General features: G+C 44.6%; 52 protein-coding genes and 2 tRNA genes (2 of these 54 cut by a window edge). 32 read left to right on the forward strand and 22 right to left on the reverse strand.

Going from position 1 to position 57,671, the window contains the following annotated elements; all coding sequences use genetic code 11:
- The 3 genes from AO382_RS08975 to ccmE all read left to right on the forward strand — a co-directional run.
- Positions 1-42, forward strand: partial view of a heme ABC transporter permease gene (locus tag AO382_RS08975; RefSeq protein ID WP_064620350.1) — the final stretch only. 768 nt of this gene lie to the left of the window's left edge; only the last 42 of its 810 coding nucleotides appear in the window; its start codon lies beyond the left edge, outside the window; it ends in the stop codon at positions 40-42.
- On the forward strand, positions 42-242 hold the full coding sequence (gene ccmD, locus AO382_RS08980; RefSeq protein ID WP_003656294.1) for a heme exporter protein CcmD: 201 nt from the start codon (positions 42-44) through the stop codon (positions 240-242). Before AO382_RS08975 ends, ccmD begins: the two co-directional genes overlap by 1 nt.
- Positions 243-311: 69 nt before the next feature.
- Entirely contained in the window at positions 312-833 is a 522-nt protein-coding gene (ccmE, locus tag AO382_RS08985) for a cytochrome c maturation protein CcmE (RefSeq protein WP_064620353.1), read from the forward strand.
- A gap of 70 nt (positions 834-903) precedes the next feature.
- Here ccmE and AO382_RS08990 read toward each other — a convergent pair whose 3' ends face one another.
- The 6 genes from AO382_RS08990 to AO382_RS09020 all read right to left on the reverse strand — a co-directional run bounded on the left by AO382_RS08990 (position 904) and on the right by AO382_RS09020 (position 7,404).
- Positions 904-1,734 (reverse strand): MetQ/NlpA family lipoprotein, encoded by an 831-nt coding sequence (locus AO382_RS08990; RefSeq protein WP_064620356.1) that lies wholly within the window; start codon positions 1,732-1,734, stop codon positions 904-906.
- 180 nt (positions 1,735-1,914) lie between these two features.
- Positions 1,915-2,604, reverse strand: a complete 690-nt coding sequence (locus AO382_RS08995; RefSeq protein WP_003664060.1) for a methionine ABC transporter permease — start codon at positions 2,602-2,604, stop codon at positions 1,915-1,917.
- Complete coding sequence (metN, locus tag AO382_RS09000) at positions 2,594-3,640, reverse strand: methionine ABC transporter ATP-binding protein MetN (RefSeq protein WP_064620358.1); 1,047 nt, start codon at positions 3,638-3,640, stop codon at positions 2,594-2,596. The genes AO382_RS08995 and metN overlap by 11 nt, the downstream gene beginning before the upstream one ends.
- Before the next feature lie 145 nt (positions 3,641-3,785).
- Positions 3,786-5,351, reverse strand: a complete 1,566-nt coding sequence (locus tag AO382_RS09005; protein ID WP_064620361.1) for an ATP-binding protein — start codon at positions 5,349-5,351, stop codon at positions 3,786-3,788.
- 131 nt (positions 5,352-5,482) lie between these two features.
- A complete protein-coding gene (locus tag AO382_RS09010; RefSeq protein ID WP_064620365.1) occupies positions 5,483-6,205 on the reverse strand; it encodes a response regulator transcription factor in 723 nt (240 codons plus the stop codon).
- 194 nt (positions 6,206-6,399) lie between these two features.
- On the reverse strand, positions 6,400-7,404 hold the full coding sequence (locus AO382_RS09020; RefSeq protein ID WP_064620368.1) for an HlyD family efflux transporter periplasmic adaptor subunit: 1,005 nt from the start codon (positions 7,402-7,404) through the stop codon (positions 6,400-6,402).
- 306 nt (positions 7,405-7,710) lie between these two features.
- Between AO382_RS09020 and AO382_RS09025 the strand changes: the two genes are divergently transcribed.
- Positions 7,711-8,226, forward strand: a complete 516-nt coding sequence (locus AO382_RS09025) for a cytochrome b (protein ID WP_064620470.1) — start codon at positions 7,711-7,713, stop codon at positions 8,224-8,226.
- Positions 8,227-8,273: 47 nt separating this feature from the next.
- Here AO382_RS09025 and AO382_RS09030 read toward each other — a convergent pair whose 3' ends face one another.
- The 6 genes from AO382_RS09030 to AO382_RS09055 form a co-directional block, all read right to left on the reverse strand.
- On the reverse strand, positions 8,274-9,227 hold the full coding sequence (locus AO382_RS09030) for a ribose-phosphate pyrophosphokinase (protein ID WP_064620371.1): 954 nt from the start codon (positions 9,225-9,227) through the stop codon (positions 8,274-8,276).
- Positions 9,228-9,427: 200 nt separating this feature from the next.
- A tRNA-Gln gene (locus AO382_RS09035) sits at positions 9,428-9,503 on the reverse strand.
- A gap of 97 nt (positions 9,504-9,600) precedes the next feature.
- Positions 9,601-9,676 (reverse strand) — tRNA-Gln (locus AO382_RS09040).
- 99 nt (positions 9,677-9,775) lie between these two features.
- Positions 9,776-10,648, reverse strand: a complete 873-nt coding sequence (ispE, locus tag AO382_RS09045) for a 4-(cytidine 5'-diphospho)-2-C-methyl-D-erythritol kinase (RefSeq protein ID WP_064620374.1) — start codon at positions 10,646-10,648, stop codon at positions 9,776-9,778.
- Positions 10,649-10,651: 3 nt separating this feature from the next.
- Complete coding sequence (locus AO382_RS09050; protein WP_064620376.1) at positions 10,652-11,224, reverse strand: outer membrane lipoprotein LolB; 573 nt, start codon at positions 11,222-11,224, stop codon at positions 10,652-10,654.
- A 28-nt stretch (positions 11,225-11,252) separates the two neighbouring features.
- On the reverse strand, positions 11,253-13,244 hold the full coding sequence (locus AO382_RS09055) for a tetratricopeptide repeat protein (RefSeq protein WP_064620472.1): 1,992 nt from the start codon (positions 13,242-13,244) through the stop codon (positions 11,253-11,255).
- 330 nt (positions 13,245-13,574) lie between these two features.
- On the opposite strand from AO382_RS09055, the gene hemA reads away from it, so the two are divergent.
- Positions 13,575-14,918: a glutamyl-tRNA reductase gene (gene hemA, locus AO382_RS09060; protein WP_064620379.1), complete on the forward strand. Its 1,344-nt coding sequence runs from the start codon at positions 13,575-13,577 to the stop codon at positions 14,916-14,918.
- A 98-nt stretch (positions 14,919-15,016) separates the two neighbouring features.
- Here hemA and AO382_RS09065 read toward each other — a convergent pair whose 3' ends face one another.
- The gene (locus AO382_RS09065; RefSeq protein ID WP_064620382.1) at positions 15,017-16,678 is read right to left on the reverse strand and encodes an electron transfer flavoprotein-ubiquinone oxidoreductase; all 1,662 of its coding nucleotides are present in this window, start codon (positions 16,676-16,678) and stop codon (positions 15,017-15,019) included.
- Positions 16,679-17,048: 370 nt separating this feature from the next.
- Between AO382_RS09065 and AO382_RS09070 the strand changes: the two genes are divergently transcribed.
- The 5 genes from AO382_RS09070 (at position 17,049) to AO382_RS09085 (ending at position 20,594) form a co-directional block, all read left to right on the forward strand.
- Entirely contained in the window at positions 17,049-17,684 is a 636-nt protein-coding gene (locus AO382_RS09070; protein WP_064620385.1) for a DUF1285 domain-containing protein, read from the forward strand.
- 58 nt (positions 17,685-17,742) lie between these two features.
- Positions 17,743-18,600: a glutamate racemase gene (gene murI / locus AO382_RS09075; protein WP_064620387.1), complete on the forward strand. Its 858-nt coding sequence runs from the start codon at positions 17,743-17,745 to the stop codon at positions 18,598-18,600.
- A gap of 163 nt (positions 18,601-18,763) precedes the next feature.
- Positions 18,764-18,925 (forward strand): zinc ribbon domain-containing protein, encoded by a 162-nt coding sequence (locus tag AO382_RS11500; RefSeq protein ID WP_162270581.1) that lies wholly within the window; start codon positions 18,764-18,766, stop codon positions 18,923-18,925.
- A gap of 8 nt (positions 18,926-18,933) precedes the next feature.
- A complete protein-coding gene (locus AO382_RS11125) occupies positions 18,934-20,100 on the forward strand; it encodes a hemolysin (RefSeq protein WP_227513673.1) in 1,167 nt (388 codons plus the stop codon).
- 308 nt (positions 20,101-20,408) lie between these two features.
- Positions 20,409-20,594, forward strand: coding sequence for a hypothetical protein (locus AO382_RS09085; RefSeq protein WP_227513674.1), 186 nt, complete (start codon positions 20,409-20,411; stop codon positions 20,592-20,594).
- A gap of 72 nt (positions 20,595-20,666) precedes the next feature.
- On the opposite strand, the gene AO382_RS09090 is transcribed toward AO382_RS09085, so the two are convergent.
- Together AO382_RS09090 and msrA are read right to left on the reverse strand one after the other, a co-directional pair.
- Positions 20,667-22,091 (reverse strand): lytic murein transglycosylase, encoded by a 1,425-nt coding sequence (locus tag AO382_RS09090; RefSeq protein ID WP_064620390.1) that lies wholly within the window; start codon positions 22,089-22,091, stop codon positions 20,667-20,669.
- 100 nt (positions 22,092-22,191) lie between these two features.
- Positions 22,192-22,725 carry a peptide-methionine (S)-S-oxide reductase MsrA gene (gene msrA / locus AO382_RS09095; RefSeq protein ID WP_064620393.1) on the reverse strand — a complete coding sequence of 178 codons (534 nt, stop codon included), beginning with the start codon at positions 22,723-22,725 and terminating at the stop codon, positions 22,192-22,194.
- Positions 22,726-22,778: 53 nt separating this feature from the next.
- Here msrA and cmoA point away from each other — a divergent pair, with 53 nt between their 5' ends.
- The 3 genes from cmoA (at position 22,779) to AO382_RS09110 (ending at position 25,651) form a co-directional block, all read left to right on the forward strand.
- Entirely contained in the window at positions 22,779-23,540 is a 762-nt protein-coding gene (gene cmoA, locus AO382_RS09100; protein WP_064611505.1) for a carboxy-S-adenosyl-L-methionine synthase CmoA, read from the forward strand.
- Positions 23,541-23,610: 70 nt separating this feature from the next.
- Complete coding sequence (cmoB, locus tag AO382_RS09105) at positions 23,611-24,648, forward strand: tRNA 5-methoxyuridine(34)/uridine 5-oxyacetic acid(34) synthase CmoB (RefSeq protein WP_064620478.1); 1,038 nt, start codon at positions 23,611-23,613, stop codon at positions 24,646-24,648.
- An 85-nt stretch (positions 24,649-24,733) separates the two neighbouring features.
- Complete coding sequence (locus AO382_RS09110; RefSeq protein WP_064620396.1) at positions 24,734-25,651, forward strand: DUF808 domain-containing protein; 918 nt, start codon at positions 24,734-24,736, stop codon at positions 25,649-25,651.
- Between the two features lie 94 nt (positions 25,652-25,745).
- Here AO382_RS09110 and AO382_RS09115 read toward each other — a convergent pair whose 3' ends face one another.
- Positions 25,746-26,468, reverse strand: coding sequence for an SPOR domain-containing protein (locus AO382_RS09115; protein WP_064620399.1), 723 nt, complete (start codon positions 26,466-26,468; stop codon positions 25,746-25,748).
- A 213-nt stretch (positions 26,469-26,681) separates the two neighbouring features.
- On the opposite strand from AO382_RS09115, the gene AO382_RS09120 reads away from it, so the two are divergent.
- The 4 genes from AO382_RS09120 to AO382_RS09135 all read left to right on the forward strand — a co-directional run bounded on the left by AO382_RS09120 (position 26,682) and on the right by AO382_RS09135 (position 30,306).
- On the forward strand, positions 26,682-26,918 hold the full coding sequence (locus AO382_RS09120; protein ID WP_003656342.1) for a DUF2788 domain-containing protein: 237 nt from the start codon (positions 26,682-26,684) through the stop codon (positions 26,916-26,918).
- 72 nt (positions 26,919-26,990) lie between these two features.
- Entirely contained in the window at positions 26,991-27,308 is a 318-nt protein-coding gene (locus tag AO382_RS09125; protein ID WP_064620402.1) for a hypothetical protein, read from the forward strand.
- A 255-nt stretch (positions 27,309-27,563) separates the two neighbouring features.
- Entirely contained in the window at positions 27,564-28,688 is a 1,125-nt protein-coding gene (locus AO382_RS09130) for an aminotransferase class V-fold PLP-dependent enzyme (RefSeq protein WP_064620405.1), read from the forward strand.
- Positions 28,689-28,800: 112 nt separating this feature from the next.
- The gene (locus AO382_RS09135) at positions 28,801-30,306 is read left to right on the forward strand and encodes an aminoacyl-histidine dipeptidase (RefSeq protein ID WP_064620408.1); all 1,506 of its coding nucleotides are present in this window, start codon (positions 28,801-28,803) and stop codon (positions 30,304-30,306) included.
- A gap of 80 nt (positions 30,307-30,386) precedes the next feature.
- Here AO382_RS09135 and AO382_RS09140 read toward each other — a convergent pair whose 3' ends face one another.
- Positions 30,387-31,124 carry a dienelactone hydrolase family protein gene (locus AO382_RS09140; RefSeq protein ID WP_064620411.1) on the reverse strand — a complete coding sequence of 246 codons (738 nt, stop codon included), beginning with the start codon at positions 31,122-31,124 and terminating at the stop codon, positions 30,387-30,389.
- Positions 31,125-31,310: 186 nt separating this feature from the next.
- Between AO382_RS09140 and AO382_RS09145 the strand changes: the two genes are divergently transcribed.
- Entirely contained in the window at positions 31,311-31,775 is a 465-nt protein-coding gene (locus tag AO382_RS09145; RefSeq protein ID WP_064620413.1) for a YcgN family cysteine cluster protein, read from the forward strand.
- A gap of 159 nt (positions 31,776-31,934) precedes the next feature.
- Positions 31,935-32,804, forward strand: a complete 870-nt coding sequence (locus AO382_RS09150) for a CBS domain-containing protein (protein WP_064611514.1) — start codon at positions 31,935-31,937, stop codon at positions 32,802-32,804.
- A gap of 52 nt (positions 32,805-32,856) precedes the next feature.
- On the opposite strand, the gene AO382_RS09155 is transcribed toward AO382_RS09150, so the two are convergent.
- On the reverse strand, positions 32,857-33,561 hold the full coding sequence (locus AO382_RS09155; protein WP_064620415.1) for a YgfZ/GcvT domain-containing protein: 705 nt from the start codon (positions 33,559-33,561) through the stop codon (positions 32,857-32,859).
- Positions 33,562-33,746: 185 nt separating this feature from the next.
- Between AO382_RS09155 and AO382_RS09160 the strand changes: the two genes are divergently transcribed.
- The 5 genes from AO382_RS09160 to lnt all read left to right on the forward strand — a co-directional run bounded on the left by AO382_RS09160 (position 33,747) and on the right by lnt (position 40,647).
- A complete protein-coding gene (locus AO382_RS09160; RefSeq protein WP_064620417.1) occupies positions 33,747-34,085 on the forward strand; it encodes a zinc ribbon domain-containing protein YjdM in 339 nt (112 codons plus the stop codon).
- Positions 34,086-34,124: 39 nt separating this feature from the next.
- Positions 34,125-35,417 carry a glutamate-1-semialdehyde 2,1-aminomutase gene (gene hemL, locus AO382_RS09165; RefSeq protein WP_064620420.1) on the forward strand — a complete coding sequence of 431 codons (1,293 nt, stop codon included), beginning with the start codon at positions 34,125-34,127 and terminating at the stop codon, positions 35,415-35,417.
- A 102-nt stretch (positions 35,418-35,519) separates the two neighbouring features.
- The gene (gene secA, locus AO382_RS09170) at positions 35,520-38,324 is read left to right on the forward strand and encodes a preprotein translocase subunit SecA (protein WP_064620423.1); all 2,805 of its coding nucleotides are present in this window, start codon (positions 35,520-35,522) and stop codon (positions 38,322-38,324) included.
- A 170-nt stretch (positions 38,325-38,494) separates the two neighbouring features.
- Positions 38,495-38,791: a hypothetical protein gene (locus AO382_RS09175; RefSeq protein ID WP_049238229.1), complete on the forward strand. Its 297-nt coding sequence runs from the start codon at positions 38,495-38,497 to the stop codon at positions 38,789-38,791.
- Between the two features lie 263 nt (positions 38,792-39,054).
- A complete protein-coding gene (gene lnt / locus AO382_RS09180) occupies positions 39,055-40,647 on the forward strand; it encodes an apolipoprotein N-acyltransferase (RefSeq protein WP_064620426.1) in 1,593 nt (530 codons plus the stop codon).
- 241 nt (positions 40,648-40,888) lie between these two features.
- On the opposite strand, the gene AO382_RS10735 is transcribed toward lnt, so the two are convergent.
- The gene (locus tag AO382_RS10735) at positions 40,889-41,104 is read right to left on the reverse strand and encodes a hypothetical protein (protein ID WP_154806267.1); all 216 of its coding nucleotides are present in this window, start codon (positions 41,102-41,104) and stop codon (positions 40,889-40,891) included.
- Here AO382_RS10735 and AO382_RS09190 point away from each other — a divergent pair.
- Entirely contained in the window at positions 41,091-43,706 is a 2,616-nt protein-coding gene (locus AO382_RS09190; protein WP_064620432.1) for a transferrin-binding protein-like solute binding protein, read from the forward strand. The genes AO382_RS10735 and AO382_RS09190 overlap by 14 nt on opposite strands.
- Positions 43,707-43,724: 18 nt before the next feature.
- Here AO382_RS09190 and AO382_RS11325 read toward each other — a convergent pair whose 3' ends face one another.
- Positions 43,725-43,847, reverse strand: a complete 123-nt coding sequence (locus AO382_RS11325) for a hypothetical protein (protein WP_258865190.1) — start codon at positions 43,845-43,847, stop codon at positions 43,725-43,727.
- A gap of 70 nt (positions 43,848-43,917) precedes the next feature.
- Between AO382_RS11325 and AO382_RS09195 the strand changes: the two genes are divergently transcribed.
- The 4 genes from AO382_RS09195 to AO382_RS09210 all read left to right on the forward strand — a co-directional run bounded on the left by AO382_RS09195 (position 43,918) and on the right by AO382_RS09210 (position 51,148).
- Positions 43,918-46,914 (forward strand): lactoferrin/transferrin family TonB-dependent receptor, encoded by a 2,997-nt coding sequence (locus AO382_RS09195; protein ID WP_064620436.1) that lies wholly within the window; start codon positions 43,918-43,920, stop codon positions 46,912-46,914.
- Position 46,915: 1 nt separating this feature from the next.
- Positions 46,916-48,556: a surface lipoprotein assembly modifier gene (locus tag AO382_RS09200; protein ID WP_064620438.1), complete on the forward strand. Its 1,641-nt coding sequence runs from the start codon at positions 46,916-46,918 to the stop codon at positions 48,554-48,556.
- A 226-nt stretch (positions 48,557-48,782) separates the two neighbouring features.
- Positions 48,783-49,169 carry a hypothetical protein gene (locus tag AO382_RS09205; RefSeq protein WP_064620441.1) on the forward strand — a complete coding sequence of 129 codons (387 nt, stop codon included), beginning with the start codon at positions 48,783-48,785 and terminating at the stop codon, positions 49,167-49,169.
- 182 nt (positions 49,170-49,351) lie between these two features.
- Positions 49,352-51,148 carry an aminopeptidase P family protein gene (locus AO382_RS09210; protein WP_064620444.1) on the forward strand — a complete coding sequence of 599 codons (1,797 nt, stop codon included), beginning with the start codon at positions 49,352-49,354 and terminating at the stop codon, positions 51,146-51,148.
- A 15-nt stretch (positions 51,149-51,163) separates the two neighbouring features.
- On the opposite strand, the gene AO382_RS09215 is transcribed toward AO382_RS09210, so the two are convergent.
- Both AO382_RS09215 and AO382_RS09220 read right to left on the reverse strand, forming a co-directional pair.
- Complete coding sequence (locus tag AO382_RS09215) at positions 51,164-52,546, reverse strand: anthranilate synthase component I family protein (protein ID WP_064620446.1); 1,383 nt, start codon at positions 52,544-52,546, stop codon at positions 51,164-51,166.
- Positions 52,547-52,723: 177 nt separating this feature from the next.
- On the reverse strand, positions 52,724-53,956 hold the full coding sequence (locus tag AO382_RS09220; protein ID WP_064620449.1) for a beta-ketoacyl-ACP synthase II: 1,233 nt from the start codon (positions 53,954-53,956) through the stop codon (positions 52,724-52,726).
- 359 nt (positions 53,957-54,315) lie between these two features.
- Here AO382_RS09220 and AO382_RS09225 point away from each other — a divergent pair, with 359 nt between their 5' ends.
- The 3 genes from AO382_RS09225 to rpsG form a co-directional block, all read left to right on the forward strand.
- Positions 54,316-56,589 (forward strand): EcsC family protein, encoded by a 2,274-nt coding sequence (locus tag AO382_RS09225; RefSeq protein ID WP_064620452.1) that lies wholly within the window; start codon positions 54,316-54,318, stop codon positions 56,587-56,589.
- Between the two features lie 216 nt (positions 56,590-56,805).
- The gene (gene rpsL / locus AO382_RS09230) at positions 56,806-57,180 is read left to right on the forward strand and encodes a 30S ribosomal protein S12 (protein ID WP_003656377.1); all 375 of its coding nucleotides are present in this window, start codon (positions 56,806-56,808) and stop codon (positions 57,178-57,180) included.
- 119 nt (positions 57,181-57,299) lie between these two features.
- Positions 57,300-57,671, forward strand: the 5' portion of a protein-coding gene (gene rpsG / locus AO382_RS09235) for a 30S ribosomal protein S7 (protein WP_003656378.1). Its footprint extends 102 nt past the window's final position; the window shows 372 of its 474 coding nt (coding positions 1-372); its start codon is at positions 57,300-57,302; its stop codon lies beyond the right edge, outside the window.

Here is a 57,671-nt window from a genome sequence, read left to right on the forward strand (position 1 = left end):
TGGGTGATGCGATTGATTAATCAAAGTCAGGAAGGTGTGTGATGACACCATATTTTAAGTCAATGAGCGAATTTATTGCGATGGGTGATCATGGTTATTATGTGTGGCTATGTTATGCATTGACTGTGATTGCTATTTTGGGATTAATTATTTATACCAAAAATGAGCGTAAAGTTACCATCCAAAAACTCAGTCGTCAGCATGCACGCGGACGATTAACCAACAAACAGCGCCGTCAGTAGGTGCTTGGCTGAATTTATCGCTGTAATGAGCATTTGAGCATATGGCGACTTAAACGATGTGGGGGGATAATGAACTCTGTACGACAAAAAAAACTGATGTGGGTGCTGGCAGTGCTGCTGGGTGCTGTCGTGGCGGTCAGTTTGATTTTATATGCCATTCGTAATCAGACAGATTATTATTTTGATCCAACTGCGATCGCTGCAGGTCAAGCTCCTGAAGCTAAGCGTATCCGAGTAGGCGGCATGGTGGTTGCAGGCAGTGTTCAGCGAGACCCTAGCGATCAGCTGAACATACAATTTAAAATCACCGACTATAAAGCTGTCGTACCAGTCAGTTACCGGGGTGTTTTGCCAGATTTATTTGCCGAAAATTCAGGCATCGTCGCGACAGGTGAGCTACAAGATGGCGTGTTTGTTGCCAGTGAAGTGCTGGCAAAGCATGACGAAAACTATATGCCGCCTGAAGTTGCCAAGTCGCTTAAAACAGAACATGCCGCACGCGGAACGGATGTTAATAATGGACAGTTTGTACCCGCAACGCCGATGAGTGAAATTGATGAGCGTAACGCCGCTCAAGGCACCGAGCGTTAAAGTATGACTTTGATGGCTCAATAAAAATCCTCCAACGGTTGGAGGATTTTTTATGGTAAGATTGGTCAGATTACCAGCCTTTGATAACACCATCTTTGAATTGCTTTTTGGCTTCAGCTTCCACTTCGTCTGTTTGATAGGCTTTGACGAAGTTTTGGATCGCTTCAGAGTCTTTATTATCTGCACGAGCGACAATGATATTGACATAAGGTGAGTCTTTGTCTTCAACAAAAACACCATTTTCTGTTGCAGTTAAGCCGACTTGACCAGCATAGTTGTTATTCACCACCGCCAGATCAACATCGTCAATCGCACGAGCAGCAACCGAAGTATCGACTTCTTTGATCACCAGATTCTTTGGATTTTCTACGATATCAAGCGTGGTTGAGAATAGGTTGGTGTTGTCTTTTAGCTTGATTAAGCCTTGCTTTTCTAGCAAAATCAGCGCACGAGCCAAGTTTGATGGATCGTTTGGAACAGCGATGATGGCGCCATCTTGTAGCTCATCCAATGTCTTGATTTTGGTTGAATAACCTGCCAATGGATAAACAAAAGTGTTACCGACGATGACCAAGTTATCCAAGCCTTTTTCTTGGCTGTCTTTTTCAAGATAAGGCTTGTGCTGCATGGCATTGGCGTCAAGCTCACCTTTTGAGACGGCTGAGTTTGGCATAGCATAGTCATTAAACTCAACCAATTCAACGGTTAGGTTGTATTTTTCTTTAGCGACCTGACCTGCTACCTCTGCCACAGCTTGCTCAGGACCTGCCATGACGCCAACCTTGATAGTCTGTGCAGCTGTATCAGAGATGGCAGCTGGTTCGTTTGATTGATTGCTGCAGCCTGCCAATGCGATGCCAGATGCCAACGCACAAATACCAAAAATTTTACCAAAATTCATAAAATGACCTTACAAAATAAAATAAAGTTATATGTTCAAAAATCGCTTAAGTATTGACAAAAGCCATAAAAACTTATCTATTAAAGCATAAAAGATGAGAAAAGAGCAAGTGTCAATGATGATATTTCACATAAAAACTTATGAAATTTTTTCAATTTTGTACAGGTTGATTCAGCGTGGCTATCGGTGGTCAACTTTGGCTGCCAAGACATCGCCAGCTTTTTGAAAAATCATCACAATGGCAACAATGATGATGGTTGAAATCCACTTGACATATACCATATTGCGATGCTCACCATAGTTAATCGCAAGGCTTCCCAAGCCACCACCGCCAACCACGCCTGCCATTGCAGAATAACCAATCAAAGACACCAAGGTCAATGTGACCGCATTAATCAAAATGGGCAGGCTTTCGGCAAAATAGTATTTGCTGACAACCTGCCAATGTGTTGCACCCATAGATTTGGCAGCTTCGGTCAGTCCTGTGGGTACTTCTAATAAAGCATTGGCGGTCAAGCGTGCAAAAAATGGAATTGCTGCCACACTCAAAGGGACAATGGCAGCTGTTGTGCCAAGGGTTGTTCCCACCAAAAATCGTGTGACTGGCATGAGAATAATGAGCAAAATAATAAAAGGAACGGAGCGACCAATATTAATAATAACATCCAAAATCACAAATGTACTGCGATTTTCAAGGATACGCCCTTTATCGGTTAAAAATGCCAAAAACCCTATCGGTAGCCCAACCAAAACAGCGATGGCAGTGGCAGCAAGCCCCATATAGATGGTTTCCCAAGTGGATTGGGCAACCATCTCCCACATTCTTGGGTGCATTTCACTGACAAATTTTGTGACGATTTCATTCCACATAGCCGATAATCTCAATATTGACCCGATGGGCGGTTAAAAATTCTATTGCTTGCATAACTGAGGTGCCTTCACCGATAAGCTCGGCAATGGTAAAGCCAAATTTTATGTCGCCTGCATAATCCATCTGTGAGGTTAAAATATTAAAATCTACATCAAATTGTTTTGAAGCAAGCGAAAATAACGGCATATCCACTGAATTGCCCGTAAATTCAAACTGAATCACTGGTGATAATCCCAACGCAGGTTCGGATTTGAGTTGGCTAAGATAGCTGTTTGGCAGACCGATATGAAATGTCGAACGAATGAAGGATTTGGCAAGTTTGGTTTGAGGATTGGCAAAAATTTCACCGACCTTGCCTTGTTCAATCAGCACGCCTTTGTCCATCACTGCAACCTTATCGCAAATACGCTTCACCACATCCATCTCATGTGTGATTAATAAAATGGTAATGCCAAGCTCTTCATTAATCTTCTTAAGCAAAGTTAAGATAGATTGGGTGGTTGCAGGATCAAGTGCAGAAGTTGCTTCATCGCACAAAAGAACCTTTGGGTCAGATGCCAAAGCTCGTGCAATGGCAACACGCTGTTTTTGTCCGCCTGATAAATTGGCAGGATAAACCTCTTTTTTGTCGCTTAAGCCAACCAGCTCAAGCAGGTCGCCCACTTTACTGGCAATCACCGCCTTGGGTGTGCCTGATAATTCAAGTGGTAGGGCAATGTTTTCAAAAGTCGTGCGAGAGTGTAACAGGTTAAAGTGCTGAAAAATCATGCCAATTTTTCGGCGTTGAGTGATGAGTTCACGCTCAGACAAGGCTGTCAAATCCACATCGTCAATCACAACAGAGCCTTCACTTGGTCGCTCAAGCAGATTGACACAGCGGATTAAGGTAGATTTACCAGCACCTGAAGCACCAATGATACCGTAGATTTCGCCACTTTGGACGGTCAAATCGGTTGGCTGTACCGCAGTAAAACTCGTCGTTTTACCCTCTTTTTCAATAACAAATTGTTTGCTAACACCTAAGAGGGTGATCATGGGCGAGAGGGAGTGTGTGGACATCGTTAAATTGCCTTGATCAATGAAGTAAACCCTATATTATATCATATACGAACCAAACATTAAAATGATGACAATGATGCCTGTCTGTTTCATTAATGATTGGTGGATTTATTCTTAATGTCTAAGACGGTGGTTTTGATTTGGCAGCCAGTGGTAAAATCACCAAAAAGCGTGTATGCCCAAGCCAAGTATCTGTGATGATTGTGCCGTGATGAGCTTCAACAATCTGCGATACCAATGATAGCCCAAGCCCTGACCCCTTTTTTTCTTGCTTTAGGCGTACAAAAGGGCTAAAAATGTCCTTACGCTTATCCTCAGGAATACCTAAGCCTTGATCAATAAAAGCAAGCACTGCAAAATTTGGCTGATCTGCCTTTTGCTCTTTATCTTTGGGACGAGTCAGACGCTTTAAAAAATCAGTCGGAGTTTTGCTGTCTAAAGTGTTTGCTTCATCTGATTTTGAGTGTAAAATATCACCATCACCAATTTCACAAAAACTGTCTAGCAAGTATTGAGGGATTGAGTTAGCTTCTTGAATATTGGTGGCGTGATACAAATAAACCTGAACAGGTGGTATGCCGTGAATCATGGCGTTATTAAGCAGGTTGCGCACCAGATGGGTAAGTAATTTTGGCTGAGCCATCACGCTCACTGGTTCGCCGATCAATGTCGCTTCAGGATAATGCTGAACTTCTGAGCGGATCAGCTCATACAAATCGACTTGCTCAGTGGCTTGTAGAGCGTGCCCTGCATCTAGCCGAGATACCAACAAAATGCTTTCAACCAAATCATTAAGCCCTGTCAAATCACGATTCACCGCAGAAGCCCGTTTGTCAAATTTGGCTTTGGTGGCTTCATCAAGCTGGCTTGTCAGCATGTCCATCATCTCAATTTGTAAGCGAATCCGAGTGATGGGTGTGCGAAACTCATGTGAAGCGTGTGCAAGCAAGAGGCTGTGGGCATTGATCAGCTGTTCGATTTTTTGGGCAGATTGGTTAAAGCCATGCGCAAGCACTGCGATCTCATCATTACCCTCTTCGCTGACGCGCACACTAAAATCGCCTTCACCCAAGCGGCTCATCTGTCGGCTTAGTTGATTGATTCGCCAAGTAATACTGTGCGAAATCCACCAAAGCACCGCCGACATGATGGTAAATAACAAAACCGTTCCTGAAAATAGATTAAACCACGCCATCAAAGGGCGCTCAGGACTGGGAATGCGATTTTCATACCATAAAGAATACCCAAGCGCGCTCTCCACCACAATATGTGGGGGCGACGACGCAAAAATTTGGCTAATCCACGGCGGATCAGGCAAAAGCGTTTCGGGCAAATCAGTATTCTCGGTTTGTAGCATCAGCCGCCCTTGTGGGTCATACAGCCCAATTTTGGCGTTCAAGCTTTCATCAAAAATATCAAAACTTTTTTTGATAACTACCAAAGAAAAGCGCGCTTGCAGCAAATTATTTTGAGCTGATAAGGTGTGCGCCTCCGCCAAAAACGGCTCAATTTGATTCATGATTTGACTGGCGACAGCTCGGTTTCTTGCATGATCAGAATTGTTATGCGCAAATTGAGACAGCAGCACAAAAGCAATGGTAAAGGTTAAAAGCGCCAAAAAAACGCTGATAAATAATCGCGCCGAAATGGAGCGAAAACCAAATTTGCCATGATGTACCGAGCTCATAAGACTCCAATTGTTAATTAAATGATGACCCACGCTCACATCAGATATGAGCCACGGAGTGGCGAAACACTCCAATCAAATGCAGAAAAACCATCAAGCCTGTCGCCTGATGGTTTTGGATAATACTGTCGTTAAACTTGATCGGTGGCAAATTGATAGCCAACGCCTCGCACTGTGATAATGCGCTTAGGCTGACGTGGGTTGTCCTCAATCAAGGCGCGCAGTCTTGAGATGTGAACATCGATGGCGCGATCAATATTTTCTGAGCTGTCATCGTTTGGCATGGCTTGCCATAGCTGCTCACGATTGAGCACTTTGCCAGCATGCGTAGCAAAGTAATGCAAAAGCTGAAACTGGTGTGTGGTCAGACGGACGGTCTTTTCATCAATCGTGACCTCATGGCTGTCTGGATAAACTGTCAAGCGACCAAAAGTAAGGCTGCCTGAATTGGTGTCTGCCTGATTTGGCGTCTCATGACGACGCAAGACAGCACGGATACGCGCTAACAGCTCTCGCGGCTCAAATGGCTTGGCGATATAGTCATCAGCGCCCATCTCAAGTCCTAAAACGCGGTCGGTGGTGTCTCCCTTGGCGGTGAGCATCACGATAGGCACTTTATTAATCATGGCATTTTTTGAGCCGCGTACTTTTTGGCAAACTTGCATGCCATCCATATCTGGAAGCATCAAATCCAAAACAATCAAGCTGATATCACGCTCTTTGGCGTCCAAAATATCTAAGCCGCCTTGACCGGTGGAAGCATGATGCACTTCGTAATAATTCATAGAAAGATAATCGCTGATAAGCTCCGCTAAATCTGGATCATCTTCAATCAGTAGGATCTGTTTATTCATTTTAATGCCCTTAAATTTAAATTATAGTGATTCATATATAAGGCTATCTTGCCAAGTTTTATAGGTGTTGGCAAGTGTATATTTGTAGCCAAATTGCATAAAAATTGGTCAATTTTCTCAATTTTAGCAAACAATTTCAAAAATGTGTAACATTTATCTGGCTGTATGGATGCCAACATCTTACGCTTAGGTGCCTAGCGGACAGTCACTTGCTTATCGTGTGCTTCCTTGGGCAGCGTCGCTGTGGTCACAAGGCTGTCTTCGGTGATGCCTTGTACCAAAAACTGCTCAGTCTTGGGGTGGTATTCCAAAATTTTAACAGGTGATAAAGACAGCCGATGATCTTGTTTTACTACCCAAACATAGCCATCAATCGGCGCATCTGGCTTATGCGGCGGCTCATCAAACCCATCTAAAGCTAAGATGTTCAACTGGCGATCATAAACAGCCCTGCGAGGCATCATCACCCCAACTTGGATTTGTCCATAATCAATGTGCCCAACCACGCGCCGCCCAAGCAGGTCTTTGGGCTTTTCATCAGGATTTGGTTTGATGATGACGTGCGCTTCGATCAGTTGGGGGTTTTGCTCATTGACATTGACTTGGCTAATCTGTCCGACATGAGCCACGCCATCAATCCCAAAAGTCACCGCATCACCCAACTTAATATAATCCATCAGTGCCGAAGACAGATGACTGATGAATTTTAATTGAGAGATATCATAGATCTCGACCAAAGGCGTCTTGGCATCGTAGTGCTCATCTGCGTGGGCAAAGATGGTATGAATCATCCCATCAAATGGCGCATGTAGGGCAGTGATTTCGCTGGGCGAGGATTCTAAATGGGTCAAATAGCTGAGCAGTACATCGTCTTTAGAGACATCATCGCCTGCATTCACAAAAATATGCTCAACTGTCGCAGCGGTATCAAGACTTAACGATGCGTGATTGGCTGGGATGATTTTGCCATCAAAGGCAAAACTTGGCTGATATTTGGACATCTTGACGGTCATTATACTGTCTTTATCAAGCGTGATGCCATCATCCGCAGCTTTGACGGCAGGGGGATTTGGGCGGTCGTCACTACAGGCGCTCACCGCCACACCCATCGTCAATGCAGCGATGAGACTTAGGGTAGTAAAGGGGCTTTTTAGGCGTATTTTTGGGGGTTTGGTTGACTGATCTTTATGAGCGGTCATGCCGATCCTTATCCGAGTTAGCGTATTGTGTGCACCCATCTTAGCATGATTTTTGATGAGGGTGATAGCAATTCCTTCAATCAATCAAAGCAAAACTCTCAGCAGGTACGGATACAAAATATCAACAGTTGCAGAATATTAGCTTGAAGATATTTTGATAAAATGGAATTATTTTTAAGTTTTATAAAATTAACTTTTATTGATTAAGTCTTTCAATCAAGCCTTATAGTTGGTTTATGTTTAACTGCTTATTAAATGACTAACCAAAAATGGCTTGAATTATTCAATTATTGGGGTGTACTAACCATGACTCAGATGACCTCTGCTGATGCGATAAAATACAATTTGGCGGCACGCATTTTTCATTGGATTGGCGCGCTATTGATCGTGCTGGCTTGGTTTTTGATTGAGCAAGGCGAGGATTATCTTAGCTTGCATAAATCCATTGGGGTGAGCTTTTTGATTTGGACGCTTCTTCGTATTGTCAATCGGGTGTTGACCAAAGATCCTGCGCCACTGCCAGTATCAAAAATCCACACCATCACGGCAAATGTCGTTCATCTTGCCTTATATGCCGCGATGATTGTGATGCCTTTGACGGCGTTTTTGGCATCCATGTATGGCGGCTACGGCATCAATATTTTTGGCGTGATGAATATTTCTGGCTTTGAGACGACCAACGATGAGCTGGCAGGTCGGCTAATGGATTGGCATACTGATCTTGTGTGGCCGATATTGCTTGCTTTGGTGGCGGCGCATATCATTGGGGCGCTGTACCATCAATTTATCTTAAAAGATAATATTTTATCGCGTATGCGTTAAAAAAATTCCGCCACTATTTGGCGGAATTTTTATGAGTAACAAATGGATCAAACGTCATACTCAAACATGGCGCTGATCGATTCTTCGTTATTGATGCGGCGCAATGATTCAGCAATCATAGATGCGATGCTCACTTGGCGAATATTCGCGCAAGCCGCCGCTTCTTCAGATAATGGAATGGTGTCAGTCACCACCAGCTCGTCCAAGGCAGAATTTTGGATATTTTCGATCGCTTTTCCTGATAAGACAGGATGGGTGATATAGCCAACCACACGGCGTGCACCATGGTCTTTGAGTGCTTGAGCAGCTTTGCATAGTGTGCCTGCAGTATCCACGATATCATCAACAATGACGCAGTCACGACCAGAGACATCACCAATAATATGCATCACTTGCGATTCGTTAGCGCGAGCACGTCGCTTATCAATGATGGCAAGGTCAGCTTCGCCAAGCAGCTTCGCCATGGCACGAGCACGCACCACGCCACCAACGTCTGGTGAAACGACCATCAAGTTTTCATAGTTTTGTTGCTTAAGATCACGCAATAGCACAGGCGTGCCGTATAGGTTATCGACAGGCACGTCAAAAAAGCCTTGAATTTGATCGGCATGCAAATCAACCATCATAATACGGTCAATACCAGCAATCGACAGCATATCAGCGACCACCTTGGCAGAGATAGGTACACGAGCTGAACGAGGGCGACGATCTTGGCGAGCATAGCCAAAATAAGGAATCACGGCTGTGATACGGCTAGCACTTGAGCGACGCAGTGCATCTGCCAACAAAATAACTTCCATCAAATGATCGTTGGTAGGCGCACAGGTTGGCTGCAGAATGAATACATCTTTACCTCGAACATTTTCTTTGATTTCAACAGCGATTTCGCCATCAGAAAAACGATTGATGTCTGCCTTACCCAAAGGAATGTGCAGATTATCGGCAACGGTTTGGGCAAGTTTAGGGTTGGCACTACCTGAAAAGACAGCCATATATGACATGGTAAAAATCCTATAAAAGCGAATCGAAAGCTAACATAACCAATTGAGATTATATTTTAGCATTTTTGAACCATAATTTGCAGGGGGCATGGGGATTTTTGAAAAGTTTTTATAAGATTTTGTCGGTTTTTGATAAAAAACCTTGGTTAAACTGAATAAAAAAATTGGGTCAATCACAAATGACTGACCCAATTTAGATATGGCAGAGGTAGCTGGACTCGAACCAACGAATGTCAGGATCAAAACCTGATGCCTTACCAACTTGGCGATACCCCTGTAGGTACTGATTAAATCATCAGTAAAAGAACCATTTGATCGGATTCTTTGGTTCGGTGCGATGACCGAGTGTCTTATGCAATGCATCGGACAAAAATGGCAGAGGTAGCTGGACTCGAACCAACGAATGTCAGGATCAAAACCTGATGCCTTACCAACTTGGCGATACCCCTGTATAGGGCAAAAATTATACCAAATTTTAAAATGAATGCAACCATTTTTGCATAATTTGTCTTAAAATTTATGCAACTCATTGAAAATTATATAATTTTTTAATATAAATTTTGTGCAATGACCGTGGGGCATGGTGCAGCAGCTTGCCAGTGTTTGAGCATTGCGTCATCTATGTTGTCAGGAATGGGCAAAAATACCGTGCTACCAGTACCTGTTAAGCGTGCGGTCGTGCCAGTGGATATTTGTAGTGATTTTAGATATTGAAGTGCCAAGGCAACGGCGGGCGAGTGCATGACGGCAATCGGCTCAAAGACATTAACAAATGCATCGGTCATGGTATTGCCATAGTCATCATAGAGATTGCCAATATTTGGTATGGGCGAGCAGTTTTTTTGTAAGTCAGGATGTGCAAAAAACTGAGCTGTGGACAGATGTGCCTGAGGAAATAAGAGCAAATAACGCGCCGAGGGCAGCTTAAGCGGTGTTAAAATCTCACCGATGCCACAGACAATTGCATCTTGTTGGTGAAAGTGGCTAAAAATAAAAAATGGTACATCTGCACCAAGCTGTTTGGCAAAATCAATCAACGCTTGAAGTGATAAATCAAGCGACCACAGCTGATTGAGTGCGATGAGCGTCGTAGCACAGTTGCTTGAACCGCCGCCTAAGCCTGCACCTGTTGGGATATGTTTTTGTAAATCAATCATCAAAGGCTTGGCTTGGTTTGGAAAGTGTTTGGCAAGTAAGGTGATGGCTTTAACGATCAAATTTTGATCAAGCTTTTCGGTCAACCCTTCGGCACCTGTCAGCGTGATTAAAGGCTTTTTTGTATCCGTCAGATCAAAGCTCAACCAATCACCAAAATCCAGCGTACGAAAGACGCTTTGTAGGTCGTGGTAGCCGTCGGGACGCTTGCCAATGATATGCAAAAATAAATTAATTTTTGCTGGAGAAAAAATCTTTAACGCCATGTGTTATTGATGCACCATGGTCATGGTGACGCTGTGCTGATCGGTATGCGTGATACGCAGGCGCGAGGGCAGAGAGCTTTTATCATAATCAAACTGGGCACGCCATGCGCCATTAGCAGCATGTACCAGTCGACCCGAGCCATCATAGTCAGCGACGCTATCATCAGGGGCGCTGCGTCCCAAGATCCAGTGTGGTAGCTGAGAGATCGGCGCTTGCCAACCTGTAGCGGTCAACAAAAGCGCTTCTGGCGTGTCGGCAGTCATCGTGCCTGTGCGTTCACTGTCCAAGGCGGCAGTTGTCCCGTTATAGCGGATTTGGGTTGCGCCAATACCGAGCGCACCTGTCAAATCAATGCTGAATCGATTGTCCTCTTGCGCCCAAGCATAAAAGGCGCTGCCTGCTTGCCTGCCTTCGGGGGTGGTGGTAACCACGCCGATTTTGCCTGTAATCGCAAATTTAAGAGGGGTGTCCGCAGTAGGCAGGGTGGTGGGCGTTTGGGTGCTTGGTTGTATGTTGGTACAAGCACTTAATAAAAGTACGGATACGCTCAAAGCAGCAAATGCAATTTTTTTCACAATCTGTCTCCTAGATGCTTAAGAGTTTTTAATAAATTTGGCTATCGTCAGCAATGGCACTAGAGTTGGCAAAACGAGACTGTAAGTCAGCCAAAAGATTTGCTACTGCTTCATTATTACCAAGCCCTTGATAAGCTCGAAGCAGCGTAATACCAACATTAAGATTGGGCATCACTTCATAAGGTGCTTGCAGATAATCAATGACTGCTTCATAATTTTGTGCAGCCAATGCGTGATTACCAAGAACAAGCAGAGCATCCAACTGAAGCTGGCTGTCATACTCTGGATCATCAAAGCTGATATTGCTAATCTCTGAGGCGGTATTGAGTGCATCATCATCATTGGCGTTTTGGCTCAAGCGAAGTTTGGCATCTGCCAAGCGATAGCGAGGATTGTATTCATCAATCTCAAGCAGTCGATTGATAGCTTGGCGCTTATCTTGTGGCTCAAGTTCATTTTCGAGCAATTGAAAACTGGCATACAACAAGCGGTCATCATCAGGATATTCACGGTTTGCGACCGTCAGCAGGTCTTTGGCTTTTTGTTGATTATTTTGACGCAAATAAATCTCAGCTTGGAGGATATAGCTGTCGGTGGCGTAATTTTCAAATTCATCACGCAGGCGAATCAGTGTTTTGATGGCATCAGTCGTGTTATTATCCGCCAAATAAAAACCAACAACTTTATTGGTGGCATCAAGCACATGTTCATAATGATGTACTTTTTCAAAGTTTTCTCGTGCTTGTTGGGGATTGCCTAGGCGTTCATAGCCAATACCGATATAATAATGTGCTTGACTTGCTATCTGTGTATTCTTAGTCAAAGGTTTAAGTATCTCAATGGCATCGGCATAACGACCGCTGTCAAGTCCAACCAGTCCTGCCAAGAGTATAATGTCCTTATCTTGAGTATTTTTGATAGCTTGTGTCAAAAGTTGCCAAGCTTGACTAAGGTCACCCACTTCAATCAGATGCCGAGCTTCGTACAAATAAAGTTCTTTTTCTTTGGGCAGTTGTTTGCGTGCTTGATGTAGATAGCTCCAAAGTTCATCCAGCTGATTGGCAGCACGCAAGATATCTAATTTTAGGGTAATAAACGCCAAATTGTTTGGCTCAATGCTTAAGGCTTGATTGACATGCAGGCGTGCCGCTTGATAATCCGCCAATCCCATCAAGATCCCCGCTCTAAGTACAGAGATGGATGCATTATTTTCACCAAGACCCTGTAAAGCGTATAATAAAGCTCGCTTATCTTCTCGTTTGGGTGGTATGATACCAGTCAAGATTTGCCCTAAATCTGAGCGTGGATCGTAGTGTAAGATGGTTGATATCATTGCGGCGGCTTGGTTGTATTCACCCGCTTTTAGTGCTAAGTGGGTCACATAAAACCAAGCAGGAATATGGTCAGGATTGCGATCTTGCCAAGCGGTGGCAAATGCCAACGACTGAGCAGGCGCTTCATACTCAATCGATAAAGACAAAGCCCGCTCAAACACATTGGTGGCATTTTGTTTAAAGGATTCTGCCTTATAAATATTCAAAGCCCGCTCAATATCACCACGATCAGCGGCAAATTCAGCATCCATCAGCGCATATAAATCAGGCGTATTCAGCACAGGCTCTATGTCTTCAGCGATCAGCGTATCCCCCAACAAAATCTCAGGAATGCTGGCATCTGGCAGCGATACATCTTCTTGATGTGTGATCAGGGACGCTTCTTCGCCTATATCAGCCATGTCAGGGGGCGTCTGAGTGATATTATCTAAAGACTCTTCAGGTTCTGCCTCGGCTTTTGGTACTTTTTTATAAAATGGCAATAAAATGCGTAATAAAGGATCAAAGATATTGGCGTGCGTCGGTAGAGCGGTGGCTACCATCAAGCCTGTGAGTATTGAAGCGGTCAGAATGGACTTGGATACTTTTAAGGTTTTGACAGAATTTTTGGGTGCAGGTGTACCTTGATGTGCCGATTTTGAGACATCGTGTGAGTGATACCGCCGTTTACGCCCAAGCCAATTCATAACCTGCCAAACACCTCCTGAAGGTGAGATGATTAAATAACCTAAATTTAAAGGTGCAATACGCTCTATTATAAAAGTATTTTTGATAAGTGCAAACAAAACCGTCAAAATAACCAAAACGAAATGGCATGAAATTGTGTAAATCGACGATCACGCCTTTATTTTCCCGATCTTTTCATCAAAGAGCGTCATTAACAACTTATATAAAAGACTGAAATTTAAAATATTCAATAAAATAAACTTGTAATTTATTGGCGGTGATGGCATCAAAGCTGTTATAATAGTGAATTTTTAAATTATAGCAACAGCTTGGGCTGTTTGGTCATTTGTATGAAATTAGCTGTCATCGGAGTCAATCATAAGACTGCCCCCGTTTCACTGCGGGAGCGGCTTTCGTTTGGCTCGGATATGCCTCAGGCAATCGGGCAGTTATCGACATTGGCAAATGGCTGCACCATCGTTTCAACCTGTAATCGCAGCGAGCTTTATGTTGGCATCAGTGATGATGTGGGCGGTCAGCACGAGTCTCAAGACGAGCAATCAGGCGGTCTGACATCTGCTAAGCTTCAGGTGATTGGCGAATGGTTGGCAGAATTCAAGGGCGTGTCATTTGATGAGATCGCCCCTTATTTGTACACTTATGAAGACTCACGCGCACTTAATCATTGGCTGAGAGTGGCGGCAGGTCTGGACTCAATGATTCTTGGCGAGCCGCAGATTTTGGGTCAGATTCGTCAGGCGGTGGCACTGTCTCGAGAGTATGGCGGTGTGGACAGCGATTTTGGGTGGCTGACGCAGCAGGTGTTTGCTGCGGCGCGGACGGTGCGCCGTGACACCAAAGTCGGCCAGCAAGCGGTGACCTTGGGATTTGCAACTGCTCGTCTTGCTACGCAGATTTTTGATACGCCAAGTAAATTGACCTTTTTATTGGTGGCGGCAGGCGAGATGAATCGCTTGGTGGCACATAATGTCGCTGCCTTAGGCGTCAAAAAAATCATCATCTGCAACCGAAGTCCTGACAGAGCTCAAGCGCTGTCTGATGAGCTGTCTGAGATGGCTAAGCAAGCGGGGCGCACTCTTGAGATTGAGCTTGCAGGTCTGGATAGACTGGGCGAGGTGTTGCCACAGGCGGACATCGTCAGCAGCTGCAGTGGGAGCATGCAGGCGCTCATCGATACCGCTATGGTCAAGCAGGCGCTCAAGATACGCCGCCATCAGCCGATGCTGCTTGTGGATTTGGCAGTGCCAAGAGATATTGAGCCTTCGGTTGGACAGATGGATAATATCTACCTGTATTCGGTGGATGATCTGCAGCATGTCATCGCAGGTAATATCGCTGAGCGTAAGCAAGCGGCGGTTGAAGCGGAGCTTTTGGTGGGTCAGCTGGTGGCAGACATCGAAGCGCAGATGCAGGCACAGGTTGCCCGTACGCACATCCGAGATTATCGTCAAATGGCCGAAGCACGCACTCAAGCCTTGCTCAGTCAGGCGATGGCGCAGATTGATCAAGGTGAGGATGCCAAAGCGGTACTGAGCGAATTTTCTCATGCGCTCAGTCAAACCCTCATGCACAGCCCCTCAAGACTGATTCGTCAAATTGCCAAAACGTCTGATGCAGATACTCTAGATTCCATCTCTCATGAGCTGATCCACAGCTATCGTAAGCCAGTCTAACTGTTTTATCAATACATGATGTTGGCTTAGTCATGTCCCCAAATAAAAAAGTGCTTCATGATGTGATGAAGCGCTTTTTGGTCTTTTATGTATTGAGATTACATATTTGGATAGTTAGGACCGCCACCGCCCTCAGGGGTCACCCAGGTGATATTTTGCGACGGATCTTTGATGTCGCAAGTCTTACAATGGACGCAGTTTTGGCTATTAATCACAAATTTAGGTGCCTCACCTTCTTTTTGGACGATCTCATAGACGCCTGCTGGGCAATAGCGCTGCGCTGGCTCAGCATAAAGCGGTAAGTTGACCGAAACAGGCACCGTTGGATCTGTCAGGCGCAGATGGTTTGGCTGGTCTTCGGCGTGGTTTGTATTTGAGATAAACACGCTTGATAACTTGTCAAAAGTCAGCTTGCCATCAGGCTTTGGATAATCAGGCTTGTAGGCATGATCGGCCTTATCAAGCGTTGAGTAATCTGGGGTGTTGTCATGAATGGTCAATGGCATTTTGCCGCCAAATAAGTTTTGCTCAATAAAAGTAAACGCACCGCCCATCCAAGTGCCCATGCGATGCAATGATGGCGAGAAGTTGCGAGCTTGATAAGCATCTTCAAACAGCCAAGAGTTCTCAAAAGCAGATTGGTATTCGGTTGCCTCATCAGCGCTGCGCCCTGCTTGAATGGCATTAAAGATGCTTTCGGCAGCGAGCATACCTGATTTCATAGAGGTGTGGGTGCCTTTGATCTTAGCAGGGTTTAGAAAGCCTGCATCATCGCCCACCAGTACACCGCCAGCAAAAGTCAATTTTGGTAAGCTGTTTAGACCGCCTTTAGTTAGGGCTCGTGCGCCATATGACAGACGCTTACCGCCTTCTAAGATCGGGCGAATGATTGGGTGCAGCTTAAGACGCTGAAGCTCATCAAATGGTGAGACATGTGGATTATGGTAAGACAAATCAACCACTAAGCCAAAGCTGATTTGATTGTCTTCAGCAAAATACAGCCACCAGCCGCCTGTAGTACCAGTTTCTGACAGTGGCCAGCCTGAGCCATGCATGATGACGCCTTGCTCATGCTTATCGGCATCAATTTCCCAAAGCTCTTTGAGACCGATGCCATAGTGCTGCGGATCTTTGTCTTTGTCCAAATGAAAACGGCTGATCAGACGCTTGCCAAGATGTCCACGGCAGCCTTCGGCAAAGATGGTGTATTTGGCAAGCAGCTCATAGCCAGGCTCAAAGCTGTTTTTTGGTTCGCCTTGAGCGTTCAGACCCATATCGCCTGTCACCACACCGCGTACCGAGCCATCTTCATGATACAAAACATCGCTTGCTGCAAAGCTTGGGAACATCATCACCTCCAAGCTTTCTGCCTGTTCGGCAAGCCAGCGAACCACATTACCAAGCGATACGATATAGTTGCCATCATTGTGCATGCTGCTTGGTACAACTGAGCTAGGTAAGGTGACGCTGCCTTTTTCGCTAGTAAGCATATATACGCGGTCTTCTTTGGCTTCTACTGTGATCGGTGCGCCGCGCTCTTTCCAGTCAGGAATCAGCTCATCAAGCGCGCGCGTTTCCATCACGGCGCCTGATAGGGTGTGTGCTCCAAATTCTGAGCCTTTTTCGATGACGCAGACAGTAAACTCATCCATCCCAGCAGCGATCGCCAATTGGCGTAAGCGGATTGCAGCGGATAGACCTGCAGGTCCACCGCCGACGATCACGACATCAAATTCCATAGATTCACGTTCGATTTGCATGAAGTATCCTTAAAAAAATAGGTCAAATATCAAAAACGGGCGAGCAGTAAAAGCAGCTGGCAAATCAGGCGGCAAAATTCTTGCCAAAACATTTCAACAGTGTCTATTGTAGCAATCTTCGCTAATTAGGCAAGTTTTTTTGAAAGGTTTGTATTGACCAATTTGAAGTAAAAGACCGCTAATATCCCAAAAAATTTGAGAAATCTTCGTAAAATGGCTTTAATTGTTATCAACGCCTTGTATAAAAACTCCTTGCAATTCCCCCTAAAAAACGCCATGATAAGCTAAATTGGTAAAATAATTGATCAAAAAATCAGGCTAATTTTTTGATCATTTGGCATGGTTTTGGTCAAATAACAGGGAGAGCATCATGGCAAATATAGATGATATTAATAATAAAAACAAAGACTTATCCAATTCACTGATCCAAGATCTTAAAGCCATCCAAACCAAGGAAGCAGGCGAGGGCGGCAAGATACGCAAAATTCCACCGCTGCAAAAGTGGCAGCCCACACGAACGTCGCCCCTGAATATCGAAATCCGCGATAATGGCGAGTGGTGGCATGAAGGCGAGAAAGTGACTCGTCAGTCACTTGTGGATCTGTTCGCCAGTGTGCTGTGGGTGGAGTGGCATGATGGTCAAGCCATTCATTATCTCAAAACTCCGACCGATAAGTATCAAATCCATGTGACCGATGCCCCATTATTTATCAATCAAGTCACCCAAGTGACGGATGCTGATGGTGAGTGGATAGAATTTGGTACGACAAATGGCGATGTGATTCGCTTGGATGAGGATCATCCGTTGTATTTTAAGCAGTTTGGTGAAGAAGAGAGAGTGTATATCGACACGCGCTTTGGGCTGACCGCACGCTTGATGAATAATGCCATGTATCATTTGATCCAAATGGGTGAGCTTGGCCAAATCCAAGAAAATGGGCAGAACAAAACCGTGCTAAAACTGAGCAGTGGTGGTAAAATCTATCAGATTGAACAGCACGGTTAGGCTTACTTGGTGCTTTTAAAAGCGTCTTTGATGAGCCTAAAGTTATAAGGCTTGCAACATGATACATCCGCATTTTGATTCAATAAATTCCCCAAAATCTGCACCCATTGGCATTTTTGATTCTGGGGTTGGTGGCTTATCGGTGTATCGGCATCTGTCAGAACTTATGCCCAAAGAGCGATATGTGTACTATGCAGACACCCAAAATCTGCCTTATGGCAATAAGTCAGGTGATGAGATCTTATTTTTGACTCTGCAGGCGGTGGATTGGCTGTGTCGTCAAGGCTGTAAGCTGATTGTCATCGCATGTAACAGTGCTTCGGCGTATTCATTGACAACGCTTCGTACTCGTTGCCGTATTCCCATTGTGGGCTTGGTACCTGCAGTCAAGCCTGCTTGTGAGATGAGTCAAACACGCCAAATTGCTTTACTGGCAACGCAAGCGACGCTTCAAGGGCAATTGCTTGCCCAAGTCATTCATGAGGTGGCAACATCCAAAGGTATCACAGTACATAAGCACTTTGAGCCAATGCTTGTGCCGTGGGTCGAGTCGGGGATGCCAATCGATCATCATGTCGCCGATCTTTTGATCAAACAAACCCAAGCATGGTATCAGCAGGGCGTGGATATGCTTGTTTTGGGTTGCACGCATTATCCGTTTTTTCGGCAATTTTTGCAAGATTGGATTGATGAACAACACATTGCGATGACCTTGCTTGATTCAGGTGCTGCCATCGCCCAAAGAGTCAAGTCTTTGCTTGAGTTTTTTGGGGTGAGTGCTGATGGCGAGGTGCTTGATGAGCCGCTCAAATTCTATGCATCTAGCTTGGCAGGTGATGTGCCTGCCACCGCGCGCAGACTCTCACAGGTGCCAATCAGCTTTGTTGATAGCGACTTTTTGCCCATCAATGTTTAAGTCAGGCTTTTGATTGAAGCTTTATTCCCCTCGCCATAAACCTGAGACTTCAGGTGGTCAATATAAAGTAGCTTAAGTAATAATGCTTACGCACAGATTCTTTGTTTGCAGAAGTCAGTGAATCCTTTATAGCCCAAATATAACCCAAGCTTGTTTATATTATTTGAGTATATCAAATAATAGTCTGAAAGGTGGAGTATGTCTTGAGATAAGGGTATGGGTTTGCACTGCTTGTAACACCACACATGATCGTGATGTCAATACACCAAAGAACATACTCCACATCGGAGGTGATATGCTCGCTGGAGAAATCCCGTTGCTTTAGGGAGAGGGGTGCATCGCGCTTATGGTGTTAAACCATTAGATATCAATGATGCAGCCTTTATGAGTAATATTGCTCACAAGCTTGCTGCAGGCTTAACAGGCTGCGTTTCAGCTGCCGCTAAAAAACAAGACTGTGAAGCAGGTGCTGTGGGTAGTATCATCGGTGAGATGGTTGGGGATTGGTTAGTAACAGGAGAGTTAAGACAGCGATTTGAATCAGGTGAGATAAAACCAGGCTCAGATGACTACAATAAAGTATTAAACACCGCTCGCCTTACCGCAGGTACGATCGCCCTACTGTATGACTTTGATGTGGATACAGCAGCTAATGAAGCTTTAGTGGCGGTTCAAAATAATGCTTTCGTAAAATCTTATGACATAAAAAACTTTTATCTGCATTATAATACATTTTGCTCCTCTGGATCTTTAGCAGCTTGCGATGCAATCATACATCAATGGAAATATGTCAGCTATGAACATGCTGGCATGACTTCTCAGGAAATAGCAGCATGGGAAAATAGCGTTACACAAATTATTGAGCATTATAATCATCAGTGTAAAGATAATACCTGTCGTAATCATTTGAGATCTCAAAAATATCGATATATGATTGAACATGCGGGTACTCCTGAGTATTTGTATCAATTGGAAAGCTCGCTTATTACTTATATTCATGGACCAATGGCTGCTGTAACTGCTGCAGGCCATCAAATTGCAGGTTCTGTTGTAGAAGCTTATAATGCGGTTTCGAGACAGTCGGTTAGAGGTGGTAGTCGAACGCAAGTAAATAATTCAGCGAAAACTCACAAAAATAGCGAGGTTGCTACAGTCGGCACTCCCACCATTCGTAATTATCAAGGAGTATCTCAAGACACCAAAAACAAAATAAATGATATTATTCGTTCTGGCAAGGATGCATCAGATCAAAGTCTTACCAATATTAATTTGCCACCAAGCAGGTATTCTGTCGCTGATTTTCAGACAATTTCGGAAAATGTGCAAGTTGCAACCCGAACAGCAAAAGACGGCTCCAAAATTCAAACTGTTATTTTGTCAGATGGTTCAAAAGTGCAACTTCGTACAGTGTCCAAAAGCAATCCAGATGGAACAACGATCGATTTTATCTCACCTGGTAAAAAATCACCCACATTAAAAATTCGTTATCCAACAAGGTAAATGATTATGTCAAACCAAGAGATTCATACACCATTCTTTGATCGAGATTTTGATGAAACTAAGTCACCGTTTAATCCAAAAGATCAATCGCTCAAATTCTTTATGACTTTTTAAAAGCTTGTCACTGGGATAATCACGGTGAGTTATTTATTGGGGTAAGTTATAACAGGTTAAAGATTACTTACGGTGATTATTTTATATGAAGATTCATGAAAAATGTGCTCGCTAGATTTGCAATTGTGATGAAAATTTGGTGTAATGATATTAAGAATTTAATGACTAAATCCACCACCAAAATGGAGCTTGTGATGACAACCGATACCAAAAAAAGTACTTTGCGTGAAAAAATTGAACAATTCGATCAATTAAGCGATACCATGCATGATGCCGAGAAAAAACGCACGCTAGAAGAGCAGGTGGAGTATCTTAAAGGTCAAGGGATTGATCCTTCAAAATCCTATGCCAAATGGGATGATGATAAAGAAGAAGAGTGATTTTTAATTGACTTTTCGCATCAAAGTAAAAACTTAATAAAAGCCCAAGATTATCTTGGGCTTTTATTTGGATTACTCAACCAATATCCATGATGAACTGCCGTCGGCATTGATGATACGCCGATAGGTTGTCCCTGTGTTGGATGGTGTGGTTGCAGGTTTTATCGTCACCGTCCCTACCGCACTAGCAGCTGGTGTGCTGATGGTTGGCTGCACTGGCTGATACTGAGGTGCAGGCATGGTGATAGATTGAACCGGTGTTTGGGCGGGCTGAATAGAAGCAGTGTGACCGGTGATCAATCGGTGAAACTTTTGCCCTGCGCGACCATCAGGCGTGACGCCAACTTTCCGCTGATAATCCATGATCGCTCGGCGCGTATTATCGCCGATGATGCCATCGACCGCACCGATGTCATAGCCGGCATTGATGAGCGCTTGCTGAATCTCTTTGGATTCGCGGCGACCGATACCAGGGTCATCTGTTGGCCAAGGTGTGGCAAAGTTGGTATTGGTATTTTCATCACGCACAAGATCAGACAGCTGGGCAATGGCTAACGCATAGCTTTCTGAAGCATTATAAGAATAAAAAGTATCAAAGTTCTTACCCACTAAGAATGCAGGACCCTGCCTACCAGCGGGCAGTAGTAAACCTGCTGATGCCATATTATTTGGGATAGGTTGCCCATTTGGCAAGGTGATGCCTTGAGCGTGCCAGTGGTTGATCGATTGCTTATTGCGGCGACCGCTTGAGCCATTATAGCCATTAAGACGCACTTCATAGCCCCAAGGTTCGCCTAGGCGATAGCCTCGTTTCACCAAGAAATTGGCAGTACTTGCCAATGCATCGGCTTTTGAGTTGACCAAATCTTTACGCCCATCACCATCAAAATCCACCGCAAGCTCCAAAAAGGTGCTCGGCATAAACTGTGTCTGACCAAATGCTCCCGCCCAAGAACCTGTCATATCCTCAGGGCGAATATCACCATTTTGGACAATTTTTAGTGCATTGGCATATTCACCACGAAAATAACTTTGGCGACGATCAAAACAAGATAAAGTCGCTAGACTGTCAAATAAATTTTTTTTACCCAGCGTCTGACCAAAATTACTCTCAACGCCCCATACCCCCAGCACATGCTCAGGCTTGACGCCATAGCGGCTCTCAATGCGGCGTAGTACATCTGCTTGCTCATACTTGGCACGAATACCATCTTGGACACGCTCACTGTCTACCAAAGACGCCAAATAATCCCAAACATCTTTTTTAAATTCAGGCTGATAATTGAGCGAGCGAATGACGCTAGGATCAGGCTGCGATGGGCGATATTTTTCAAATGTCGCCCCAGAGACACTCCGAAAGGTACTACTGTTTTTTAAAGTGCTAAGACACTGCTGAAATTCGCTGTTGCTAAGGTTGGCAGAATCATTGGAAAATGCCGTTTGTGATAGCATGATACCAGCCATAGCCAGTACTAGGGCGGATGTGTGTAATTTCATAATATTCCTTAAAGTGTTTTGATGAATACTGTGCATCTTATAACCAAGCCAACTGCCTTATCTTTTGATGTATCTTGTATCCCAAAAACACCGCCAAATGTTATGTATTTTGATTGTCTTTTAATAAATGTGCAAAATTTGTACGCAACTTGGCAAGCTTGGGCGGAATGGCAAAATTGCAATAGGCTTGCGTGGGGTTATTGGCATAGTAATTTTGGTGATAGTCCTCAGCGGGGTAAAATGTTGGTGCAGGCTCAAGTTTTGTGACCACATTTACGCCTTCTGAGCGTAATGATTCAATCATCGCTTTAGCCACTTTGGCTTGCTCATCATCGGTATAAAAAATCACTGATGCGTACTGCGTGCCAATGTCATTACCTTGACGGTTGAGCGTTGTTGGATCGTGCGTGGCAAAAAATACCGACAAAATCGCATCAGTACCAAGTATTGAATCATCATAGCTCACTTCAATGACCTCAACATGACCCGTCTCACCTGTACAGACAGCCTGATAATTTGCTGTATCACCTGCACCGCCAGCATAACCACTGACGACAGAGTTGATGCCTTTTAATGAATCAAATACCGACTCGGTGCACCAAAAGCAGCCACCGCCTAATAAAATAGTTTTCATATTTTTATCCTAATCAATGCTATAATAACACCTTTTTAAGTCTATCATAAGTCATGCCAAATACCAACCACGATACTTTATTTACCACACCGCTTGATAAGTCGGCTCGCTTTAGTTTTGATGAAGAAGTGGTGGCGTGTTTTCCTGATATGATTCGCCGTAGTGTGCCAGGCTATGGGCAAGTGCTTGCGATGCTACCGATTTTGGCACGCCGCCATTGTTTGTTGCGTCAAGTTGGTGATCGTGGAGCGCGTGTGAGCCGTGTCTATGACTTAGGAACATCACTTGGGGCGGTGAGCTTTGCTTTGGCGGATAAATTTGCTCCTGATGAGCTTGAGATTCATGCCATCGATATCTCAGCACCAATGATTGAGCGGGCCAAATCGGTCGTGGGTGAGCATTATCCTGATCATGATATTCGCTTTTGGTTGGATGATGTTTGTCAAGTGGATTTGTTGCCCTGTGATTTGATTATTATTAATCTAACCTTACAATTTTTACCACCAGATCAGCGATTGTTATTACTCCAAAAATGCCATCACGCTTTGGCAGAAGGTGGTATTTTGATTTTGACCGAAAAAACTCACCTAACTGATGAACAAGACGATGCGTGGCGAGTGGAGCGGTATTATGATTTTAAGCGTGCCAATGGCTACAGTGATATGGAGATCAGCGGTAAGCGTAACGCACTTGAAAATGTGCTCATCACCGACACGCTGCCCAAGCACCATGAACGCTTGGCACAGGCAGGTTTTGAGCGTAGCTTGACTTGGTTTATGTTTTTAAATTTTGCGTCCATTGTGGCTTTTAAATGATGATAAGTTAATCACCAGCTGCCAAGTTTTTAGTACCAAATTTTGCCCAATGATGAAGACCGATGACCTTATGAATACAATCACTCGTGCCGAAAAAGACCTTTATCAAACCCTATTTGACCTAGCTCAGCATCATCCGATGGCGTATAAATGGCTCAAATTATTACCAGATTGGTTAGCTGGCATTAAAAATAAAGATCGCTATGCACATGCCCCATATTATGAATCAATCATTGATAAGCTGCCTGATGTTACGCCTAATGAAATTAATCTAAATGCCGCTTGTATTACTTCACAGATTGACTTTACTCACAGCGATTATCGCTGTAGTGAAGCTTTGTTAAAAAATCTCATGCCATGGCGAAAAGGTGGATTTAAATTTGGGCAAGGCGATCGGCTAATCCATATTGATACAGAATGGCGTAGCGATTTAAAATGGGACAGAATATTGCCATACATTGGCGACTTGACTGGTAAGCGAGTGTTGGATGTTGGCGGAGGTTCGGGTTATCATGGTTTTCGTATGGTTGGGGCGGGTGCTAGTACGGTGATTGTTATCGATCCGTCTTGCTTATTTTACCATCAGTTTATGGCGACTCGACACTTTCTTGGTAACATAAAAAACCATTATGAGCAGTCGCCCATTCATTTCATTCCTGTGGGGTTAGAGGAGCTGCCCCAAGATAAAAATCAGTCAGGATTATTTCACAGTGTTTTTTGTATGGGTGTATTATATCACCGAGCATCACCATTTGATTGTTTATTACAATTAAAAAATCAGCTGACAAAAGGCGGTGAGCTGATACTTGAGACTTTGGTGGTGGACGGTGATGAAAATACGGTACTTGTTCCCAAAAATCGCTATGCAATGATGAATAATGTGTATTTTTTACCCTCAGTATCTGCCTTACAGCTGTGGCTAGACAAAATAGGCTTTGCTCAGGTTCGCTGTGTTGATATTAATATCACAACCAATGATGAACAGCGAACCACTGAGTGGATGACTTATCATTCTTTAGATGATTTTTTGGATACCAAAGATCCTTCAAAAACTGCCGAGGGATATCCCAGACCTAAGCGTGCGGTGCTGATCGCCAAAAAACCATAATAAATAAGTCTGACTGAAGTATAATATCATAATACTGGCTAATCGCTTGACATGATTTGTGAGGCATTTAAAAGAAGGTGAAACTATGGCAGGTGGTAGTTTATTAATGCTGCTTGATGACATCGCAGCGATACTTGATGATGTCTCGGTAATGACGAAGGTGGCAGCCAAAAAAACCGCAGGCGTTTTAGGCGATGATTTGGCACTAAATGCTCAGCAGGTTACTGGCGTGCGTGCTGACCGAGAGTTGGCTGTGGTGTGGGGGGTTGCTAAAGGATCATTGATTAATAAACTGATTTTGGTGCCTGCTGCATTACTTATCAGTGCCATTGCAGCTTGGCTAATCACACCTTTATTGATGCTTGGTGGTGCTTTTTTGTGCTATGAAGGTGCTGAAAAGGTAGTTCATAAATTTGCCCCCAATCTGTTGCCACACGAGATGGATGATGAAATGGCACATACCAAAAGACTCAAAGCCAATGCTGATGAAAGTATCGATTTGGTCGCCTTTGAAAAAGATAAAATTCGTGGTGCTGTTCGGACGGATTTTATTTTATCCGCTGAGATTGTGGTGATTTCACTGGGTGTGATGACGGCAGCAACCTTTATGACAAAAGCGGCAGCATTGTCTGCCATTGCTATTGTGATGACCATTGGGGTGTATGGCTTGGTTGCCTTAATTGTCAAACTCGATGATATGGGTATTTATTTGGTTAATCAGCCCTCGGCATACCGCCAAGCGATGGGTCGTAGCATTTTGGCATTTGCCCCAAAGCTTATGAAATTTTTATCCTTTGCTGGCACGCTTGCCATGTTCTTGGTCGGTGGCGGGATTTTGGTGCATGGTGTTGGTATCTTACATCATCAAGCTCAAGATTTGGCGGCGTTATCGGGTATTTTTGGTGGTCTGACCGAAGCTTTATATAATGGTGTGGCAGGTTTGATTGCAGGTTTGATGATTTTGGCGGGTGTGATCGGTGTTAAAAAATTCATAAAACAATAGCCAAATTTATTTAACCTAAGCTATCAATAAAAAGTGTTCAATCAATATGGACGCTTTTTATTTTGGCATGATAAAATGATGATCGTTATTTGGGTTATTTGGGAGTAGGACGCTGTTCGATAAGCAAAGCGTCAATACCATTATTACGCAGGCGTACACTGGCGGCAGAGGCTTCTTTTTGAGTCATGGGCGTTGAGATAACTTGATACACATAGCCATTTTTTGCATCTTGGCGCACCACGATGGCATCCACGCCTGCCATGAGTACCTCAGCGCGCTTTAGGTCGGCATCTTCGGCTTTTTCATAGCTTTTGATTTGTAGGATGTATTGGCTTTGGCGATTAGATGGTGCTGTTTCGCCCGTTTGGGTAGGGTCATTGGTGGTCAAAGGATTACTGGGTTCATCATCAGCGGTATTTTCTTCGACGATTGAAATGCTCGCTGGCTGGCTGGTATCCGCTTTTGCGCTGTGATTGATGACCACATCGGTCGATGGCTTGGGCAAGATATTATCTTCTCGGTCTTGGATACTAACACCCTCAGGGATACTTTGAAATTTTTGTTCGGGCAGAACTTCATAAAATTCAAATTCAATGTCAGGCTCATTGGCGGTGATAGGCTCAACCGTCGCTTCAGGCTCAGGATCTACTCTTTGACCAAAACCATCAAATAAAGGCGACACATACAAAAAAACCGCCAGCATTGCTGCTACCAATAGCCCCACGACAATCCAAAGCAAGCTACTTAAACCTAAGCTTTGGTTATGCACTTCATCTTTATAGACGGCAGAAGGCTGTTTTTGGGGTTTTTGAGCCATAAGAATATCCTGTATGGTTTTTATGCAAAAATTAGGGTAGTAATCAAATACCAAATTAAGGTGAGCGTTTCATTTGGTGAGCGTTAATCAGCCCAAGCAACGGCTATTTTAGCAAATTTTTATAAAAATATCGTGCTTATTCTTGCCTGATGGTTGGTAGTTGGGATAAATATTGTTATAATGTGCGGATAAATAATCATAAAGGTGCTTGGTATGTCTGCAATGGCGACGCTGTTTTTGGTATCGGCTGAGACGATTACCACATTGGGTCTGTATGTTTTATTGCCTATTTTCATTGGGTTTTTAATTTTTATTATGTGGGATATCTCAAAAAAATCAGATGCTGGCCGAGCGGGAACTTTTTGGATTTTTGTCGCTTTGGGCATGGGTTTTTTTGGTTTTCTTGCCAAACTTGTGATTGAATTTGTGCTTGGAAAATGGGTATTGTAACTTAATTTGAGCATTTTAAAAGTTAGCGGTTGACTTGATAGTTTAAACAGTCTTTAATTTTGGAGTAAGGGTATGAAAATTTTTGCAGTAACTGCCTTAGCATTTGTCACTTTGATGTTAACCGCTTGCGGTCACGGTCATGAAAAAGTACATGCCGTTGACCGTGTTGAAGAAGCACAAGCAGCCGCTTTGGCTAATGCTCCAAAAGCTGAAGAAGTGGTGTTTGAGGATGAAGGTGCGCCTACCATGACTACCGAGACAGCCGCAGCGGACACAAGCGCTGATGCTGCCGCCCAAGAGCCAGTAGCTCAAGAGGACGCCCAAGTGGCAGATGCCGAAGCGGCTGCAGAACCTGTTCAAGCGCCTGCCGAAGCTCAAACCACCAACTGATTTGATGCCTTTTGGTCAAATGTGAGTTTGATTGAAATTAGGCAGTTTGGATGAGTGATAAAACCTTGGCTGATAAAAGCCAAGGTTTTTTGTTTATAAAGGCAGTTTGGGTATTTAAATAAAGCGACGGCTTAAGTACTTACTTAGGTGCTTAGAAGATCAAAAGACCTGCCTTAAATCAGCGGAAGTGGCTTGATTTTTTGAGTTTTGCTTGATACATTAGTGGCTACTGATCGCATAAATAAGGAAATGATTATGTCAGCACTTAGAAAAGATATTGACCCTGAAGGATTATTGGAGTTTTCTGTTGTTTATACTGATCGTGCGCTGAACCACATGTCGGCGCAGTTTCAGCAGGTGATGAAGGATTTGTCTTTTGAGTTAAAGTCACTATTTCAAGCCGATGCGGTCGCCATCGTGCCAGGTTCGGGCACGGCAGGCATGGAAGCGGTTGCACGAGCTTTGGCGGCTGGTCAAGATACTGTGATCGTCAGAAATGGATGGTTTAGCTACCGCTGGACGCAGATACTAGAAGCGATTGGCGTTGCTAAATCTAGCCATGTATTTAAGGCGCATATCCAAGAGGGTGAAAATGGGTTTGTGCCTGCCGATATTGACGAGGTCACCGCCTATATCAAAGCACACCGCCCAGGCATCGTGTTCGCCCCTCATGTTGAAACCGCCTCTGGCATGATGCTGTCAGATGAGTATATTCGTGCACTTGCTGAGGCGACGCATTCGGTCGGTGGGCTGCTTGTCATTGACTGTATTGCTTCTGGGTGCATCTGGCTTGACATGAAGGCGCTGGGCATTGATGTGCTTTTATCAGCACCTCAAAAGGGTCTGTCAAGCACGCCGTGTGCCGGCTTGGTGATGCTGTCGGAGGCTGCCAAAGAGGCTGTTTTGGCAAGCACACCATCAAGCTTTTCTTTGGATCTAAAAGCATGGTTAAATATCATGAGTGCTTACGAAAATGGCGGACATGCGTATCATGCCACCATGCCAACCGATGGTCTAAAGCAGCTGCGTGATACTTTGCTTGAAGCAAAACAGATCGGCTATGACACCCTAAAACAAGCCCAAATCACCCTTGGTCAAGAGATTTTGGCGGTGCTAAATGCCAAAGGCGTCCAAAGTGTCGCCGACCCCTCCGCCCAAGCTTATGGCGTGATCGTTTGCCATGCTTCAAGTGATGAGATTCATAAAGGCGCCGCCTTTGCCAAAGTGGGCGTCCAAATCGCTGCTGGCACACCGCTTCAGGTTGATGAGCCAAGCGATTATAAAAGCTTCCGCATTGGCTTGTTTGGGCTTGATAAATTGACCGATGTTAAAGGGACGGTTGAGCGCTTTAAGGGTGCAGCTGATCAAGTGTTCGTATAATCCAAATCATCATAAAACAGGCTATGTGCTTGATGCCTAGCCTGTTTTTGTTTTTGGTAGTTTGGATGATTTGAATGTGATTTTTTGATATTTGTAATGGTAAGGAAATAAGATGACTTTTAGTTTGGCGGCTTATGAAGATAACTTAAATGTTGTCAAAGATTTTGATCCCATGCTGTTGTGGCGCTGGTTTAGTCGCATCAGTGCGACACCGCATCCAAGCTTTTATGAAGAAGCTTTGGTGGCTGATATCATCGAGTGGGCGACGGCGCGTGGGCTGTCTGCTCGCCGAGATGGCATTGGGAATGTCATCATCAAAAAACCAGCAACCAAAGGCTACGAAGACCGTGAGCCGATCGCTTTGCAGGCGCACTTAGATATGGTGCCTCAAGCCAATGAAGGTACGCTGCATGACTTTGCCACAGATCCGATTCGCCTTCGTCTTCGTCCTGATGATGATGCATGGCTGATGGCGACAGGCACGACTTTGGGTGCGGATAATGGCATTGGTATGGCAAGCTGTCTTGCAGTCCTTGAAGGTGATTCACTGGCGCATCCTGAGCTTGAGGTACTACTGACGATGACCGAAGAGACGGGCATGGTTGGGGTAGTTGGTCTAAAAGCCAATGAGATGACCTCGAAAATCATGGTCAATACCGACACCGAAGAAATCGGTGAGGTGTATATTGGCTGTGCGGGCGGTATCGATGCGGATCTTAGCCTGCCACTGACATGGCAAGAAAATCCCTTTGATGCTGCGCTAAGCTTAACCATCAAAGGACTGCGAGGGGGACATTCAGGACTGGATATCGATAAAAACCGCGGCAATGCCATCAAGCTGATGGCAAGAGTGTTGGCTAAGCTGTTGGGTCAGTTCGATGGACAATTTGCCATCAGCCACATCAAAGGTGGCACGCTAAGAAATGCCATTCCACGTGAAGCCCAAGTCGTGATCAGCTGCCCTCAGTCGTCCTTGTTGGTGCTGACAGACGCCATCAATCACGCCACCGCTCAAATCTTTGAAGAGTTTAAGCAAGCAGAGCCAAACCTTATAGCGATCATTGAGACTGCTAAGCCTGACCAAAAGGCGCTGACTTGGGCGTCATCTTGTCAAGCCATTCATCTCATCAATGCGCTGCCTAGCGGTGTGGTGCGACAAAGCGATCTTGCCAAAGACACGGTGGAGACGTCATTGTCCTTTGGGCAGCTTAAGATGGATGATGATGCGCTTAAGTGTGTGCTACTTATCCGCTCTTTGGTTGATTCAGGCAAAGATGCGGTCTGCGATACGCTCTCAAGCATTGCGCATCTGTCAGGGGCGCAAATCGCGTTTGCTGGTGGTTATGTGGGCTGGAATCCAGATACCAATTCGGTGATCACGCCGATCACTACCCAGCTTTATGCCCAGATCTTGGGTCATCAGCCTGATATTAAGGTTATCCACGCAGGGCTTGAGTGTGGCTTGATTAAGCAAAGCCATCCTGATATGGACATCGTCTCAATCGGTCCAACCATCAAAAATGCTCACTCGCCTGATGAGATGGTGCACATTGAGTCGGTGGCGGTGTATTGGCGACTTTTGACTGAGATTTTGGCAAATGCGCCGCTCAAGCGCTAAATCCATCGTTAATTCATAAAACCATCTGCTTGATCTTAAGCAGATGGTTTTATTTTTGTGATTATGCTAAGGCATCGCGTTTATAAGGTATCATTCATAAAAGCGATCATTTTTGCCCAGCTGTCTTTGGCGGCTTGTGGATGGTAGCCCAAATCAACGCCGTTTTCACGAGCTCGCTCATCGGCGTGTGGGTTACTAAAGCCATGTTTTGCGCCTTCGTAGATATCGATTTGGTAGTCAACCTCGGCTGCCTCAAGCTCTTTTTTAAGACCGTCAATCGCCTCCATTGAGACCATAGAGTCAGCTTTGCCATGCGCAACCAAGACTTTGGCGACGAACTTTTGTTTGGTGGCAGGCGTGATGGGCGCAGGATTACCATGGAAGGTCGCTACCGCTTTTAGGGGCAAGCCAAGTCGTGCCATGTCTAAGGCAATTTTACCGCCAAAGCAAAACCCTGCGATGCCGATACGCTCTTTATCCACTTCACTAAGATTAGCCACATCGTGATAGATGGCCTGGCAGCGATTCATCAGCTCATCAGAATGCTCAAGCATTTGAGTCATCCATTCATTGGCTTGATGTGCGTCTGTGGTCATTTTACCCTCACCATAGACATCCATTGCTACCGCGACAAACCCCTCAGCTGCCAAGCGCTCAGCAACTGTTTTTGGGTGTTCGACAACGCCCCACCATTCAGGCGCTACCAAAACTGTCCGCGCCTTGCCTGTTTTGGCGGTATTCTGTGGTAGGGCAATGTAGCTGAGTAATGGCGTGCCATCGGGTGCGATGGTGGTGAGCGTGCGAGTCGTTATTGTCATAAAAATATCCTTATTGGTTTGGTGGTATCACAAAAACGCCCCAAAGCTGCATCATTTTGCCACTTCTAGAACGGCGTTTGGTTTGTTTAACTTAACAAGCTGCCTTCGTCAAGTCAAGGTTTTTATGCCAATTTTCTCAAATTTTACGGTACAATAAAGTCAACTTTATGAAAATATGATGATGTCATGATTAGTGATGAGATGCGACCTAGATTTTGGGAAAATTATTGTCTTGATGAGCTGACGGATGCAGAGTGGGAGGCGCTGTGCGACGGGTGCGGCGCGTGCTGTTTGGTGAAATTTCTTGATGTTGACGATGCCAAATACACAGAGTACACCGATGTGGCGTGCCAACTTTTGAATACCAAAACGGGGCATTGCCAAAACTATGCAGAACGGCAGCGTTTTGTGCCTGACTGTATCCGTCTAACGGCGCAGATGATGCCTCAGATGCTTTGGCTGCCGCGCCACTGTGCCTATAAGCGACTTTATCTTGGTCAAGGATTGCCAGCTTGGCATCGACTACTTAAAGGCACTCAAAACCATGGCGCAGGGTTTGCTAAGGTGTCTGTTGCAGGTCGCTGCGTCAGTGAGCTTGGAATGAGCGATGCAGACATCGAAAGGCGAGTGGTTAAATGGGTTAAGCCTTAACATCGTTGAAAGAAAAAAATTGGCAAGTTTGATAAAATTGGTGAATGTCTGTAATTTTGTCAAAAGCACTTGAATAAAACCTGATGATACGCTAAATTGTAGCAAGGCAATCAATGCGCCATGATTTTAATGATAACACGAGGTTAAATTATACCGTCTATGTCTGATGACAATTCGAGCGGCTGGTCTATGCGCGGGCTTAAGCGCTGGCTGTCCACCGCACCCGAAACGCGAGACGATTTGTTAAAACTGGTTCAAGACTCTCGCCAGTTTTTGGAGCCGGATACGGTGGATATGCTTGAGGGGGTGCTTGATTTGCCAGCAACCCAAGTGCGTGAGATTATGACGCCGCGCCCTCAGGTTCATGCTGTGGCAAGTGACGATGATTTATCCGACATCTTGTCGGTAGTCTTAGAGACTGAGCACTCTCGCTATCCTGTGCTTGACAGTTTGGATGATAATGCCGTGGTCGGGATTTTGCTGATTAAGGACTTGATACCATACCTAAAAGCCAAAGCCGACGGTAAAGAGCAGCCGCTCAAACTGGCTGATATTGTGCGAAAGCCGCTATATATCAGTGAGACCGCACGCTCAGACACTTTGTTGCGCTCTCTACAAAAAGCCCAAGTGCATATGGCGATCGTGGTGGATGAATTTGGGTCGGTGTCGGGCGTGGTGACGATGGAGGACTTATTAGAGGAGATTGTCGGAGATATCGTTGATGAGCATGATGATATTGATGAAGACAGCGACATTAATAACATTATCCCGCATCCTGACAAGCCAGGTATTTGGCTTGTGCAGGCATCTACTTTGATCAGTGATTGTAATGAGATTTTGGGCAGTCATTTTGATGACGCTGATGTTGATACCATGGGCGGACTTGTGATGCAGGCGCTTGGGTTTGTCAGCCACCTTCAGGGGGCGGTAGTGCAGATTGATGATTGGCAAATCACGGTGGTTGATGTTGAGGCGCGATTTATCCATTTGCTGGAGCTGGTGCTCATACCGCAGGTGGAGAATGCTTAAAAAACGGAAGTTGATTACTTCCGTTTTTATTAGCCTGATGTAATCATAAGGCTTAGTCTGATCGCCCCACATCTGCCTGCAGAGCTTCTGGCAGCGACAAAATCTCAAAATCTGCCAAATCTGCAGGGCGTGCAATGACTAAGGCTTCATAGCCCAAATCGGTTTTTGTGGCATTAACCACACTGACAGACCCTATGCTGCTGCCAGCATCTGGCACCTCTCCTTTGCCTAAGATACGGTGCAAATAAGCCTTTGGGCGAGCCTTAAAATACAGACGCGCGACAATCTCCTGACCCAAATAGCATCCTTTATCATACGCCACCCCTCCTTTTTGGTGCAGGCGAAGTTCTTGGGGTTGATACATCTCGCTGGTTTTGGCAGTCAGCCAATAATTGCCTGTCTCGATACTTAATTGCTCCCATTGCTGAACATCGCTTTTTTGGTGATGGTCAAAGGTTGGCTGACCATCTATGATGTGCGGATAGATTGGCTCGGCTGACGATAGGGCGATTTTGGAGAATGCGCCAAATTTTTTGATGTGCATTGCCAAAGCCTGTGCCATATCGGCGCTCACAACGATGCCAAAACCTGCCAAAGTACGCACTATCCAAAGTCCAAATTGTACACGCCCTTTTAAATTACAAATTGCTGTCGGCAAAAACTGCTCACCAATATCAGCGATATTAGCGGTAATTTGCCCTTGTAAGAATTTTTCACTGTCTGTACCAGTCATTTCAAAATAACAAAAATCAGTCATGGTTTGTCTCTTATTTAAAAGTTGTCATCATAAATATTGGGGCTGTTTCATCAAATTATAGGATAAATTTGATGGCAGATGTTAAATTTTTTGTACAAAATACCAGTGAACATAACAATTAACCCCTAAAATCGGTTACAATAAGCAGTTAAGTTTTTTATTGAGAATCAATTTAAGGTGAAATCATGAACTTACCTGACTGTCCGCAATGTCATGAATCTTATACTTATGCTGATGGCGCGCTGCTGATTTGCCCAATGTGTGCTCATGAGTGGCAAGAAGGTGATGAAGCCGATGAAGCCACTGTGATCAAAGATGCCGTCGGTAACGTGCTCCAGGATGGCGACGCGGTGACAGTGATCAAGGATTTAAAGATCAAAGGCTCAAGCACACCAATCAAAGTTGGCACAAAAGTCAAATCCATTCGCTTGATTTATGACGCCCCTGATGATCACGATATCGATTGTAAAATTGACGGCTTTGGTGCCATGAAGCTCAAATCCTCGGTCGTCAAAAAAGCTTAATTGTCTCAACTTCATTTAATGTATCATAAGGACGCAGCCATGACACACATTCGCCCAACCAATGAAAAATTATTCAATGACGCCAAACGCCACATAGCAGGGGGAGTTAACTCGCCTGTGCGTGCTTTTGCCGGCGTGGGCGGTGTGCCAGTGTTTGTGCAGCGTGCAAAAGGCGCTTATATTTATGACACCGAAGGTCATGCTTATATTGACTATGTCGGCTCATGGGGTCCGATGATTTTGGGTCATGCGCATGATAAAGTCATCGATGCGGTGAAAGCTGCCGCAGAAGATGGACTGTCTTTTGGTGCGCCGACGCCTTCAGAGACGACGATGGCGGATTTGATTTGTCAAATCGTCCCAAGCATTGATTTGCTACGCATGACAAGCTCAGGCACAGAAGCTACGATGAGCGCAATTCGATTGGCGCGTGGCTATACAGGTCGTGATAAAATTGTCAAATTTGAAGGCTGTTATCATGGGCACTCTGACAGTCTGCTTGTCAAGGCAGGCTCGGGGATGCTCGATATCGGTGAGCCGACTTCAAAGGGTGTGCCTGCAGATTTTGCCAAGCATACGGTGACTTTACCATATAATGACATCGAAGCGCTGACCGCGTGTTTTGAGAAATTTGGCGATGAGCTTGCCTGCGTGATTTTAGAGCCGATCGCTGGCAATATGAACATGGTAATCCCAAGCCATGAGTTTCATCAAACCTTGCGTCAATTATGTACCGAGTATGGTGTGGTGCTGATTTTTGATGAGGTGATGACAGGCTTTCGTGTCGGTCTTGGCGGTGCTCAAGCACATTTTGGCATTACACCTGATTTGACGACTTTTGGCAAGATTATCGGTGCAGGATTACCGGTTGGTGCGTTTGGCGGTAAGCGTGAGATTATGGAATGTATCGCACCACTTGGTGGCGTCTATCAAGCAGGGACTTTATCAGGCAATCCATTGGCGATGCGTGCAGGCAAGGCGATGTTTGATGAGCTGACTGGTGAAGGATTCTATGAGTCGCTTAGCAAAAAGACCGACTACCTGATCAAGGGCTTAAAAGTGGCCGCTGATAAGCATGGCATACCTTTTGAGACATGCGCGGTAGGTGGTATGTTTGGTATTTTCTTTACCGATCAGTTGCCAAAGAATTTTAATGATGTTGCAAGTCGCTGCGACGCCAAAAAATTCGCTAAATTCTTTCATGGGATGCTAGATTTGGGCATTTATTTGGCGCCATCAGCCTTTGAGGCGGCATTTATGAGTGCAGCACACACCTATGAAGATCTGGATAAAACCATCGAAGCGGCAGATCAAGTATTTTCACAATTATAATTTGGTTGGGTGTTTTTGACAGTTTGGCTCACTGGTTTAAGCTGACAAAACCCTTCGCCCATTGGAATAGATAAGTGATCTATTCTTGACGGAAAATTAAGTATGTTTACAAAAATCATCAGTACAGTCATCGGCACAAAAAACGACCGCGAGCTTAAGCGTATGCGCAAAGTGGTCACCAAAATCAACAGTTATGAAGCAGGTATTCAGGCACTGTCCGATGAAGAATTGCGCCAAAAAACTGAGGAATTTAAGCAGCGTCACCAAGCTGGCGAAAGCTTGGATAAGCTGCTGCCAGAAGCTTTTGCCGTTTGCCGCGAGGCATCTAAGCGCGTCAATGGCATGCGCCACTACGACGTGCAGCTGATCGGTGGTATGACCCTGCACGAAGGCAAGATCGCCGAGATGAAAACCGGGGAAGGTAAGACCCTGATGGCGACCTTGGCGATTTATCTGAACGCCATCAGTGGCAAAGGCGTGCATGTGGTGACTGTAAACGACTACTTGGCAAGCCGTGATGCCGAGTTGAACCGTCCGTTATTTAGCTTTTTGGGCTTGACGGTGGGCGTGATCTACAGTCAGCAGCCGCCCCAAGAAAAATTTGCCGCTTATCGTGCTGACATCACTTATGGCACCAATAATGAATACGGTTTTGATTATCTGCGCGATAATATGGTGTTTAGCTTAAGTGAAAAAAAGCAGCGTCCGCTGAACTACTGCATCATCGATGAAATTGACTCAATCTTAATCGATGAGGCGCGTACGCCGCTGATCATCTCAGGTCAAGCCGAAGACTCAGCGCATCTGTACGCTTTGATTGATAAGATCGTTGAGCGTTTGGTGCGATCCAAAGATGAAGAAGAAAATAAAAACAACACCGATGGCGATTTTTGGATCGATGAAAAAAACCGTACCATTGAGATCAGCGAAAAAGGCTATGAAAAGATCGAGGCTTTTTTGGTGGAAGTCGGTGAACTTGGCGAAAATGAAAGCTTGTACAGCCCAGCACGCTTGCCTTTATTAGCGCATGCTCAAGCCGCCATACGCGCGCATCATCTATTTGTCAAAAATATTCATTATATCGTTCAAGATGGCGAAGTGATTATTGTTGATGAAAATACAGGTCGTACCATGCCAGGTCGCCGCTGGTCGGATGGTCTGCATCAAGCGGTCGAAGCCAAAGAAGGCGTGGAAATCCAAGCCGAAAACCAAACGATGGCGACCACCACTTTCCAAAACTACTTCCGCTTATACGATAAATTGTCGGGTATGACAGGAACGGCAGATACTGAAGCTGCGGAGCTTAAGTCTACCTATGATTTGGATGTGGTGATCATCCCAACCCATCGTCCGATTGCGCGGATTGACATGGATGACCAGATTTTCTTGACCAAACTTGGTAAATATCAAGGTATCATTCGTGAGATTAAGCAAATCACCGAAAAAGGCGCCCCAGTTTTGGTGGGTACTGCCACCATTGAGGCATCCGAGGAGTTGTCGTATTTATTAAATCAAGAAGGCATTACTCATAATGTGCTAAACGCCAAGCAGCATGAGCGTGAGGCAGACATTATCGCACAGGCAGGCAGACCACGCGCTGTAACGATTGCCACCAATATGGCAGGTCGTGGTACGGACATCATTTTGGGCGGTAATTGGCAAGCAGAGCTTGATGCGCATGAAGTCATCACCGATGAGATGCGCAGTGAGACACAAGCGGCTTGGCAGGCGCGCCATGATGCGGTTCTGGCGGCGGGCGGCTTACATATCATTGGCTCTGAGCGTCATGAATCACGCCGCATTGATAATCAGCTGCGCGGACGCGCTGGTCGTCAAGGTGACCCAGGTCAATCGCGATTCTTCTTGTCGCTTGAAGATGATTTGATGCGCATCTTTGCTGGCGACCGCATTACGAATATGTTCCGCGCCATGGGCTTAAAAGAAGATGAAGCCATTGAGCATAAAATGGTTTCTCGCTCTATCGAAGGCGCTCAAGGCAAGGTTGAGGCACGAGATTTTGATGCTCGTAAAAGCTTGCTTAAGTATGATGACATTGCCAATGAGCAGCGTAAGGTCATCTACTCACAGCGCGATGATTTGTTGGCAGAGATGGACTTGCAAGAAGGCATCAAAGCCATGCATCACGAGGTGTATAATGCACTGATTGACCAGTTTGTGCCGCCAGGTTCGATTGATGATCAGTGGAATATTGATGGCTTAGAAGATGAAATCGAAGAGGCGTTTCGTTTTTATATGCCGATTAATGATTGGCTAGATGCCGACCGTCGCTTGGACGAAGACGGCTTGCGCGCCAAAATCATCGAAACTGCCATTGAGCGCTACCAGACGCGCCGTGAGCAGATGGGCGAACAAACAGCGGCGCAGCTTGAGCGCCATTTCATGCTATCTAGCCTAGATCGTCACTGGAAAGAGCATTTGACCCAAATGGATCAATTAAGAAAAGGGATCCATCTGCGCAGCTATGCCCAAAAAAATCCAGAACAAGAGTATAAGCGTGAATCATTTGAGCTATTTCAGTCGATGCTTGGCGCGATCAAATCTGATTTGATTCAAGATTTGGCGCGCGTACATGTGCCGACGCCTGAAGAGCTTGCTGCCTTAGAGGAGCAGCGTCGTCAGCAGGCTGAGCAGATGCGTATGATGTTTGAGCACAATGAGATAAATCTCGATGGCAGCCAAACGCCAGATGCAGATCTGGATCAGGCAGAATCTCGCCCAACTCAGCGTATGACCCTGACATTGGGGGGCGCCGCACCCGTGGTGGCGGAAGATGCTCACATCATACCTGATGAGGAACTGGTGATTCCTGAGCATATCAACAGAAATGCGCCTTGTCCTTGTGGTTCTGGCCTGAAATATAAACAATGCCATGGCAAACTAAGCTAGTCTTTATCGGTGGTGATGGACTTTGGGTGTTGACTGTTTAAGCTTGCGCCTAAGATTAGGGTTTTATAAAAAAACTGTGCTATACTAAGCTAATTGTAAACCACTCTCATTTAAAGCGCATGTTGCGTCATGAGATTGGCTATTTACTTAAAAAGTAAGGAAGTGACACCATGAAACAAACCATTTGGCAAGTCGTGGCAATATCTGCTGTGTTGGCGTTGTCTGCTTGTGCACAAAAAACCGAAGACGCCACCGCTGAGCCAGTCGAAGAAAAAGAAGTCCCTATGTCGGCTGAGCCTGCCGAACCAGTGATTGTTGTGCCCAGTGATTCGTCTGAGTCATCGATTGAGCAGGTGGTACCTGAAGCATTCGCTGACGGCGATACCACCCAGATCGCTGAAGTAGTAGAAATTGATGAGACGGCAGAGACTGCCACTCAAGACGCTGAGGTTCAAGAAGGTCGCTGATCTTGGTTTGACTCGTTGATTCAGACGCTGTTATTAGCAGCCTTGGTTTTTGATGTATCAAGGTCGGGCTGCATGTTTGAGTGTTTTGAATCATTTAAGTGATGACTGCATGAATTTATCTTGCAAGTGCATGAATCAAATATGTCGCCTTGACTAAAGGCTCTTTAATAGTCAGTTTACTCAATTGCCATTTTGCCTAAGTTGTGAATACAACCGATTGGGTAAAATGGTGTTTTATCATTTCTTAATATCATCATTATCTCATGACCCGAATCGCCACCGCTTCATTTAGAACCAGAGCCAACACCCAATCACGCCTGCCGTTTGCTGCTGCAGCGATGCTTGCATTATTTTCTGGCGCAATCTTTAGTTTGGCATTGGCGCCATATTATTGGGTGCCGGTCGCTATTTTGTCGCCCATACTATTATATGTGGTGCTTAAGGACTGTCAAAGTGCCAAGCAGGCTTTTTGGTTGGGGGAGCTGTACGGCTTTGGCACTTGGGCGGTGGGCGCATTTTGGCTGTATCACTCCATTCATTATTATGGCGGAGTACCAAGTTGGGCTGCACTTGTATTAATTGGGGTAATGTCGCTGATTATGGGGCTGTTTCATGCCTTGATGGCATGGGCATTTGTTCGATTTAGTGCCAGGCAGCCCATGTCTTTTGCAGGATTTTGGATACTCCAAGAATGGCTAAAAACTTGGGTTCTATCAGGATTTCCTTGGCTTTTTGTGGGCTATGCATTTACAGATATCAGTTGGCTAAATGGTATTGCACCGATTTTTGGCGTGTTTGGGCTGTCATTTTTGGCAGTATTTATCGGGGCGGCCATCATAGAGCTATTTCGCCGTAATATTGGACATGTGATCATTGGCGGTGTTTTGACGGGCGCTGCTGTGATTATTTCGGTGATTGGGATAAATTGGACAAAGCCAACAGGCAAGCTGACTTCCGTTTCACTCATCCAAGGCAATATTCCACAAGACCTAAAATGGCAAGAGGGTTTTGGTGTGCAAACCTTGGGGATTTATGCAGGATTATCACAATCTGAATGGGGGCGAGATTTGGTGGTTTGGCCAGAGGCTGCCATTCCGCTATTTCAAGACGAAGCCAGCGACCACATCAATGCTCTAGCAAAACAGGCAAACGCTGATGGCAGTGCATGGATAACGGGCATTATGTATCGCAAGACACCAAGCGATGCATCAAATCAGGCTGCATTTTATAACAGTATGATGTTATACGATGCCAATCAAGTATCAGTTTATAAAAAACAGCAGCTTGTACCATTTGGTGAATATGTACCATTTGGCGGTGTGTTGGATATTTTACCAGGGCTTGAGGGTGTCGCTAGCCTAAGCCGTGGCGATGATAAGCAAACACCGCTCAAATTGGGCAGCGGTGTGGGTGATACGATTGGTGCGGCAATTTGTTATGAGGTGGCATATCCTGAGACTACTCGCAAAAATGCACTTGGCAGTAATTTTTTATTAACCGTCTCAAATGATGCTTGGTTTGGTACAACAGCAGGTCCTTTACAGCATTTACAAATGGTGCAAATGCGAAGCTTGGAGACGGGGCGATGGTTTGTGCGTGCAACGAATAACGGCGTCACTGCGTTGATAGATCACCGAGGCGGCGTGGTTAGTCAGATACCGCAGTTTCAGCGAGATATTTTGCGAGGTGATGTACCCAGTTATGTTGGACGCACGCCTTATATGGTTTGGGGGCATTATCCCATGTTGGGGCTTTCTTTGGTGCTGATTTTTCTTAGTATCATGGCAAAGAAAATGAAAAATACCACGGCTAAACGAGAAAAATTTTATACCGCTGATGGTGTGGTAGACCGCTGAGTATTGATTGATATTAGCATATTTGCCGATTTTTGCCCCTTTGGGCGTGAGAGTATTAGCAGATTAGGCGTTGGGGTGGGCTTTGGCTACGCCACTCATCAGCCTACCCTAAACCTGCCAAATATCACTGCCCAAAACCTAAACATACAATGGCTAAAAATATCAGAAAATAACTTGTTGTATTGTAAATTTTTATGTTATCATGTGATAATAATTATCATTAGTACCAAGATATCCATTGCTAAACTTCATCCCCCATCTTAACAGTTACCAAACGGTGAGCGGATTGTCCGATTGACAGCAAGCTTAGCATAACGGCATCGGCTGATTGTGCTTTTTGCCTTGTTGTGTGTTTATGGGAGTTGATTGCACTTTTCTTCGTGGTGGATGCTTGGGCTGATTTAGTAAAGCGGTCTTCATAACACACCAAACGAGACATCACCATGAGTACTGTCAAAGCCCCCCACATTTTCTACCAAAAACGCACCCTTAGCCTTGCCATCGCCAGTATTTTTGCTGCCGTGGTGATGACAGGCTGCCGCTCTGATGACATCAGTGCCAATGCACCCAATGTTACCCAACTGCCCCAAGGCACGGTTTTACCAACGCCGAACACAGGTCATGACAACACCAATAATGCCAATAACGCCAACAATCAGGGCAACAACACGGATAACAGCACCAGCACAACTGACCCAAATGGCGATAACAACCAACTGACACAAGCACAAAAAACTGCCGCTGCCGCAGGGTTTTTTGTGATGGGTAAAATTCGTGACACCAGCCCAAAAAATGACCCAGATTATAGCGATGATTTGATACAGCAGTGGCTAGGCAAATTATATGTTGGTATTAATGCCCATCGCCCAGATGGCATCGGAAAAGGTACAAACTTGCGTCAGCCCATCACCGCCAATGACATCAAACCCTTGTATTTTAACAAATTCCCTGCATTGTCTGATTTGCACTTAGACAGTGAACGCCATCGTTTTGACCCCAAAAAGATAAACACCATTAAAGTGTATGGTTATGGCAACTTAACAACACCCTCCAACAACAACACTCACATCAATCATCAGCAAGCTGATAATGCCAAAGCCGAAAAGCCCACCGATGCTTATGAAAATATCCGTTTTGGATATCTTGAACTACAAGGAAGCAGCCTGACCCAAAAAAATGCCGATAAACAAAATGAGCAAGACCGCATTCCCAAACCCATGCCCATTTTGTTTTATCATGGAGAAAACGCCAGTAGCCAGCTGCCCAGTGCTGGTAAATTTAACTACACAGGCAACTGGCTGTACCTAAGTGATGTCAAAAAACGCCCCGCCCTTTCAGCATCAGATGATCGAGTGGGGGTCTATCTTAATGCCAGTGGCAAAGCCAATGAGGGCGATGTCGTCAGTGCCGCCCACATTTATCTAAATGGCTTTCAATATAAGCACACGCCTGCCACTTATCAGGTGGATTTTGATACAAACTCATTAACAGGCAAATTGTCTTATTATGACAATCCCAACCAGCAAACTGCCCAAGGCAACTATATCAAAAGCCAATTTGACACTACCAAAAAAGTCAATGAAACCGATGTGTATCAAATTGATGCCAAAATCAACGGCAACCGCTTTGTCGGTACAGCCAAATCTTTGGTTAACGAAAAAACACAAACCGCACCTTTTATCAAAGAGCTGTTCTCTGATGCTGCCAACCCAAACAACCCAAACCCTAATTCAGACACGCTAGAAGGCGGATTTTATGGTGAGTCGGGCGATGAGCTGGCGGGTAAATTTTTATCCAATGACAACGCATCTTATGTGGTCTTTGGTGGCAAACGAGACAAAACAGCTGAACCTGTCGCCACAAAAACGGTGTATTTTAGTGCAGGCTTTGAAAAACCCAACACCAGTTTTGTGGATAATGAAACAATTGGTGAAATTATTAACAGTCAAGGGTTAAATGATAGCATTGATGAATATTCAATTATTGCCAGTGATGATAGTTATTATGAATATCGTTGGGGCAAACCAGAGAAGCAGTTCACCAAAAAAGTCAGCAGCAGCACCCAAGCCGTGCCAGCTTATTTTGGGCAACATGATAAATTTTATTTTAATGGCAACTATTATGACCTATCAGCCAGTCATGTTGATAAATTAGCCCCTGCCGATGCTGTCAAAGCCAACCAATCCATTAAAGAAAAATACCCTGATGCCAAACTAAATAAAGACAACCAAGTTACCACCATCGTGTTACAAGAAGCCAAAGGTGGTAAGCCGTATACCGCCATTCGTGCCAAAAGCTATCAGCACATCAGTTTTGGCGAGACGCTGTATAACGATGCCAACCAAACCCCAACACGCAGTTATTTTGTGCAAGGCGGTAGGGCCGATACCAGCACCACGCTGCCCAAGGCAGGTCAATTCACCTACAACGGTCTTTGGGCAGGCTATCTTACTCAAAAAAAGGACAAAGGCTATAGCAATAATGCAGAAACCATCAAGAAAAAAGGCCATCAAGATTATCTGTTAACCGAAGAATTTATCCCAGAAGAAGATGACGATGGCAGTTTGGTCGCATCTGCTGACCTCCAAGATGATGATGCAGACGACGCCAATGATGATGGTGCAGACAATGTGTATCAAAAAGGTGATATTCGCCCCGAATTTGCCAACAAGCACTTGCCCATTAACGAGCCTACTTATGAAAAAACCTTCTCCTTAGATGGTAAAAATAAGGCTAAGTTTGATGTAAACTTTGACACCAACAGCCTGACAGGCAATCTCAATGATGGTAATGGTCATAGTGTCTTTAACATCAAAGATGGCAAGATTGATGGCACTGCCTTTACCGCCAAAGCCGATGTGTCCAATTATCGCCATGAAATAGGCAATAACAACAGTGGCGGATTTTTGTACGACATCAAAGACATTGATGTCAAGGGGCAATTTTTTGGCACAAATGGCGAAGAGTTGGCAGGGCAGTTACAGTATGACAAAGGCGATGGCATCAATGACACCGCCAAAAAAGCAGGGGCTGTCTTTGGGGCTGTCAAAGAGAAATAACGCCCCCCTCATCATCGTTTAGTCGTTTAGTCGCTTAGTCGCTTGACCGACAGTTGATGACGCCCTTGGCAATGCCTTAAAACAGCCTTTGAAATGGTGTCTTAAAACAATGTCTTGGGCGAATTCCTTGGATAAATACACCAGATTTGCCTTGGGCTAATATCTTGATAAAACATCGCCAGAAAATAGAAAATAAAGTTTAGGATTTTTTATGTCAAAATCTATCACACACACACCATCAGTCCATACCATGACCACGCACCGCTTAAACCTTGCCATCAAAGCGGCGTTATTTGGGGTGGCAGTTTTACCCCTATCCGTCTGGGCACAAGAGAACACTCAGACAGATGCCAACTCTGATGCCAAAGACACAAAAACACCTGTCGTCTATTTAGATGCCATCACGGTAACCGCCGCCCCATCTGCCCCTGTTTCTCGGTTTGACACCGATGTAACAGGGCTTGGCAAAACGGTCAAAACCGCTGACACGCTGGCAAAAGAACAAGTACAGGGCATTCGTGATTTGGTGCGTTATGAAACTGGGGTGAGTGTGGTTGAACAGGGGCGTGGTGGCAGCAGCGGATTTGCCATTCATGGCGTGGATAAAAACCGAGTGGGGATTACCGTAGATGGCATTGCCCAAATTCAATCCTACAAAGACGAATCCACCAAACGAGCTGGTGCAGGCTCTGGGGCGATGAATGAGATAGAGATTGAAAACATTGCCGCCGTTGCCATCAATAAAGGCGGTAATGCCCTAGAAGCAGGCTCTGGTGCGTTGGGCGGTTCGGTGGCGTTTCACACCAAAGATGTGAGCGATGTCTTAAAATCTGGTAAAAATCTTGGTGCTCAAAGCAAAACCACTTATAACAGCAAAAATGACCATTTTAGTCAGACGCTGGCAGCGGCAGGTAAAACCGAGCGTGTGGAGGCGATGGTGCAATACACCCACCGTAAAGGCAAAGAAAACAAAGCACACAGCGACCTAAATGGCATCAACCAAAGCCTATATCGCTTGGGTGCATGGCAACAAAAATATGATTTAAGAAAGCCTAACGAACTGTTTGCAGGCACAAGCTACATCACCGAAAGCTGTTTGGCAAGTGATGACCCAAAAAACTGCGTACAATACCCTTATGTCTACACCAAAGCCCTGCCAGATGGCATCGGCAATCGCAATTTTTCTGAGTTAAATGATGCTGAAAAAGCACAATATTTGGCGTCCATGCACCCCCACGAGGTTGTTTCTGCCAAAGATTATACAGGCACTTATCGGTTGTTACCTGACCCCATGGACTATCGTTCAGACTCGTATTTGGCACGCCTTAACATCAAAATCACCCCAAATTTGGTCAGTAAACTGTTATTAGAAGACACCAAGCAAACATACAACATTCGTGATATGCGTCATTGTAGTTATCATGGGGCAAGATTGGGCAATGACGGTAAGCCTGCCAATGGCGGCTCCATTGTCCTTTGCGATGATTATCAAGAGTATCTAAATGCCAATGACGCATCACAAGCATCATTTAGACCAGGGGCTAATGATGCCCCCATTCCAAAACTGGCTTATGCCAGAAGCAGTGTGTTTAACCAAGAGCATGGCAAAACTCGCTATGGGTTAGGTTTTGAGTTTAAGCCTGACACGCCATGGTTTAAACAAGCAAAATTAAACCTACATCAACAAAATATCCAAATCATTAACCATGACATTAAAAAATCGTGCAGCCAATATCCTAAGGTGGATTTAAATTGTGGCATCAGTGAAATTGGGCATTATGAATATCAAAATAATTACCGTTATAAAGAAGGGCGTACCAGTTTGACAGGCAAACTTGATTTTAATTTTGACCTGTTAGGTCAGCACGATTTGACGGTGTTGGCTGGTGCAGATAAAGTTAAAAGCCAATTTCGTGCCAACAACCACAGACACACAATCATTGACACCACCCAAGGCGATGCCATCATTGATGAAAGCACGCTGACAGCACAGCAAAGAGCCAAATTTAAGCAATCAGGGGCAGCGTGGATTGTCAAAAATCGCCTTGGACGCTTAGAAGAAAAAGACGCCTGTGGCAATGCCAATGAATGTGAACGCGCCCCCATTCATGGCAGTAACCAATATGTGGGCATTAACAACCTTTATACACCAAATGATTATGTGGATTTAAGTTTTGGTGGACGCTTGGACAAACAACGCATTCACAGCACCGATTCAAACATCATCAACAAAACTTACACCAATAAGAGCTATAATTTTGGGGCGGCGGTTCATCTGACACCTGATTTTAGCCTGTTGTATAAAACTGCCAAAGGCTTTCGTACGCCAAGTTTTTATGAGTTATACAACTATAACAGCACCGCCGCCCAGCATAAAAACGACCCTGATGTGTCTTTTCCCAAACGAGCGGTTGATGTCAAACCTGAAACTTCAAATACCAACGAATATGGCTTTCGCTATCAGCACCCTTGGGGGGATATTGAGATGAGCATGTTCAAAAGCCGTTACAAGGACATGTTAGATAAAGCCATACCGAACCTAACCAAAGCCCAACAAGAGTATTGTAAGGCTCATTTGGATTCCAATGAATGTGTTGGCAATCCACCCACGCCCAAAACCAGTGATGAGGTATTTGCCAACTTATACAATGCCACCATCAAAGGGGTGAGCGTCAAAGGCAAACTGGATTTGCATGCCATGACATCAAAGCTGCCAGATGGTCTTGAAATGACCTTAGGTTATGGTCATACCAAATTGGGGAAATTTGATTACATTGCACCCAAAGATGCCGATGGTTGGTATCAGGCTCGCCCTGCTTTTTGGGATGCCATCACCCCAGCACGCTATGTGGTCGGTCTAAACTATGACCACCCCAGTCAAGTATGGGGCATTGGCACAACTTTAACGCACAGCAAACAAAAAGATGAAAATGAGCTTAGTGCCCTTAGAATCCGAAATGGCAAAAGAGAAACACAAACCTTAACACGCACAATACCCAAAGCCTATACTTTAATAGACATGACAGGTTATTATAGCCCAACTGAGAGCATCACCGCCCGCCTTGGCATTAACAATGTGTTAAACACCCGCTACACCACATGGGAAGCGGCACGCCAACTGCCCAGCGAAGCTGCAAGCAGTACCCAATCAACCCGTTACATTGCACCAGGTCGCAGTTACTTTGCCAGTCTTGAAATGAAGTTTTAATATGACCTGTTTTTTATCAAAGACCAACCCTGCTTTAAAAGTCAAGCACAGACTTTTAAAGCAGCTGCTGTTATTGCTTTGTGTTGATACATTAACAGCACAGGCGTATGCCCACAGCCATCATATGCCCATTCATACGCCCACACATGAGATGCCATTTGCTGATGCTTTATCAGATGAAAGTTTGGGTAAAGATTTGGACAGTTTGGATAGCCCAGATGGTTTAGGTGATGGCTTAGGCGATGGTTTTACCAGTGATGACTTAAAGAGTGATAAAAGCCCCTTGCCCATCAATGCCTTGCCCATCAATGCCTTGACCGTTAATCAGAGCAATGAGAACCAGCCTGCCCCACCGACCGTAGATGTCAATTTTTTACTTGCCCAGCCAGAGGCATTTTATCATGTCTTTCATCAAGCGATTGTGCAAGATGATGTGGCGACATTACGCTTGTTATTGCCATTTTATGACCGCCTGCCTGATGATTATCAAGATGATGTTTTGTTGTTATTTGCCCAAAGCAAACTTGCCCTAAGTGATGGTAATACCAAACTGGCATTAAATCTGCTGACCGATTTGAGTAACAAAGAGCCAACGCTTACGGCGGTGAAATTACAACTTGCCTCTTTGCTGCTGACCAAAAAGCACGATAAACACGCCCAAATGGTGCTAGATGAACTCAAAGACGATGCCCACTTTTTAAAATTAAGCAAAAAAGAACAAAGATGGGTGCTGTCGCAAAGTCGCTATTTACATAAAAAATACAAAATGGGCTTGGATTTGGGCATCAACTATCTGCATTTGGACAATATCAATGCCGCCTCCACCATCACCCAGCCCAACATTAAAAAAGACGCCCCAAAACCTGCTCATGGGCTTGCCTTATCGCTTGATGTGAATAAATACACGCCACTTAGTCATGGCATCAGTATTTATACAGCCCTAGATGTTGATGGTAAGTTTTATGATGACAAAAGCCACAATGAACTGGCGATTTTTGCTCATGCTGGGCTAAGAAAAGACCACCAAAAAGGTTATGTTGATGTCGTGCCTTTTGTTGGGCGTATTTTTGCCACCAATCAGCAGCTGCATGGCAGATTATCCCCCAGAAAAGACAGTCAGGGCGTGGCGTTTGGCAGCCATCATCGGATCAATGATAAATGGCAAAATGCGTTTTTTGTACGCATGGAAAAAGGCAATTATGCCGAGCGTTATCAAGGTTATGATGGCAAGCGTTATCATGTGAATGACACCATTTTGTTGCAAGATGGCCCAAATCGTCGTTATTCTTTGGGCGTGGGGTATCAGCTTAGTCATCTGCAAGATGCAACAAAAAGCAGTCATGCCACAAAGATACATTTTGGGGTGTTGCAAAGATTGCCAAATGGTCTGACCGTGCAAGGTAGGGTGAGTGCTGAGCGTGAGCGTTATCATGGTAAATTATTGCGTCTGGTCAATCCCAATGATGTGTATCGCACAGATAAAACCCTAACCCTACAAACCTCCATTTGGCACAAAGACATTCGCTGGCTTGGATTAACGCCAAAGCTGACTTATCGTTACAGTAAAAATAACAGTAACTTGCCAGCACTTTATAGCCATAACAAACAAAATTTTTATTTGGAGCTTAGTCGGTCGTTTTAACTCAATTGTCTAAGAGTGGGTTAAGGTGGTTGGGCGTTTTTAATGGTTTTTAATCTTCAAAGCTGACTTGGTTGTGAATCTTGACATTTTGGGTTTAGACAACTTTGAATTGATAAAAGGAATTGTACAAAAAGCCATCGTTTGTTATATAATAAGGGTAATTCATTTTAGGTTTCATCCTAAAGTAACACATCACCCATCTTAGACTAAATTAGGCAGGTTACCCATGGCACACGATGCTTCAAATAATAACCCACTCAAAGAATCGCTAACAGCATTGATTGGTACTGTGCTATTACTTGTAATGATTGCAGGTATTGCAATTTCAGCATGGCTACGCCCAGCAGGCGAGCATCCTGCAAAGGCAGAGCAAGTAATGGCAGAGACTGCTGAAGTTGAAGTAGCTCAGCCAGCAGCTGCCGAGCCTGCCGCCGCTGACGCAGAGCCATCAGCGCAGCCAGAGGCTGAAGCTCAAGCAGCAGAGCCTGCACCTGAAGCGGCGCAGCCAGCAGCTGAAGCAGAAGCACCGAGCGATGCGCCTGCTGCCGAAGCCGCGCCTGCCGATCAAGCCGCAGCTACCGAAGCGGAAGCGGCTGCACCAAAAAGCAACTAATTCTTTTTCTTACTCTCAACCCTTGCGTGTTCCACAAGGGTTTTTTATTTTATTATTTGAGATCTTAAGATTGGCTGGATCGGATGTCTTATAATAGAGCAAATATCCAAACTTATGCTAAAATTAGAGGCGTTGATCATATCGATTCATGCAGATTTATCACAATAAAATAAGGAAGAGTTATGTTAGATTCAACAAATAAACATCAGCAGCGCGTCCAGTTTGCCCGTCAGACAATGGCAGCCGAAGGCATAAACGCGCTGATTATCCCATCAGCCGATCCGCATATGTCGGAGTATCTACCTAAATATTGGCAGGGCCGAGCTTGGGTATCTGGCTTTACAGGTTCTGTGGGAACGCTGGTTGTCACTCAGACATTTGCAGGCTTATGGACAGACAGTCGCTATTGGGTACAAGCACCCATTCAGCTGGCAGGTACGGGTATTGAATTTCAAAAAATGCAGATCGGACAACCGACTTTTACACAATATTTGGCTGATACATTACCAGCTGGTTCTAAGGTTGCCATCGATGGTAATGTATTGTCTGTAAATGAGTATGATAATCTAAAAACAGCATTTTTGGATAAAGATATTCAGTTAGTGACAGAATCAGATTTGTTGTCCAAAATTTGGACAGATCGACCACAGTTACCAGATGCCGCCATTTATGAGCATCCTGCTGAGTTTGTTGATACAACTGTTGCCGAAAAATTGGCACAGGTTCGTGCTCAAATCCAACAAAAACAAGCAGATGTTCATCTGATATCCAGCCTTGATGATATTGCTTGGTTATTAAATTTGCGTGGATCTGATGTGGAATTTAATCCTGTATTTTTATCACACTTGCTATTAGATGATACCAAGGCGACTTTATTTGTTGATATCAATAAGCTTGATGACAAAATACGCACCTCACTTGAGTCGATGGGCGTACAAGTTGCTGAGTATCAAGCGATTGGCGATGCGATTGCTCAAGTTTCAGGCAAGTTGTTAATTGACCCATCACGCGTTGCGATTGGTACTTTAAAGCAACTTTCTTCATCGGTTGAGCTGATTCGTGCGATGAATCCAAGTACAGTCATAAAAGCCATCAAATCTGAGGCAGACATTGAACATATTCGTGAAGCCATGCGTCAAGATGGTGCGGCACTTTGTGAATTTTTTGCCGAATTTGAAGCCAAAACATCACTTGGCGAGCATATCACCGAGCTTGATATCGATCGTATGCTCATCGAGGCACGCAGTAAACAAAAGCACTATGTTTCACCCAGTTTTGATACCATTGCAGGATTTCAAGCCAATGGCGCAATTGTGCATTATAGTGCAAGCAAAGACAATTACAGTGTGATCAAAGGTGATGGGCTGCTGCTCATCGATTCAGGTGCGCAGTATTATAATGGCACAACCGATATCACACGCATGGCAAGCGTCGGTCAGGTGAGCGATGATGAAAAATGCGATGTTACTTATGTGCTCAAAGCACATATTGGACTGGCACAAGCACAGTTTCCTGAAGGTTTGGCGTCATCGCAAGTAGATGCGTTAGCCCGAATCCATTTATGGCGTCAGGGTTTGGATTATAATCATGGTACAGGACATGGCGTGGGCTATTTTATGAATGTCCATGAAGGTCCGCAAGTGATTTCGGTATTTGCTCCAACAACGCCAGAGCGTGTGCTTAAGCTTGGCATGGTGACCACCAATGAACCTGGATTGTATCGTGAAGGTCAGTGGGGCATTCGTTTAGAAAATTGTGCTGTCTGTGTCGAGGCTGGTCGCAGTGAGTTTGGCACATTTTTAAAATTTGATGATTTGACTTTGTGTCCTTTTGACACTCGTCTCATTTTGCCCAGCCTTTTGACTGAAGATGAAAAATCTTGGCTAAATCACTACCATCAGCGTGTGCATGATGAGCTGATTGATCGTGTCAGTGGTGCAGCTAAAGACTGGCTGATTGAAAGAACCAAAGCCATCTAAGACTTAAATTAGGCACTATTTTGGCTGAGACATTTTTGCCAAAATAGTGCCAATTTTATCTTGGCATTCTTGATATTCATCATCAACATCAGACTTGATGGTAATGCCACCACCTGCCCAGATCTCGCATTCTTGCCATTTTTGTAGTGTGCGAATTAATACATTCCAGCTGCCTGTACCATCAAAATTCATATAGCCCATCGTCCCACAGTAGGCACCACGAGGTGAGGTTTCAAGCTCATGGATAATCTCGCATGCGCGTTTTTTGGGTGCACCTGTGATAGAGCCAGCTGGCAGTGAGCCGAATAAGACGGTAATTGGATGCGTATCACTGAGCGTCGCTGTAACAGTGCTGACCATGTGATGCACATTTTTAAAGCTTTCGATGGCAAAACGCTTGGGCGTTTTGACCGTACCAATTTGTGCATATTTGCCCAAATCATTTCTGAGCAAATCCACAATCATCAGATTTTCGCTGATGTCTTTTTCGCTGTCTGCAAGAGATTGTTTAAGCTCATCATCTATCATAGGGTCTGCATGGCGTGGGCGTGTGCCTTTGATGGGCTTGGTAATCAGATGGATTTTACCGTTTGTTTTGTGAAATTCAAAAAATAGCTCTGGTGAGATAGACAGCAGTTCAAATTCTCCTAATTGTAAAAATCCTGCAAAAGGTGCATGCATTGTATCTTGTAAATTAGGTAAGTGGCTTGCCAAATGGTCTAAATGAGCATACCATTTTTGGGTTAGGTTGATTTGATAAGTATCGCCTGCTTTCAGATATTCTTGGGTTTGATAAAACGCTTTGGCATACTTTGCCTTTGTCCAAATAGGCTGAAAGTCAATAGGCAAAGCTGTGGGCAGGCAACGACATAATAAGTCAGATAACTGATGGGTAATACGCTGAAAAAATTCAGAACAAACGCCCATGCCAATTAAGTCATAGCCACCTTTGATGGGCTGAAGATAAATGTCATAATGTGCCAAATAGCCACAAGGTTGATTTGGCTTGATGGCAATTTGATGATTTAACTGATGTGCTGATAAATCATAGCCAATAAATCCCATAAATCCATGCACATAGCTGCGATGAGTTGAGCCATTATGATAATCATCGAGATTCATTTGATTGGCATATGCCATCAGCTCATGCTGCCAGTTGTCATAAGTAGATGGGTAGCGTTGTTCATTCGCACGCTTTGCTCCATGTACTTGACGAGTTTTTTTGTGAATGTACAGATTTTTATCAAAAGTGGCTGTCCATGCAACCTTAGGACAAATCCCAATCACAGGGCGATGTGCATTATTTAAAAAGCACACTTGCCAATCAGGATGATGTGTTGCGATGAGAGCCGTGATTTGACTTGGGGTGTATGTGGTGGCAAAGTGATGTTTTAGCATTATCAAATGGCAAATAAAAATGCAAATTGTAAAGCAAAATGCACAAAAGAAAAAGGGGAGTGGTCTGATTGCTTCAGTTTAGCTTGAAATACTTGAAAAGTTAAACCGTTGGATTTGACAAGATGGCTGTTATGTTTAATAAGGTCACAGGGATGCCGTCCCCATGACCTTGTTGTCTTAATTGTTAAATTTTTGGATAACTAAAGCGGCGTTGGTGCCCCCAAAGCCAAAGCTATTACTCATCACACTATTGAGTGCTGTTTGACGAGTTTGGGTAACGATGTCAAAGTCTTTGGCAGCGTCATCTAAATTTTGGATATTAATTGTCGGAGCGATAAACTCATGGTTCATCATGAGCAGACAATAGATCAGCTCTTGGGTACCTACCGCACCCAAACTATGACCTGTCATGGATTTGGTTGAGCTGATGGGCGGTGTTTGCTTTGCTCCACCAAAGACGGTTGCGATGGCGTTAAGTTCTGTGATATCTCCAAGTGGTGTACTGGTGCCGTGGCTATTGATGTAATCAACACTGGCTAATCCTGCTTGGGCAAGGGCGATTTGCATACATCTGACCGCACCTTCGCCACTTGGTGCGACCATTTCTGCACCGTCTGAAGTTGCACCATAGCCTGTAATCTCTGCTAAGATCGTCGCCCCACGGGACTGTGCTGATTCCAGACTTTCAACAACAACCATACCACCACCGCCTGCAATCACAAAGCCATCACGATCTTTATCATAGGGACGACTGGCTGCTTGTGGGGTATCGCTGTACTGCGTACTCATCGCCCCCATTGCATCGAACATACACGACTGCGTCCAATGCTCACTTTCACCGCCGCCTGCCAGTACGATGTCGGCTTTGCCAAGTTGAATCAGCTCCATGGCATGACCGACACAGTGGCTTGAAGTGGCACAGGCAGACGATAGCGAGTAAGACAAGCCCTTGATTTTTAGCCCCGTCGCTAAGGTGGCAGATACCGAGCTTGCCATGATTTTGGGAACTGCCATTGCACCTACGCCACGCAAGCCTTTTTCACGCATGGCATCCACAGCTGCCACAACATCAGCAGTAGAAGCACCGCCCGATGCTGCAACCACCGAAACCCTAGGATTGTCAGCGATGGTGTCAATGCTAAGCCCTGCGTTTTTGATTGCTGATAAAGCACTGATATATGCATAAAGGCTGGCGTTGCTCATAAAGCGCTTTAATTTACGATCAATGCCTGTGGTGTCCAAGTCATCATGATCTATACTACCTGCCACGCATGATTTAAATCCCAAATCGGCATATTCTTGCTTAAAGCGAATGCCTGAACGCCCATTTTCTAAGGCCTCCTTGACGGTATCTAAATCATTACCCAAGCAAGAAACAATGCCTGCACCTGTGATGACAACTCGTTTCATAATTTCATCCTAAAAAGTTTACAGTTGTAATCTTGCTATTGTAACAAATTATTCCAAAACTTAGGGAAATTTTCCCAAAATTTTCATAAAAATAGGTGAAAATGACCAAAGATAGATAAGGATTGACCAAATATTGAGTTATTCATCAATTGGCGACGGTATTTATGAACATTTAATAACATTTATGTTGTATATTATCACTAGGCGTAGTTTAGTTTTTGTGATAATCTTTAGAAGATAATTTTTATGACAATTTTCACACAATTAATGAGGTTGGGCATACGATAGATAAAAGTAAATTGACTTTTTGTATTTTATGTCAAAACCTGAATCTTAATACCAAAACCATGGAGTAACTGATGACAAAATCAAATAAAAAATCCGCCCACAAAGCCGCCAAAAAAACACAGCACAGCTACAATGATCAAGTCAAAGAATTAGCCCAAGAAGTGGCTGAGCATGACGATGTTGAAATCGTTGCTGAAGTAGATATCGAAAATCAAGCCGTCTCTGATGTGCTGATCATTCGAGATACTGATGCGAGCGACGCTGCCGATGCTAAAGCCAATGACCTAGCAGATCAAGCTGAGGACGCCTCTGAAGCAGTTGAGACTTTGGTGGATGATGCTAAGCAACAAGCCGAAGAAGTCAAAGAAGATGCTAAGAATAAAGCACAAAATCTGCAAGACAAAGCATCTGAAAAACTTGAGTCTGCCAAAGAAGCTGTTCAAGATAATGTCGATCAAGCTAAGGAACAAGTAGCATCTTTGCAACAAACTGCCGAAGAAAAAGCTGAAGACCTCAAAGCTCAAGCCCAAGATAAGGTAGAGGAAGCTCAAAGCTTGGTTGAGGATAAAGTCGAAGACATCAAGGCTCAAGCTGAGTCTTTGCAAGAAGATGCTGCCGATAAAGTTGATGCGTTAAAACAAGCGGCCAGTGATAAAGTCGAGGCTGCCAAAGCTGAAGCTGAATCGCTAAAAGATGACGCTGCTCAAAAATTTGACTCAGCCAAACAAGCGGTTGAAGACAAGGTAGAAGCCATCAAAGAGCAAGTCCTCGATCAGGTCGACTCGCTAAAAGACGATGCTGATCAAGATGATACTGATCAAGACGACACCGATCAAGATCAAGAAAAACAGACCCTAAAAGATAAGGCAGTGCAAGCTGCTGCCGCTGCTAAGCGTAAAGTTGAAGATGTCGTCGATGATGTCAAACACACCACCGAATCTTTCAAAAATACCGCAAGCGAAAAAATAGATGAGATTAAGCAAGCTGCTTTGGATAAAACAGAAGAGGTAAAATCTCAGCTTAGCCAAAAAGCAGACGCTTTAAAATCTTCAGGCGAAGAGCTCAAACAAAACGCCCAAACGGCTGCTGACGATGCCATTACAGAAGCTCAAGCTGCTGTCGTCAGTGGTTCGGTCGCTGCTGCTGATTCAGCGCAATCAACAGCTCAAAGCGCAAAAGACAAACTCAATCAGCTTTTTGAACAAGGTAAATCTGCCTTGGATGAAAAAGTTCAAGAATTGGGCGAGAAATTTGGTGCCACTGATAAAATTAATGAAGTCAGCGAAAATGTCGATTTGGCGACACAAGTCATCAAAGAAGAAGCGCAGGCACTACAGGTTAGCGCTCAAGAATCCCTGCAAGCTGCCAAAGCGGCTGGCGAAGAGTATGAAGCCACGCATAAAGATAAGGGCTTGACTGCCAAACTTGGTAAAGTGGGCGCCTATTTATCTGGCATGTATGGTGTTAGCCAAAATAAAACCAAGCATTATCAAGGCGTTGACTTGGATCGCGGAAGTTTTGATACAGATGCGTTTCATGCCCAAAGTAGCTTTTTTGCAGGACAAGTATTTGGTGCTAAAGCAGTCGCGGCTAAGAATGTGGCGGCTAAAGTCGTTCCTCAATCTAAATTTGAAGCCATCAGCGAATCAGTCTATAACAAAGTGGCTGAATGGTCGAATACATGGGCAATCAAAGACCTTAAAAACGATCCAAGATTTGATTTAATCGATACTATGAATGCCCAAGAGCGTGATGCTTTTGCTGAAGACGTCTCTAATCAAAACCGTGCGCTTGCAACGCTTGGTGGTGTGGCAGGCTTAGCAGGCTTAAAAGGTGTGCTTGCTGATGCAGCTTGGCTATTGATGGTATCTTTGCGCACTGTTTATCAGATGTCAGCAATTTATGATCAGCCATTGACTGGTAAAGAAGGCGCCAAGAAGGCTTATGGTGTGCTGTCAGGCGCCAATCTTGAAAAACTTCAAGAAAAGCAAGTGATTTTGACAGCGTTGGCTCTAGGAAGTAGTATGCTTGCCAATGCTCAGCATACTGGAATCAAAGCGCAGCTTGATGCGTTAGCTGAGCGCTACCGCGAAAGTCAGCCTTATGCTAAGCAATTTATGGATTTGGATAAATATATCAATTTAGATAATCTCAATCCAAATTGGTTAAACAAGATTCTACCAATTTCAGCAGTGGCAGTGGGTGCTCATTATAATAATGAGCTGATTGATGAGGTGATTGGTACAGCGATGGCAACCTTTTCAGCCAGTTTTAATCAAAGTCACACCTTGATTTCTGACTCAGCTGAAAATACTGAAAACCAAGAATCAACCACTGAAGAGTAATATAAAAATCGCTATCAGAGAATTATGTTTTGATAGCGATTTGAATTATTCTCATCAAAAACCTAACTTATTTTATAGGGCTGCTTGAAGTTTTCTTGATTTAGCCCTATAATATATTGCCCCAAATGGGGATTTACGTTATTGGTTGAAAGTGCCAACTTAGATTGGCGCTTTGCTGATGGCGAATTTTTAACAACAACGGGAGAAAATTGCCCTATGGCAACTACAAACCAGCTAATCCGCAAGGGTCGCACAACCATCAAGGAAAAATCAAAAGTTCCTGCGTTGCAAGCGTGCCCACAGCGTCGTGGCGTGTGTACTCGTGTTTACACCACCACACCAAAAAAACCTAACTCAGCCATGCGTAAAGTTTGCCGTGTACGCTTGACCTCAGGTTATGAAGTTTCTAGCTACATCGGTGGTGAAGGTCACAACCTTCAAGAGCATAGCGTTGTGCTAATCCGTGGTGGTCGTGTTAAGGACTTGCCAGGTGTGCGCTATCATACCGTACGCGGTGCACTTGACTGTGCAGGTGTGAAAGATCGTAAGCAAGGCCGTTCTAAATACGGCGCTAAGCGTCCTAAGGCCTAATCATTTGCCTAAGACATTTTTGCGTGAATCAGGGTTTGGTGTGTCAAACCCAATCATGCAGTAAGGCTGGTTAAACCTAGCTTTATACCAGATAATCCTGAAGAGATAAGGAAACTATTATGCCAAGACGTCGTGTCGTCGCTGCCCGTGAAATTCTACCAGATCCTAAATTCGGCAGCCAAACAATCGCTAAATTCATCAACCATGTGATGGTTGATGGTAAAAAATCAGTTGCAGAAAAAATCGTTTATGGTGCGCTTGAGGCAGTTGTTGCCAAAAAGAACATCCAAGATCCTGTAGCTTTTTTTGAAGAAGTGTTAGAAAATGTTCGCCCAACCGTCGAAGTTAAAGCTCGCCGCGTTGGTGGTGCTACCTATCAAGTACCTATGGAAGTACGCCCATCCCGTCGTACTGCCTTGGCTATGCGTTGGTTAGCCGATGCTGCTTCAAAGCGTTCTGAAAAATCAATGGCTCTACGCCTAGCTGGTGAG

Origin of the sequence: Moraxella catarrhalis, assembly GCF_001656295.1 — a bacterium.
Taxonomy (GTDB): Bacteria; Pseudomonadota; Gammaproteobacteria; order Pseudomonadales; family Moraxellaceae; genus Moraxella; species Moraxella veridica.

What these genes read in the sequence shown, in the direction of transcription:
- ccmD (WP_003656294.1), top strand. Translation starts at nt 42, where the DNA reads ATGACACCATATTTTAAGTCAATGAGCGAATTTATTGCGATGGGTGAT.
- ccmE (WP_064620353.1), top strand. Translation starts at nt 312, where the DNA reads ATGAACTCTGTACGACAAAAAAAACTGATGTGGGTGCTGGCAGTGCTG.
- AO382_RS08990 (WP_064620356.1), bottom strand. Translation starts at nt 1,734, where the DNA reads ATGAATTTTGGTAAAATTTTTGGTATTTGTGCGTTGGCATCTGGCATC.
- AO382_RS08995 (WP_003664060.1), bottom strand. Translation starts at nt 2,604, where the DNA reads ATGTGGAATGAAATCGTCACAAAATTTGTCAGTGAAATGCACCCAAGA.
- metN (WP_064620358.1), bottom strand. Translation starts at nt 3,640, where the DNA reads ATGATCACCCTCTTAGGTGTTAGCAAACAATTTGTTATTGAAAAAGAG.
- AO382_RS09005 (WP_064620361.1), bottom strand. Translation starts at nt 5,351, where the DNA reads ATGAGCTCGGTACATCATGGCAAATTTGGTTTTCGCTCCATTTCGGCG.
- AO382_RS09010 (WP_064620365.1), bottom strand. Translation starts at nt 6,205, where the DNA reads ATGAATAAACAGATCCTACTGATTGAAGATGATCCAGATTTAGCGGAG.
- AO382_RS09020 (WP_064620368.1), bottom strand. Translation starts at nt 7,404, where the DNA reads ATGACCGCTCATAAAGATCAGTCAACCAAACCCCCAAAAATACGCCTA.
- AO382_RS09025 (WP_064620470.1), top strand. Translation starts at nt 7,711, where the DNA reads ATGACTCAGATGACCTCTGCTGATGCGATAAAATACAATTTGGCGGCA.
- AO382_RS09030 (WP_064620371.1), bottom strand. Translation starts at nt 9,227, where the DNA reads ATGTCATATATGGCTGTCTTTTCAGGTAGTGCCAACCCTAAACTTGCC.
- ispE (WP_064620374.1), bottom strand. Translation starts at nt 10,648, where the DNA reads ATGGCGTTAAAGATTTTTTCTCCAGCAAAAATTAATTTATTTTTGCAT.
- AO382_RS09055 (WP_064620472.1), bottom strand. Translation starts at nt 13,244, where the DNA reads ATGAATTGGCTTGGGCGTAAACGGCGGTATCACTCACACGATGTCTCA.
- hemA (WP_064620379.1), top strand. Translation starts at nt 13,575, where the DNA reads ATGAAATTAGCTGTCATCGGAGTCAATCATAAGACTGCCCCCGTTTCA.
- AO382_RS09065 (WP_064620382.1), bottom strand. Translation starts at nt 16,678, where the DNA reads ATGCAAATCGAACGTGAATCTATGGAATTTGATGTCGTGATCGTCGGC.
- AO382_RS09070 (WP_064620385.1), top strand. Translation starts at nt 17,049, where the DNA reads ATGGCAAATATAGATGATATTAATAATAAAAACAAAGACTTATCCAAT.
- murI (WP_064620387.1), top strand. Translation starts at nt 17,743, where the DNA reads ATGATACATCCGCATTTTGATTCAATAAATTCCCCAAAATCTGCACCC.
- AO382_RS09085 (WP_227513674.1), top strand. Translation starts at nt 20,409, where the DNA reads ATGACAACCGATACCAAAAAAAGTACTTTGCGTGAAAAAATTGAACAA.
- AO382_RS09090 (WP_064620390.1), bottom strand. Translation starts at nt 22,091, where the DNA reads ATGAAATTACACACATCCGCCCTAGTACTGGCTATGGCTGGTATCATG.
- msrA (WP_064620393.1), bottom strand. Translation starts at nt 22,725, where the DNA reads ATGAAAACTATTTTATTAGGCGGTGGCTGCTTTTGGTGCACCGAGTCG.
- cmoA (WP_064611505.1), top strand. Translation starts at nt 22,779, where the DNA reads ATGCCAAATACCAACCACGATACTTTATTTACCACACCGCTTGATAAG.
- cmoB (WP_064620478.1), top strand. Translation starts at nt 23,611, where the DNA reads ATGAATACAATCACTCGTGCCGAAAAAGACCTTTATCAAACCCTATTT.
- AO382_RS09110 (WP_064620396.1), top strand. Translation starts at nt 24,734, where the DNA reads ATGGCAGGTGGTAGTTTATTAATGCTGCTTGATGACATCGCAGCGATA.
- AO382_RS09115 (WP_064620399.1), bottom strand. Translation starts at nt 26,468, where the DNA reads ATGGCTCAAAAACCCCAAAAACAGCCTTCTGCCGTCTATAAAGATGAA.
- AO382_RS09120 (WP_003656342.1), top strand. Translation starts at nt 26,682, where the DNA reads ATGTCTGCAATGGCGACGCTGTTTTTGGTATCGGCTGAGACGATTACC.
- AO382_RS09125 (WP_064620402.1), top strand. Translation starts at nt 26,991, where the DNA reads ATGAAAATTTTTGCAGTAACTGCCTTAGCATTTGTCACTTTGATGTTA.
- AO382_RS09130 (WP_064620405.1), top strand. Translation starts at nt 27,564, where the DNA reads ATGTCAGCACTTAGAAAAGATATTGACCCTGAAGGATTATTGGAGTTT.
- AO382_RS09135 (WP_064620408.1), top strand. Translation starts at nt 28,801, where the DNA reads ATGACTTTTAGTTTGGCGGCTTATGAAGATAACTTAAATGTTGTCAAA.
- AO382_RS09140 (WP_064620411.1), bottom strand. Translation starts at nt 31,124, where the DNA reads ATGACAATAACGACTCGCACGCTCACCACCATCGCACCCGATGGCACG.
- AO382_RS09145 (WP_064620413.1), top strand. Translation starts at nt 31,311, where the DNA reads ATGATTAGTGATGAGATGCGACCTAGATTTTGGGAAAATTATTGTCTT.
- AO382_RS09150 (WP_064611514.1), top strand. Translation starts at nt 31,935, where the DNA reads ATGTCTGATGACAATTCGAGCGGCTGGTCTATGCGCGGGCTTAAGCGC.
- AO382_RS09155 (WP_064620415.1), bottom strand. Translation starts at nt 33,561, where the DNA reads ATGACTGATTTTTGTTATTTTGAAATGACTGGTACAGACAGTGAAAAA.
- AO382_RS09160 (WP_064620417.1), top strand. Translation starts at nt 33,747, where the DNA reads ATGAACTTACCTGACTGTCCGCAATGTCATGAATCTTATACTTATGCT.
- hemL (WP_064620420.1), top strand. Translation starts at nt 34,125, where the DNA reads ATGACACACATTCGCCCAACCAATGAAAAATTATTCAATGACGCCAAA.
- secA (WP_064620423.1), top strand. Translation starts at nt 35,520, where the DNA reads ATGTTTACAAAAATCATCAGTACAGTCATCGGCACAAAAAACGACCGC.
- AO382_RS09175 (WP_049238229.1), top strand. Translation starts at nt 38,495, where the DNA reads ATGAAACAAACCATTTGGCAAGTCGTGGCAATATCTGCTGTGTTGGCG.
- lnt (WP_064620426.1), top strand. Translation starts at nt 39,055, where the DNA reads ATGACCCGAATCGCCACCGCTTCATTTAGAACCAGAGCCAACACCCAA.
- AO382_RS09190 (WP_064620432.1), top strand. Translation starts at nt 41,091, where the DNA reads ATGAGTACTGTCAAAGCCCCCCACATTTTCTACCAAAAACGCACCCTT.
- AO382_RS09195 (WP_064620436.1), top strand. Translation starts at nt 43,918, where the DNA reads ATGTCAAAATCTATCACACACACACCATCAGTCCATACCATGACCACG.
- AO382_RS09200 (WP_064620438.1), top strand. Translation starts at nt 46,916, where the DNA reads ATGACCTGTTTTTTATCAAAGACCAACCCTGCTTTAAAAGTCAAGCAC.
- AO382_RS09205 (WP_064620441.1), top strand. Translation starts at nt 48,783, where the DNA reads ATGGCACACGATGCTTCAAATAATAACCCACTCAAAGAATCGCTAACA.
- AO382_RS09210 (WP_064620444.1), top strand. Translation starts at nt 49,352, where the DNA reads ATGTTAGATTCAACAAATAAACATCAGCAGCGCGTCCAGTTTGCCCGT.
- AO382_RS09215 (WP_064620446.1), bottom strand. Translation starts at nt 52,546, where the DNA reads ATGCTAAAACATCACTTTGCCACCACATACACCCCAAGTCAAATCACG.
- AO382_RS09220 (WP_064620449.1), bottom strand. Translation starts at nt 53,956, where the DNA reads ATGAAACGAGTTGTCATCACAGGTGCAGGCATTGTTTCTTGCTTGGGT.
- AO382_RS09225 (WP_064620452.1), top strand. Translation starts at nt 54,316, where the DNA reads ATGACAAAATCAAATAAAAAATCCGCCCACAAAGCCGCCAAAAAAACA.
- rpsL (WP_003656377.1), top strand. Translation starts at nt 56,806, where the DNA reads ATGGCAACTACAAACCAGCTAATCCGCAAGGGTCGCACAACCATCAAG.